The organism is Luteimonas sp. TWI662, from assembly GCF_039673825.1.
Taxonomy (GTDB): domain Bacteria; phylum Pseudomonadota; class Gammaproteobacteria; order Xanthomonadales; family Xanthomonadaceae; genus Luteimonas.
The window spans coordinates 1-57671 of the sequence record NZ_JBDJMI010000024.1 but is presented as its reverse complement, the minus strand read 5'-3'; the positions used below and the strand labels follow the sequence as shown (position 1 = coordinate 57671).

Sequence of the window (57671 nt, the reverse complement as noted above, 5' to 3'; positions counted from 1 at the left end):
AGCGCCGGCGGGGCGCTGTCGCCTGCGCACCTAGTGCCGACGCTGGTCGTCGTCGGCGCTGCGCAGGGGCTGATCATGACGCCGCTGCTCAATCTCGTACTCGGCACCGTCGATGCGGCGCGCGCGGGCATGGCCTCGGGCGTGGTCTCGACGTTGCAGCAGGTCGGCGCGGCCTTCGGCGTGGCGATCGTCGGCATGGTGTTCGGCGCGGCGCTGTCGGGCGCTGTCGGCGACGACCTGCGTGCGCGTTACGCCGATGCCTTCGTCGCCGGCATGGCCTGCAACGTCGCGGCGGCGTGTGTCGCGGCGCTGCTGCTGCGCCTTCTGGCGCGCAGCAGCGGGCAGGGCGGCGGGACGCTGCCATCGAGGGCTTGATGGGCGATGTCGCGGCGCTGCCGTCGCGACGGTCGGTCGCGCGGCAGGTCGTGCGTGCGTCGCCGAGTCGACGCATGCGTCATTCGCTCGCTATTGACGCGCGGCGGTCTAGCTTCGCATTCGACCGATAGAGGCGAGGCCGGCATGTTCACTGTGATCCGTGTGGCGCCGGATCGGATCGACGTCGAGATCGACGGCCGGTTCGACCGGGAGACGATGGCGGGACTGATCGATGCGTTCGTCGAGGGCGCGGACGGCATCGAGGGCGGCGCGCTGCTCTATCGCGTGCGCAACGTCGACCTGCCGTCTTTCGGTGCGGTCGCAGTCGAGTTTTCGCGGTTGCCGGCGTTGCTGCGCGCGGTGCGGCGTTTCGACCGCATCGCGGTGATCGCCGAATCGCTGTGGATCCGCCGCCTGTCGGAACTGGAAGGGCTGCTGTTGCCGGGCGTCGAGGTCCGCGGCTTCACGCCGGAATGTGCCGGCGACGGCCAGGCGTGGTTGCGGGCGCGCTGAGTGGACGCCACGCAACGCACGTCGATGGCGCACCGCAGCAAGCATGTTCGGCGACAAATGGCTACAGTGCCTGCACCGCCGATTGACGCCGAGCGCGCCCATGCCGCTGCCTGCTCCAAGCCGTGCCGTTTTTTTTAGCCCGAAGAATGGTAGCGCTAACTTTTTCTTGTCGAGGGTGCGCGCATGAGCCTCGTCGCCGGTCTCGATCTGGGCACGCAGAGTGTCAAGCTCGTGGTCTACGACCCGGCATCGCGGCAGGTGCTGGCGCTGCAGGGCCGGGCGCTGGAACTGATCGCGGGCGATGACGGCAGCCGGGAGCAGCATCCATCGGACTGGCTCGATGCGATCCGTGCCTGCTTTGCCGCAGTCGACCCGACGCTGCGTGCGCGTATCGCCGCGCTCGGCGTTTCGGGCCAGCAGCACGGCTTCGTGCCGCTCGATGCCGAAGGGCAGGTGCTGGCACCGGCCAAGCTGTGGTGCGATACCAGCACCAGCGCACAATGCGCACCGATCATGGACGCCGTCGGCGGCGTGGCGGCCTGCATCGCGCAGGCCGGCAATCCGATCCTGGCCGGCTATACCGCCTCCAAGCTGCCGTGGACGAAAGCCCATCGACCGGAGGCCTACGCGAAGCTGGCGGCGATCGCGCTGCCGCACGACTACGTCAACGTCTGGCTCACCGGCGCGCGCTGGATGGAGCACGGCGATGCGTCGGGCACCGGCTGGCTGGATGTCCGCACGCGGGACTGGTCGCCGGCGCTGTTGGCCGCCACCGACCCCGAGCGCGACCTGTCGGCCTGCCTGCCGCCACTGGTCGAGGCCGATGCGCTGTTCCCGGTCCGGTCCGAGATCGCCGCCGAACTCGGGCTGTCGCCGCAACTGCGGGTGTCGGCCGGTGGCGGCGACAACATGATGGCGGCGATCGGCACCGGCTGCGTGGTACCGGGCCGGCTGGCCATGAGCCTGGGCACCTCGGGGACGTTGTTCGCCTACAGCGATACGCCGGTGGTATCGGACTCGGGCGCCTGGGCCGCATTCTGCGACTCGACCGGCGGCTGGCTGCCGCTGATCTGCACGATGAACTGCACGGTGGCGACCGAGCAGGTCGCACGCATGTTCGGCTTTTCGACCCGCGAGGGCGATGCGCATATCGACGCGACCGCACCGGGCGCCGGCGGGCTGAGCTTGCTGCCGTTCCTCAACGGCGAGCGCACGCCCGACCTGCCGCTGGGGCGCGGCGTGCTGACCGGCCTGTCCGCGCACAACATGGACGCCGCGCATCTGTACCGCGCGGCGATGGAAGGCGCGACCTACAGCCTGAAGTACGGCTTCGACGCGTTCGTGTCGGCCGGCATGGCGTTCGATCGCATCGTGCTGACCGGCGGCGGCGCCAACAGCGCGGCCTGGCGGCAACTGGTCGCCGATGTGTTCGCGCTGCCGGTGGATGTGCCGGTGCAGGGCGAGGGCGCGGCGTTCGGTGCGGCGCTGCAGGCGCTGTGGGCGCTTGGCCGCGCGCAGGGCGATGCCACATCGATGGAAGCGCTGGCGGCCGCGCATGTCGCGACCGATCCCGCGCGCGCATGCACGCCCGAGCCGAGCCGCGCGCCGGCCTACCGCGCCGCCTACCGGCGCTTCACCGACCACCTCGACGCGGTGCGGCCGCTGTACGCCGCGCCGCCGGCCGCGTAGGCGCACAGCGCCTGCCGATCCGTCCACTCCACGCCAACACGGGACCGCATATGACCACGACCCCCTTCATCGGCAGCCGGGAGTACTTTCCCGGCATCGGCCAGATCCCCTTCGAGGGCAAGGCCTCCGACAATCCGCTGGCCTTCAAGGTCTACGACGCCGGCAAGACAATCGGCGGCAAGACGATGGCCGAGCACCTGCGCTTTGCGGTGTGCTACTGGCACACGTTCTGCAATGCCGGCGCCGATCCCTTCGGTCCGGGCACGCGGCGCTTCCCGTGGGACGGCGGTGCGCCCCTGGCGGCGGCCGAGGCCAAGCTCGATGCCGCGTTCGAGTTCTTCACCAAGCTCGGCGTGCCGTACTGGTGCTTCCACGACGTCGACCTGGCGCCCGACGCCGACGACATCGGCGCGTACGAGAAGAATCTCAAGCACATGGTCGCGCTGGCCAAGGAACGCCAGGCCGCGACCGGCATGAAGTTGCTGTGGGGCACGGCGAATCTGTTCTCGCATCCGCGCTACATGAACGGCGCTTCGACCAACCCGGACTTCGCGGTGGTCGCGCGGGCGGCGGTGCAGGTCAAGGCGGCGCTGGAGGCGACCGTGGAACTGGGCGGCGAGCACTACGTGTTCTGGGGCGGCCGCGAAGGCTACGCCAGCCTGCACAACACCGATATGCAGCGCGAGCTGGCGCACTTCGCGCGGTTTCTGACGATGGCGCGCGACTACGGACGCAGCATCGGACTCAAGGGCAACTTCCTGATCGAGCCCAAGCCGATGGAGCCGATGAAGCACCAGTACGACTTCGACAGCGCGACCTGCGCGGGCTTTTTGAAGGCGCACGGACTGGACAAGGATTTCAAGCTCAACATCGAGGCCAACCACGCAACGCTGTCCGGGCACACCTTCGAGCACGACCTGCAGGTCGCCTCCGACCACGGGCTGCTTGGCAGCATCGACGCGAATCGCGGCAATGCGCAGAACGGTTGGGATACCGACCAGTTCCCGACCGACCTGTACGACACGGTCGGCGCGATGCTGGTGGTGCTGCGCCAGGGCGGCCTGGAAGGCGGCCTGAACTTCGATGCCAAGCCGCGCCGCGAATCGACCGACATGGAAGACCTGTTCATCGCGCACATCGGCGGCATGGATGCGTTTGCGCGCGGCCTTGAAGTGGCGCATGCGCTGCTGCACGAGTCGCCGTGGGAGCAATGGCGCCGCGACCGCTATGCCAGCTTCGATGGCGGCGATGGCCAGGCGTTCGAGCAGGGCCGGCTGTCGCTGAGCGACCTGCATGCGATCGCCGCCAAGGCGGGTGAGCCGAAGCAGCGCAGTGGTCGCCAGGAGGCGTACGAGAACCTGCTCAACCAGTACCTGCTGCGCTGAGCCCGATGCACCGTCTGCCCGCCATCGCGAGCGTTGTCACCGGCGCGCCCCTCGGGCGCGCCGCAAGCGGGCAGGGTGCGCTACTTCTTCTTCGGCGGGGCGGCGACCGAATCGCGTGCGACCAGCCGGTGCGGCACCACGCGATCGGTGAGCACGCGGGTGCTGGCATCGTTGCGACGGATTCCGCGCAGCAACATGTCGATCGCCGCGTCGGCCATCGAGGCAATGGGCTGGTGGATGGTCGTGAGCTCGGGCCACACGGTGGTCGCGGCCGAGGTGTCGTCGAAGCCGACGACCGACAGATCGCGCGGTACGTCGAGCCCGCGGCGATGGGCGACCGAGATCGCCGCGGCGGCCATGTCGTCGTTGCTGGCGAAGATCGCACTCGGCGGCTTGCGATGGGCCAGCAGCTTCTCGGCCGCCTTCAGCCCCGAGCGGTAGGTGTAGTCGCCCTGCTGCACCAGCGTCGGGTCGAACGCGATCCCGGCGTCCTCGAGCGCGGCCTGGAAGCCCTGGAAGCGCCGGGTGCTCGCGCTCAGATCGGCGCGGCCCTTGATGAAGCCGATCCGGGTGTGGCCGCGTTCGATCATGTGCTCGGCCAGTTCCTTGCCCGCACGGAAGTCGTCGATGCGCACGCAGGAAATATCGTCGCTGAAGCGCCCGGAGGCGATCGCGACGACCGGAATGCCTGCGCGTACGAATTCGGTCACCGCCGCGCGCGATTCGCACAGCGGCGGCGGCAGGATCACGGCATCGACGCGCTTGCCCAGGGCGCGCGCGGCCTTGCGCTCGGCCTCGGCATCGAGGTCGTCCCAGTAATCGACCACCAGTTGGATCGGGGTGCGCGAGGCGACGCGCAGCAAGCCGACCAGCAGTTCGCGCAGGTACGCGCCGCTGGGGTTGGTGTAGATCAGCGCGATGCGGGTGTGCTGCGCGGCGGCAAGCGAGCTGGCCGCCAGATTGGGGGTGTAGTTGAGCTCGCGCACCGCGCGCATCACCCGCTCTCGGGTGGTGTCGCGCACCTTGCCCTGGCCGTTGATGACCCGCGAGATCGTCATCGGCGACACACCGGCCAGTGCGGCGACCTCATCGATGGTGACGCCGCGGGTCTTGCGGCGGACCGATTTCTTCGGCTTGTCCAAAAGCGTTCCTTCGTCCGGACGGCGGTGTGCAGGCCCCGTCCGCAAGGCTAAGGGAACTGGAGTGAAGCCGTCCAAGGGGAGGTGATGGGATGTTGGGGATGTTACCGCTAACTATCTGGTTCCGCGACTGGATCCGGCCGGCGTGGCCGGCGGCGGTGCTGGCGCTGGCCGCGCTGGTCGGCCCGGTGCCGGCGCAGGCCGAGGACGGGTATGCGCTGTGGCTGCGCTACGCCGAGGCAGGGGCCGGGCGCGGACCCGAGGCGCCGCGGGTCTCGCAGCTGACGACCCCCGATGCGACGCCGACCCAGCGCGCGACCCGTGATGAACTGCTGCGCGGCCTACGGGGGCTGCAGGGGCGGGCGCCTACCCTGGCCGGCCGCATCGACCGCACCGGCGCGTTGCTGGTGGGAACGCCGCAGTCGCTGCCGGCGATCGCCCGGCTGGCGCTGGACCTGGGCGACCTCGGCCAGGCGGGCTACCTGATCCGTTCGACGCGCGTGGACGGGCATCCGGCGACCGTCGTCGCCGCCAACACCGACGTCGGCGCGCTCTATGGCGCATTCGCGTTCCTGGGGCTGCTGCAGACCGGCCAGCCGATCGCCAACCTCGACCTGCGCGAGGCGCCGCGGATCGAGCGCCGGGTGCTCAACCACTGGGACGACCTCGACCGCCACGTCGAGCGCGGCTACGCCGGCCAGTCGATCTGGGACTGGCACCGGCTGCCCGGTTGGCGCGACCCGCGCTACACCGACTACGCCCGCGCCAACGCCTCGATCGGCATCAATGGCACCGTGCTCAACAACGTCAACGCCAACGCCGACGTGCTGACGCCGATGTACCTGGAGAAGGTCGCCGCGCTGGCGGACATCTTCCGGCCCTGGGGCATTCGCGTGTACCTGTCCGCGCGCTTCAGCGCGCCGATCGAGATCGGGGGGCTGCAGACCGCCGATCCGCTGGACCCGGCGGTCCAGCGCTGGTGGCAGGCCAAGGCCGAGGAGATCTATGCGGCGATCCCGGACTTCGGCGGCTTTCTGGTCAAGGCCAACTCCGAGGGCCAGCCCGGCCCGCAGGACTACGGCCGCTCGCATGCCGACGGCGCCAACCTGCTGGCCGATGCGCTGGCGCCGTACGGCGGCATCGTGATGTGGCGGGCGTTCGTTTACTCCCACGACGAACCCGACGACCGCCACAAACAGGCCTACACCGAGTTCGTGCCGCACGACGGCGCGTTCCGCGACAACGTGATCGTGCAGGTCAAGAACGGCGCGATCGATTTCCAGCCGCGCGAACCGTTCCATCCGCTGTTCGGCGCGATGCCGAAGACCCCGCTGATGATGGAGTTCCAGATCACCAAGGAGTACCTCGGCTTCTCGACGCACCTGGCCTACCTCGGGCCGCTGTACGAGGAGGTGCTGCGCGCCGATACGCAGGTGCGGGGGGAGGGCGCGACCGTCGCGCGGGTGATCGACGGCTCGCTGGACCGTGATGTGCCTGGCAGAAGCGCGCTGACCGGCATCGCCGGTGTGGCCAACATCGGCACCGACCGTAACTGGAGCGGCTCGCACTTCGACCAGGCCAACTGGTACGCCTACGGGCGGCTGGCCTGGAGCCCGGAGCGTTCGTCGCGCGACATCGCCGAGGAATGGACCCGCATGACGTTCGGCAACGACCCGGCGGTGGTCGCGCCGATCGTCGGCATGATGATGGGCTCGCGCGAGGCCGTGGTCGACTACACCGGTGCGCTCGGCCTGCACCACCTGATGGGCCGCGGCCACCATTACGGCCCCGGCCCGTGGGTCGAGGGCGGCCCGCGCGCGGACTGGACCTCGGTCTACTACCACCGCGCCACCCGCTCGGGCATCGGCTTCGACCGCAGCCGCCGCGGCAGCGATGCAGTCTCGCAGTACGCCCCGCCGGTGGCGGACGTGTTCGACGATCCCGACCGCGTGCCCGAGTCGCTGTTGCTGTGGTTCCACCATGTCCCCTGGGACCGCCCGATGGCATCGGGGCGTCCGTTGTGGGACGAACTGGTGCACCACTACGACCGTGGCGTCGCGACGGTACGCAGCATGCGTGAGACCTGGGCAGGCCTGGACGGGCGCATCGATGCCGAGCGGCATGCGCAGGTCGCCGCGTTCCTCGCGATCCAGGCGCAGGAAGCGCAATGGTGGCGCGACGCCAGCATCGCGTACTTCCAGTCGATCTCCGGCCGTCCGCTTCCCGACGGCATCGCCCCGCCGACGCACCCGCTGGCGGACTACCAGTCGCTCGAATTTCCGCACGCACCGGGAGACACCCGATGAACGGCCGCCCCCACCCAACCCTCCCCCGCATGCGGGGGAGGGCAGTCGAGCATGTCGCGCAGCACCGGGAGAAGGCCGTCGAGCATGCCGCGCAGCACCGGGGGAGGGCCGTCGAGCATGCCGCGCAGCACTGGGAGAGGGCAGTCGAGCATGTCGCGCAGCACCACGGGAGGGCCGTCGCGCCTTCCGCACAGGACTGGGGGCGTGCGGTCGCGCAGTCCGCACCGGGCTGCGCAGGGGCCGTCGCGCCTTCCGCACAGAACGGCGTGCGTGCGCTCGCGCAGTCCGCACAGGATCGCGGGCGTGCACTGAAGCTGCATCCAGGCGCGTCGACGCCAGCCTTCGCGCACCTCCCCCGTATGCGGGGGAGGTCGGCGCCTCCGGCGCCGGGTGGGGGCAGAGGCCTTGCCCGCCCCCATGTCCTGCTCGCGCTGCTGCTCGCGCTCGCACCGCTCGCCCACGCCGACACGGGTGAGGCTGCATTGCTGCATCCGCTGATCCAGGACCGCGCGGTTCTCCAGCGCGATCGCCCCTTGCGCCTGCAGGGCGAGGCGCCGGCCGGCACCGTGGTCCACCTGGCGCTTGCCGACCGCCGCGCGCAGGCACGCGCCGACGCGAGCGGTCGTTGGCAGGCCGAACTGCCAGCCCTGCCTGCCGGCGGCCCGCACACCCTGACCGTGCGTGCCGGCGAGACCACCCGGACCGTCCGCGACCTGCTGGTCGGCGATGTGTGGCTGTGTTCGGGCCAGTCGAACATGGAACTGCAGGTCTGGCGCTCGCTCGATGCCCGCGCCGAGATCGCCAGTGCCGACGTGCCCGAAATCCGCCTGTTGACCGTACCGCAGGTGAGCAGCCCGGTGCCGTTGGCGCGCTTCCCCGAGCCCACCGCCTGGCAACGGGTCACGCCGGAGAGCGTGCGCGACTTTTCGGCCGCCTGTTACTACTTCGCCCGCGAACTGCGCAAGACCGTGGACGTGCCGATGGGTCTGATCGAAGCCGCATGGGGCGGTTCGCGCGTCCAGGCCTGGACCAGCGGCGAGGCCTTGCGCGCGGGCGGCCATCCGGGCGAAGACCTCGACGTGCTCGCGCTCTACCACGACGACCCGATGCAGGCTGCCGCGCGCTGGGGCGAGCGCTGGGCCGCGTGGTGGTTGCAGGCGCCGGGCGTGTCCGCCGACGACCGGCCCTGGACCGAGACCGTGTCCGGCGACTGGCGCGCAGCCCCGCACGCGCTCGGCGCGTGGGAGCGATGGGGCGTGCTCGAACTGGCGACGTTCGACGGCATGGTCTGGTACCGGACGTCGGTGCGTCTGACCGCCGCGCAGGCGGCGCAGGACGCCACGCTGCTGCTCGGCCCCGCCGACGAGATGGACCTGACCTGGGTCAACGGCACCGCGGTGGGCAGCAGCTACGGCGCCGGTACCCCGCGCGAGTACCCGCTGCCGCATGGCCTGCTGCGCGCGGGCGAGAACACGATCGTCGTCAACGTGCTCGACACCTACCGCGAGGGCGGACTGGCCGGGCCGGCGTCCGCGCACCGGCTGCGGCTGGCCGACGGCGCGGTCGTGCCGCTCGACCCCGGCTGGCGCTACCGCATCGTGCCGCCGGAGACCGGCGCACCGCCGCGTGCGCCCTGGCAATCCGCGGCGGGCCTGTCGACGCTGTACAACGGGATGATCGCGCCGTTGGCCGGCGCCGCGCTGCGGGGCGTGGTCTGGTACCAGGGCGAAGCGAACACAGGCGAGGCCGGCGCCTACGCCGGCCTGCTGCGCAACCTGCGCGACGACTGGCGCATGCGCTTCGGCGATCCAATCTTGCCGTTCTTGGTGGTGCAGTTGCCCAACTACGGCGCGCCGACCCAGGCGCCAGGCGAGAGCGGTTGGGCGACGCTGCGCGAAGCGCAACGCCGGGTCGCCGCCGAGCCGCATGCGGCGCTCGCGGTGACCATCGACCTGGGCGAGGCCGACGACATCCACCCGGCCAACAAGCAGGCGATCGGCCGCCGGCTCGCGCGCGCTGCACGCCACGCGGTCTACGGCGAGACGCTGGCGCCGAGCGGCCCGGTGCCGCGCAGCGCCCGGCGCGAGGCCGGCACGGTCGTGGTGACGTTCGACGCGGTCGATGGTGGCCTGGTCGCCTACGGCGCGCCGGGGCCGGTCGGCTTCGAACTGTGCGGTGCGGGCGCCGGCAGCTGCCGCTGGGCGCAGGCCACGCTCGATGGCGACCGCGTGCACCTGCAGGCGCCGGGCGTTCCTGCGCCGGTCCGCGTGCGCTATGCCTGGGCCGACAACCCGCTGGTCAATCTGTTCGACCGCGCTGGCCAGCCGCCGGGGCCGTTCGAGATCGAGATCCGTTGACATCCAGAGCCTTCCCCCGCGTGCGGGGGAAGGTGCCGAAGGCGGATGGGGGCCACCCAGGCGCGGGAGATGCCCTCATCCGCCACCACCATCGCATCCAGAGTCGTCCACATGTCCGTCCACACCGAACCCAGCCACCACAGCAGCCGCCACGATCGCGAGATCGTCGAGGCGCGCGTCATCGTCACCTGTCCCGGCCGCAATTTCGTCACGCTCAAGATCGTCACCCGCTCAGGCATCTACGGCCTGGGCGATGCCACGCTCAACGGCCGCGAGCTTGCGGTCGCCGCCTACCTGCAGGACCACGTCGTGCCGAACCTGATCGGCCGCGACGCGGGCCGCATCGAGGACCTGTGGCAGTTCCTGTACCGCGGTGCGTATTGGCGCCGCGGGCCGGTAACGATGACCGCGATCGCCGCGGTCGACGTCGCGCTGTGGGACATCCTGGGCAAGATGGCCGGCATGCCGCTGTACCAGTTGCTTGGCGGCCGCTCGCGCGAAGGCGCGCTGGTCTACGCGCACGCCAACGGCCGCGACATCGCCGAGGCCAGCGACGAGGTCGGCATGTATCTCGAGCGCGGGTTCCTGGCCGTGCGCGCCCAGTGCGGCGTGCCGGGCGTCAAGAAGGCGTACGGCATCTCCACGGCCGGCAAACCCTACGAGCCGGCCGAAAGCGAGCTGCCGGCCGAGACCGTCTGGAACACACCGCGCTACCTGGAAACGGCACCGAGGCTGTTCGAACAACTGCGCGCCGACCACGGCAATACGGTCGAGCTGCTGCACGACGTGCATCACCGGCTCTCGCCCATCGAAGCGGCGCGCCTGGCCCGCGATGTCGAGCCCTATCGGCTGTTCTGGCTCGAGGACGCGACCCCGGCCGAGCACCAGGCCGCGTTCGAACTGATCCGCCAGCATTCGGTCACCCCGCTCGCGGTGGGCGAGGTGTTCAACTCGATCTGGGACTGCAAGCACCTGATCGAGCGGCAGCTGATCGACTACATCCGCACCACGATCGTCCACGGCGGCGGCATCACCCACATCCGCCGGCTCGCCGATTTCGCCGGCCTGCACCAGGTGCGCACCGGCTTCCACGGCGCGACCGACCTGTCGCCGGTCACGATGGGCGCAGCGCTGCATTTCGATACCTGGGTGCCGAACTTCGGCATCCAGGAATACATGTTCCATGGCGAGGAGATCCTGGCAGTGTTCCCACACGATTACGCATTCCGCGCCGGCCGGCTGCACGTGGGCGACACGCCCGGGCACGGCGTCGACATCGACGAGGCGCTGGCCGCGAAGTACCCATACACGCCCAAGCAACTGCCGGTCGCGCGCCTGGAAGACGGCGGGATGTGGGACTGGTGATGGGCGCGCCGACAACGGGGCCGTCCCCACGCGTCTCCCCGCACAGCTGGCTGCGCGCACTTGCGGCCGGCCTGCTGGTCGCGATCGTTGCAGCGCCGGTTGTCGCCGCGAACCGGCCCGATCCCGAGCCCGTGCTGTTCGACTGGTTCGAGTACAGCGGAAGCGACCGGGCGTTCGAGGCGCCGCTGCCGGCGGGTCACTTCCGCAACCCGATTCTCGCCGGCTTCCATTCCGACCCGAGCATCGTCGCGGCCAACGGGAAGTTCTACCTGGTCGCGTCGACCTTCACCTACTTCCCGGGCATCCCGATCTTCGAAAGCGAGGACCTGGTGCACTGGACCCAGATCGGCAATGCGATCCATCGTCCCGACCAGCTCGACTTCGACGGCCTGGGCCTGTCGCGTGGCGTGTTCGCGCCGACGATCGAGTATCACGACGGCACGTTCTATGTGGTCAATACCGCGGTCGATGCCGGCGGCAACTTCATCGTCACCGCCACCGACCCGGCCGGGCCCTGGTCGGACCCGGTCTGGCTGCCCGGCATCGGCGGCATCGATCCGTCGTTGTTCTTCGACGACGACGGCCGCGCCTACCTCCTCAACAACGACGCGCCTGACGGGCCGGTGCGCTACGACGGCCACCGCGCGATCTGGCTGCAGGCGATCGACATCGCGACGCTGACGCCGGTCGGCCCGCGCAAGGTGCTGATCGACGGCGGCGTGAAACCCGAAGACAACCCGATCTGGATCGAAGGCCCGCACCTGTACAAGGTCGACGGCTGGTACTACCTCAACAACGCCGAAGGCGGCACCGGCCCACAGCATTCGCAGGTCATCCTGCGCAGCCGCGACGTCTGGGGACCCTACACGCCGTACGAAGACAACCCGATCCTGACCCAGCGCGACTTGCCGCCTGAGCGGGCGTTGCCGGTGACCAACGCCGGCCACGCCGATCTGGTCCAGGGACCGGACGGCAGTTGGTGGGCGGTGTTCCTGGCCAGTCGCAACTACGACGTGCGCCACTACAACACTGGGCGTGAGACGTTCCTGCTGCCGGTGACCTGGACCGACGGCTGGCCGACGATCCTGCCGCCGGACACGCCGATTCCCTATGGACTGCCCGCGCCATTGTGGATGTCACGCCAGGCCGATCAGGCGCCGATGAGCGGCAACTTCACCTGGCGCGACGAATTCGACGGGCCCGCGCTCGACCCGGCATGGATGTTCGTACGCGTGCCCAAGCGCGACTGGGCCGACCTCGCCTCCCGCCCCGGGAAGCTTGCGATCCACCCCGGACGCGAGGGCCTGGACACGTTGCACAATCCTTCGTTCCTCGCACGCCGCCAGCAGCATCTCGGCTTCGAGGCCAGCACCGCACTGGCGATGCCGGCCGCGGGCGTCGTGGGCGGGCTTGCCGCATTCCAGAGCGGCAATCACTGGTACCTGCTCGGTGTGCGACGCGATGCCGACGATGGCGCCGTGGTGTTCGTCGAACGGGCGACCGGTGTCGATCAGCCGGGGCAGATCATCGCGCAGCACACCATCGCGCGGGCCGCGGATCTGCGGCTGAAGGTGGCCGGCGACGCGGGACGCATCGGGTTCGCGTGGGCCGCCGACGACGGCGACTGGCAATGGCTGCTGCGCGATGCGGACGCCACCTTGCTGAGCACCGACCATGCCGGCGGTTTCGTCGGCGTCACCCTGGGCCCGTACGCGCGCGACGAACGATGACGCACGCCCTTCGTCTGTCCGAGACCCTGCTCGCAACGCTGCCGCCCGCGGTCGCGCGTCCGGCCTTCGATCGCGCCACGACCCGGATCGGCGTCGTGCATCTGGGTGCAGGCGCCTTCCATCGTGCGCACCAAGCGGTGTACTTCGACGATGCGCTGGCGCTCGATCCCGACTGGGCGGTGTGCGCGGTGTCATTGCGCAATCCGGACGTGCGCGACGCGCTGCGCCCGCAGGACGGCCTGTACACGCTCGCGATTCTGGGACAGACGCCACGGCTGCGCGTCATCGGCGCATTGCGCGAAGTGCTGTGCGCCCGCGACGAAGCCGCGGCCGTACTCGCCCGGCTCGCCGATCCGGCCGTCCGCCTGGTCACGCTGACCGTTACCGAGAAGGGCTACTGCCTGGCCGGCGACGGCCTCGACATCGCCCATCCCGATATCGTCCACGATCTTGCCGCGCCTGATGCGCCGGTCAGTGCGATTGGCTATCTCGTCGCCGGCCTGGCGCGTCGTCGTGCCGCCGGCCTGGCGCCCTACACCGTGCTCAGTTGCGACAACCTTGCCGACAACGGCGTGCGCCTGCGCCGCGCTGTGCTCGCGTTCGCCGAACGCATCGACCCGGCGCTCGCAAGATGGATCGACGCCGAGGCCGCGTTCCCGCGCTCGATGGTCGACAGCATCACCCCCGCCACCGATGACACGTTACGCGTCCGCGTCGCCGACACCTTGGGCCTGGACGATGCCTGGCCCGTGCAGCGCGAGCCGTACGCGCAATGGGTCGTGGAGGATCGCTTCTGCAACGGCCGCCCGCCGCTGGAGCGCGTCGGCGTGACCCTCAGCGACGATATCGCCGGCTTCGACCGCGCCAAGCTGCGCTTGCTCAACGGCCCGCACAGCGCGCTCGCCTACCTCGGCCTGCTGCTGGACGTCGAGACCGTCGCCGACGCGATGCGCCATCCGGGCTTGGCCGCTTTCGTCGCAAGACTGATGCGCGAGGACATCGCGCCCACGCTGACCGTCCCGGCCGCAATGGATCTGGACGCCTACATCGACGCCATACTCGAGCGCTTCGGCAATCCGGCCATCGCCCATCGTCTGGCGCAGATCGCCTGGGACGGCAGCCAGAAACTGCCCGTGCGCCTGCTCGGCACGATCCGCGATGCGCTGGCCGCCGGCCGACCCATCGATCGCCTGTGTCTGCCGATCGCCGCCTGGATGCACTTCGTGTGCCGGCAGGCCCGAGCCGGCGTCGCGCTGATCGACCCGATGGCCGACACCCTGGCACAGATCGGGTGCGCGGCGACCGGGCAGGTTGGAGACGTCGCGCGTTTCCTCGCGTTGCGCGAGGTGTTCGCAGATGTGGCGGAGGACCCGGCCATCGTCGATGCGATCGAACGGGGCTATGTGGCGATCTGTGAGCGGCCAGAGACGGAAATCGCAGGGTGGTCATTTTTGCGCTGATTGGCTGGTGGTGCACGACGCCGGAAAGCGCAACCTCATCCGCTGGCTCGAAGTGGCGTTTCCTGCCGGAAACGTCCAGACTTCCGCGGCAGATCGGCGAAAGGCGAGACATGCAGTCAGTCAGCGCAACTCAGGCCCGGACGTGAGTCCATCATCGAACGCCTCATCTGATGCGTTGGCATTTCTGTCCGCGACTGCGCTGGCGCAGCTGATTGGACAAAAGCGAATCAGCTCGCTCGAGCTCACTGCGCATTACATCGAGCGCATCGAACGATTCGACAGCACTTTGAATGCTGTCGTGGTGCGGGACTTCGAGCGCGCGCTGGAGGCAGCGAAGCTAGCCGATGCATCGCTCGCACGCGGACACCGGCTGGGACCGCTGCACGGCCTTCCGATGACGGTCAAGGAAACCTTCGACGTGTCTGGGTTGCCGACGACGTGGGGTGTGCCGGAGCAACGGGACCACCTCGCACAGAGCGACGCAATGGTCGTCGAGCGCCTGAGGGCAGCCGGTGCTCATGTCATGGGAAAGACGAACGTCCCGCTGCGGCTTGGGGATTGGCAGAGCTACAACGACATCTACGGTACGACCTGCAATCCTTGGGATGCGGCGCGGTCGCCGGGCGGCTCTTCTGGCGGCGCGGCCGCCGCGCTCGCGGCCGGCCTGACTTGCCTGGAGTTTGCCTCGGATATCGGCGGGTCAATCCGGAGTCCGTCTCACTTCTGCGGTGTGTATGGGCACAAGCCGACCTATGGCATCGTGCCGATGCAGGGTCACAGTCCTTCCGGGGTGATCTCCGCACCGGATCTGAACGTCGTCGGACCCATGGCGCGGAGCGCGGACGACCTGGCTCTCGCCTTGGATGTCGCGGCAGGTCCCGATCGACTCAGGTCGCCGGGCTGGCGGTTGGCCCTTCCGCCGCCCAAGACGCGCACCCTGCGCGGCTTACGCGTCGCGATCTGGGCGAACGAAGATGCCGTTCCCACGTCCTCCGAAATTTCCGATCGCGTGCTGGAGGTCGGCGCCGCGCTTGCCCGCGCGGGCGCGGTGGTCTCAGATCGGGCGCGTCCCGCAATCTCGCCCAGGGACGCGTACAACACTTACCTCAGCCTGTTGGGGTCGACGGGGCTCGTCAATCTGCCCGATGCTCATTATGTCGCGACCCAGCGGGCGGCGGCGGCGCTCGACGCGAGCGACGACTCGGCGCTGGCGGTCCTGACGCGCGCGCGCGCTCTGGATCACCGCACTTGGTCCGATCACGATGAAGCGCGGAACCGAGACCGCCTACGGTGGCGTGCTTTCTTTGACGACTGGGATGTGGTGATCTGCCCGATCTCAGCAACGACGGCCTTCGCGCACGACCACCGGCCCAAGCTCGAGCGGACCTTGGACGTTGATGGTGTGACGACATCGCACTACGCGCATTTTTTCTGGGTCGGCCTCGCGACCGCCGCCTACCTGCCGAGCACTGCGTTTCCGAGCGGCTTGTCGCGTGATGGGCTGCCGATCGGTCTGCAGATCATCGGCCCTGAGTACGGCGATCGAACCACGATCGAAGTCGCCCGGCTGATCGCACGAGAGATCGGGGGCTTCCGGGCGCCGGCCGGTTTCGGAACGTTGTAGCAGGGCGGCCGGGCTGTTCGTTCGTGGATGCAGGAAACGACAGTCCAGCGGCAGTTTGGCTCAGAACGTGACCTTGACCGAGTCCGCGCTGTAGGTGGCCGGGCCGTGATAGACCACTTCGATGTTGTTGCCATCGGGGTCGAGCACGAAAGCGCCGTAATAGCCCGGGTGGTAGGGGCGTTCGCCGGGCGGGCCGTTGTCGCTGCCGCCGGCCGCGAGGGCGGCGGCGTGGAAGGCATCGACGGTCGCGGCATCGCGCGCCTGGAACGCCAGATGGTGGCGACCGGTCAGTTGTCCGGCGGCCGCCGCGCTGTCTGCGGTGGACACGAACAGTTCGTCGGCCCAGAAGTAGTCGGGGCCTTCGCCGGCGATCGGAATGCCGATGCTGTCGAACACCGCTTGGTAAAAGCGGCGGCTGGCGGCCAGATCGCGCACCACCAGTTGCAGATGATCGATCAATCGGCCGCGGTGGAGTTCCATCGTTTCCATCGACACCTCGCGAAGGAAGGCGCGGTCCGAGTGGGCGCCTTCGGTCCGATGATGCCAGGTGGCGACCGGAGCGTGGAACGCCTTGGCCTCAGCCGGGGGGGGCCGGCTCTGCCTGCCAGTGCGATCGCCGCCATGTTGCGCGTGGCCCCCGGGTTTGCCCGGCCGACGCGTGTCCCTGCGAGGCCGTGCGCTTCTCGTCGAGAGCGCGCATGCTCGCTGTGGTGATCGATCGCATGCCTTCGTTGGGCGGGAGGCGGTGCGGGCGACCACGCGACCCATCGGCAAGAGGCCAGGCATGAGCAAACAATCGCGTCCGCCGCCGCGCCACGATCCCCGCAAGGGCTGGCGTCCGTTCCGGACCTTCAGCGCGCGGCCGAGGCTGAGCCTGGCGACGGCCGTGTTCGTGGCGGGGTGCGCCGGCTGCCTGGTGGCGGGCGCTCGGTGGCCGGTCGCGTTGCTGCTCGGCTTCGACGTCGGCGCACTGGTGTTCCTGGGCGCCGCGTGGCGACTGTTCGACACCGCCGGGCCCGACCGGATGCGCGAGGTCGCCATGCGCCAGGACGCGGGCCGCTGGGGCATCCTGTGGAGCGCGATCGGGTTGGTCGCGATCCTGATGGTGGCGCTGGGCACCGAACTCGCCGCCGGTCGCTCCGGCGGCCTTGCCGCGATCGGCATCGCTGGCAGCAGCATCGTGCTGTCGTGGCTGTTCATGAATGTCATGTTTGCGCTGCATTACGCGCACGGCTTCTATGGCGACTACGGCGAGGAGCACATGGGCCTCGATTTCCCCGGCAAGGCCGCGCCCGATTACTGGGACTTCGCCTACTTCGCGCTGGTGCTCGGCATGACCTTCCAGGTTTCCGACGTGCAGATCACCAGTCGCTACCTGCGCCGCATCGCGTTGCTGCACAGCGTGATCGCGTTCTTCTTCAACATGTTCGTGATCGCGGTCACGGTGAACATCCTCGGCGGCCAGGCCTGAGCCGGCGCCGGCAGGGCTCTGCTCCCGGCGTCACCCGTCGCGCCTGCGCCCCAGCAGCAGGTAGACCGCCACTGCCAGCGCCGCGATCACGGCACTGGCGGTGGTCAGGAGCGCGGCGTGGGCGATGGTGAAGGCGCTCCGGGCCGCAGTCTCGACGGCGACGGCATCCGCGGACGCCGCCAGCGAGTGCGCGAGTACGAAAGCGTCGCCGATCGAGCCCACCGCGTGCTGGTCCGCGGTCTCGGCGAGTGCAACGGGCAGTTCGAAGTGGCGGACGAATACGTGAGACAGGAGCAGTCCGCATGCGGTGATGCCCAGACCCGTGCCCAGTTCGTACGCGGTCGCTTCGAGCGCGCCCGCGGCCCCGCCTTGCTCCGCCTCCACCGCGTTCATGATCGCGATCGAAGACGCGGTCAGGCCGATGCTCAGCGACAGGCCGAGCGCGGCCAGCAGCATCGGCACCAGGAGACCTGCGCGGTCGAGGTCGACGTTCGCAATGCCCAGCAGGGCGAGGGCGGAGACGGCCAGTGCACAGGCGGCGACGCGGCGCAGGCCGAGTGCATTGGACAGCCAGCCGGCGACCGGCCCGCCGACGGCAGCGGCGGCCATGATCGGAACCATGAACAGACCCGCCTGCAGCGGACGCTTCGCGAGGACGTATTGGAGTTCCTGCGCGATCGTGAGCTCCACGCCGGCCAGTGCGCCGCTCGCGACCATGGCCATGAGAATGCCCGCGAGGATCGTCGGATGGGCGAACAGGGCCAGATCGAGCATGGGCGAGGACGCCCGCATCTGGATGCGTGCAAACAGCCACAGCAGCGCGCAGCCCAGGCCGATCGCCGCCGCGGCGATCCACCAGGACTGGCCGCCTGCCGCACCGGTCTTGAGGCCGTAGACGACGGCGATCACGCCCGCGACCAGGACGAGAGCCTGTCCGATCGGCCAGGGCGCTGCGCCCCGCGTGGGTCGCGCCGGTGGCAGTAGCCGCCAGACCACAGGCACCACGACGAGCATCACCGGCACGTTGATCAGGAACACCGAGCCCCACCAGAAGTGCTCCAGTAGGGCACCGCCGACGAGCGGGCCGAGGGCGGCGCCGGCAGCGCCCGCCGTGCCCCATGCGCCCAGGGCCATCGCACGTTCGCGCGCGTCCTCGAACGTGCGCCGGATCACGCCCAGGACGCAGGGCAGGATCATCGCGCCGCCGATCGCGAGCAGTACGCGCGCAGCGATCAGCATCGACGCACGGGTCGAGCAGGCCGCAGCCAGCGATGCGAACCCGAACACGGTCAGGCCGGCGAGGAGCAGGCGACGGTCACCGACGCGGTCGGCGAGCGTGCCCATGGGCACCAGGAGACCCGCCATGACCAGTGGGTAGATGTCGATGATCCACAGCACCTGGTTGCCGGACGCCTGCAGGGCCAGGGTCAGCGATGGCACCGCGATGTGCAGGATCGTCATGTCGATGACGACCGGCAGGAAGGCCAGCATCACCGCTGCGAGGATCCACCATCGGGCTGGAGAGGGCGGTGTCGACATTGGGGGAGGTGGGGTGTCGTCTCGTCCGGCGGGTGCGCCTGGGCGCGAAGTCGCCTCGACAATCGCTAGGTCCGCGGCGCCGCAGACGCGGCCCGGCGCGCACGCCAGGCCGCGATCCGGTCGCGCACGCCGAGCACGGCAACGAAGAAGACCGGCACGAAGAACACCGCCAGGACCGTGCCGCTGACCATGCCGCCGAACACACCGGTGCCGATGGCGCGCTGGGTCTCGGCGCTGGCACCGGAGGCCAGCATCAGCGGCACGACGCCGAGTGCGAACGCGAGCGAGGTCATCAGGATGGGGCGGAAACGCAGGCGCGCTGCCGTGACCGCCGCGTCCACGAGGGACCGGCCTTGGGCATGCAACTGGCGGGCGAACTCGACGATCAGGATCGCATTCTTGGCAGACAGTCCGATGATCGTGATCATCCCGACCTTGAAGAACACGTCGTTGGGCATCCCGCGCAGCATCACCGCCGCGACCGCACCCAGCAATCCCAGCGGCACGACCAGCATCACCGAGAGCGGAATCGTCCAGCTTTCATAGAGTGCGGCCAGCACCAGGAACACCACCAGCGCGGACAGCAGCATCAGCAACGGTGCCTGCGCCGCGGCCTGACGCTCCTGCAGCGATTGCCCGCTCCAGGCCGCGGCGTAGCCCTGCGGCAGTTGGCCGACGAGGCGCTCCATTTCCGCCATGGCTGTGCCGCTCGATGCGCCAGTCGCAGGCCGGCCGGCGATGCGGACGGCCGGGAAGCCCTGGAACCGCATCATCTGCTGCGGTGCGGTCGTCCATTGCGCCGCGACCACTTCGCGTAGCGGCACCATGCCGCCCGAGGCGTTGCGCACGCGCAGGCCCAGCACGTCTTCCAGGTGCAGGCGCGCTGCGGCGTCCGCCTGCAGGATCACCTGCTGCATCCTGCCGCGATTGGGAAAGTCGTTGACGTACAGCGAGCCCATGGCGGCAGACAGGGTGTTGCTGACACTGTCGAACGACAGGCCCAGCGCTTCGGCCTTCGTCCGGTCGATGGTCAACGCGATGCTGTCGCCGGGCGGAAGGCCGTCGGCGTAGACATCGGCGACCACGCGGTTGTCGGCAGCGAGCTTGAGCAGTTGGGCCTGCGCGTCGAGCAGGGCGGCCTGGCCGCGCCCGCCGCGGTCCTGCAGCAGCATCGTGAAGCCTGACGAGGTGCCGAGTTCCTCGATCGACGGCGGCATCAGGCTCATGACCGTGCCCTCGCTGGTCGCGGCCATGGCCTCCTGCGCCCTGGCTGCTTCGTCGGCTGCGGTCGCATTGCCGCGGGAGGACCAGTCCTTGAGCATGGTGAACGCCATGGCGGCATTGGGTCCTGAGCCTGCGAAGCTGAACCCCTGAACGACGAGATTGCTCTTGATCGCGGGGCGCGTGGCGACATGCGCTTCGAAGGCCTTTACGACCTCCAGCGTCCGCGCCATCGTCGCACCGGTGGGTAACTGGATCGAGGTCATGAAGTAGCCCTGGTCCTCCTCGGGCAGGAAGGAGGACGGCACGTGACGCAAGCCCAGCACCAGGACGACGCAGATGGCCGCGAACACGAGCATGACGCGGCCGCTGCGCTTCACCAGCCCGGCGACCTTGCCGGCATAGCCGGCCGACATGCGCTCGAAGCCGCGATTGAAGGCCCCGAAGACGCCGCCACGGGCATGGTGGCCTGCCGGGAGCGGACGCAGCAGCGTTGCGCACAGCGCCGGCGTCAATGTCAGTGCCAGGAACGCCGAGAATGCGATCGAGACCGCCATCGAGAGCGTGAACTGCTGGTAGATCACGCCCACCGACCCGGCGCCGAACGCCATCGGGATGAAGACGGCGATCAGCACCAGGGTGATGCCCACCACGGCACCGGTGATCTCCTTCATGGCCTTCGAGGTCGCTTCCCGCGGTGACAGGCCTTCGCTCGCCATCAGCCGCTCGACGTTCTCGACCACGACGATGGCATCGTCGACGATGATGCCGATCGCCAGCACCATGCCGAACATGGTGAGCGTGTTGATCGAAAAGCCCGCCAGCAGCATCACGGTGAACGTTCCCAGCAGCGCGATCGGGGCCACGATCGCCGGGATCAGCGTGTAGCGGACGTTCTGCAGGAACAGATACATCACCACGAACACCAGCCCCATCGCCTCGAGCAACGTGTACATGACCTTCTCGATGGAGATCCTGACGAAGGGCGCTGTGTCGAATGGAATGGAGTACGCCATCCCGGCCGGCATGCCGGGTGCGAGTTCGGCCATGCGCGCGTGGATGGCCGCAGCAGTGCGGACCGCATTCGCGCCCGGCGCAAGCTGGACGGCCGCACTGGTGGCCGTCAGGCCGTTCTCGCGGTTGGCGAACGCGTAGGACTGCGCGCCCAGTTCGACGCGGGCGACGTCGCCCAGGACGACCTTGGCACCGTCGGCACTGGCGCGCAGCACGATGGCCGAGAACGCATCGGCGCTGGTCAGCTGGCCCTGCACGGTCAGCGGCACCGTGAGCCGCTGACTCGCGGGTGCGGGCTCGTCGCCGATCCGGCCCGGCGCGATCTGCGCGTTCTGCTGTTCGATCGCGCGTGCCAGGTCGGCCATGGTCAGGCCGAATGCGGTGAGCTTTGCCGGGTCCACCCAGACGCGCATGGCCTGCTCGGCACCGAACAACTGGACGCGGCCCACGCCGTCGATCCGGCGCAACTCCTGCACGATGTTGCGTGCCAGATAGTCGTTCAGGGCGATCTCGTCGAAGCGGCCATCGGGCGAGGTCAGGCCGACCATCATCAGGAAACCCGAGGCCGCCGATTCGACCTGTACGCCTGACTGGCGCACGGCCTGCGGCAGCCTGGGCTCCACGGACTTGAGCCTGTTTTGCACATCGACCTGCGCCATCTCCGCGTCGGTCCCCGGCTTGAAGGTCGCGGTGATCTGTGCGGTACCGCTGGTGTCCACCGACGATTCGAAGTAGAGCAGATGCTTGACGCCCGACAGTTCGCGCTCGATCGGGCCGACGACCGAGTCGTCCAGCGTCTGCGGGGTCGCGCCCGGGTAGCTTGCGTAGATGCTGACGGACGGTGGGGCGACGGACGGGTAGCGGGCGATCGGCAGCTTCGGAATCGCCAGCAGGCCCCCCAGCACGATGAACAGGGCAATGACCCAGGCGAAGACCGGGCGGTGGATGAAGAATTGGGACATGTGGCGTCCTCAGTCGTGGCCGGCGGCAGGGCCGGCCGCGTTGCCGGCTGCATTCGAGCCGATCCGGGCCTGGGCGGCGGCCCCCTCTTGCAGGCGCTCCATGCCTTTGACGACGAGCCGCTGTCCCGCCTTCAGCCCGGTGACGATCCGGTAACGGCCCTCGATGCGTTCACCGAGCGTCACGGGCTGAAGGTGGGCGCGGTCGGAGGCATCGAGAATCCACACCCGCGGTTCTTCGCCGGCGCGTACGACCGCCTCCTCGGGCACGCTAAGTGCGGTGGGATACCGTGCCTCGATCACCCGAGCCTGCACATACATGCCGGGCAGCAGCGTGCGCGCGGGGTTCTCGACCTCGATGCGCAACAGGACATCGCCCGTGCCGGCGTCCACGCGGGTGCCCGAGAACAGCATCCGGCCGCGCAGGCCGGTCGGCTGTCCATCCAGCAGTACCTCGACGTCGGCGGCGTCGCGTGCATCCATGCGCTGGCGAATCGCTGCGCCGCGTCCTGCAGGCTGGCGGACATCCACGTAGACCCGGTCGATCTGCTGGATCGTGGCCATCGGCGTACTGTCGCCTGCGGTCACCAAGGCGCCTTCGGAGACCAGGGCCTGGTCGACACGGCCCGGAATAGGGGCGCTGACCCGGGAAAAGCCGAGGTCCACGAGCCGGCGTGCCAGACTCGCTTGCGCCTGCGCGACGTCGGCCTGGGCCTGGTCGCGCTGCGCGACGACATCGTCGTACATCTGCCGGCTGACCACCTGGTCGCGCGCCAGGACCGCCAGGCGTTCGCTGTGGATCCGGGTGCGACGGGCTTCCGCCTGCGCGCGGCGCAGGGCGGCGCGCGCGGTCTCGACGTCCGCTTGCAGCGATGCGGGCGCGATCTGGAACAGGGGCGTGCCGGCTTCGACTTCCGCGCCCTGCTCGAACAGGCGGCGCTGCACGATGCCACCGACCTGCGGTCGGATCTCGGCGGTTCGCAGCGCGGCGACCCGGCCGGGAAAATCGGCGCTGACCACCACCGGGGCCGGGACCAGAGTCTCGACGGTGACGCTGGGGGGCGCCGAAGCGCCGTCCGTGCCGGGCTGGCCGCCGCAGGCTGCGAGCAACACGACCGACACGGCGAGCGGGACGACGCATCGAAGGCATCGGAAAGGGAACATGGACCGCGAACTCCTGCGCGTCGGGCCGGGACGGTCGGCCGCTCGAGATTGCGAAGTCTAGTCGGCGGGCGTCGGGATTGAGTGCGAACTGTGTGGAGATAAGATGGAGGCCGCGCTCCGTTCAGTCCCTGGAAACCCGATGCCCTCCCGCGATTCGTGCACCCTGGCCGAATCCCTCGTGCTGATCGCCGAGGACGAGCCGGACATCGGCGAGATCCTGGCCGCCTATCTGCGGCGGAGCGGCCTGCGCAGCGTGCGCGCCGTCGACGGCGCCGATGCGCTGGCCAAGCATCGGACCCACCGGCCCGACCTCGTGCTGCTCGATGTGCAGATGCCGGTGATCGATGGCTGGCAGGTGCTCCGGGAGATCCGCCACCGGGGCACGACGCCGGTGATCATGCTCACCGCGATGGACCAGGACGTGGACAAGCTTACCGGGCTTCGGATCGGTGCGGACGACTACGTGGTCAAGCCGTTCAATCCGGCCGAGGTGGTCGCGCGGGTGGAGGCGGTGCTGCGGCGGACTCGGGTGCCGATGGCGGACGGCGCGCCGACGTTGCGGTGGGGTCCGATCGAGATCGATGCGGATCGCCATGCGGTCACGTTGCACCTCGACGATGGCCCGCGTGCCATCGATCTCACCCTGACCGAGTTCAGGCTGCTCGCGCATCTGGTGCGGACGCCCGAACGGGTCTGCAGCCGCGCCGAACTGCTGGCTGCGTGCCTGCCGGAAGGCGATACGCTGGAACGGACCGTGGACAGTCATGTCAGCAAGCTGCGGCGCAAGCTCGAGGACGCGGGCCTGGGCGGCGTGCCGGAGAGCGTACGCGGCGTCGGCTATCGCGCCGGCCGGTCCGCATGACACGCGCTTCGGGGCTGCGGTCCCAGATCGCGGTATCGCTGGCGGTGATGTCGCTCGGGTTGATGGTGCTGTCCATTGCCGGGTCCTATGCCTTCTACGCTTGGGCGTCGGCCTATGCGCCGACGATGCTCTCGCAGAGCTGGGTTCCGTCCGGTGCCGAGCTGGCCTGGATCGTGATGACCGTGGTCGCGGCCGTGGTCATTTCGGTCTGGGTCGCGATCCGGCTCTCGCGGCGCATTCTCAACCCCTTGAACGCAGCGGCCCACGGCCTGCGCGATATTGCGCGGGGCAACCTCCACGCCCGGGTCGCGCTCGGTGCACACGCGACCGGGGAGACGGCGCAGCTGGCGCAGGACGTCAATGCGCTGGCCGAGCGGTTACAGGCCGCCGTGCAGGAGCAGACGTTCTGGAATGCCGCGGTCGCGCACGAACTGCGCACGCCGGTCACGATCCTGCGCGGACGCCTGCAAGGCCTGGTCGATGGGGTGTTCGCGCCCGAGCCGGCCGTATTCGCGGGCCTGCTCAAGCAGGCCGAGAGTCTGTCGCGGCTGGTCGAGGATCTGCGTGTGCTGAGCCTGCAGGACAGTGGGCACTTCGAGATCGAGCTGGTGGCGGTCGATCTCGCCTTGGAGTTGCAGGGCGTCGCCGAGTCGTTCTCCGACCCCCTCGCCGCGGCCGGCTTCGAGTTGCGCGTCGAGACCAGCGTGCCGCCGCGGGTGACCTGCGATGCGGCACGCATCCGTCAGGCGCTCACTGCGCTGCTGGACAACGCACTCAAGCATGCGACGCCCGGCCCGCTGCTGCTGTATGCCCGCGTCGTTGGCGGCGAGACCTGCGTCGGCGTCGTGGATACCGGCCCCGGGGTGCCGAAGGCGCTGCGGCAGCACGTGTTCGACGCATTCCGGCGTGGCGATCCATCGCGATCGCGCGCAGGCGGCGGGTCGGGACTCGGACTGGCGGTCGTGCGAACGATCGCGGTCGCGCATGGCGGGCATGCAGGATGTCGCCCAGCACCGGGGCGCGGCAGCGATGTCTTTCTCGCATGGCCGTTGATCGAGGCGCGGCAGGCACCCGCTCACAGCAGACTGTTGCCGTCAGTCGGTGGTCCAGGAGAGGCGCAATGATCCCGTTCCTGCTGTTGTTCCTTGGCGGCGGCCTCGGCGCGGCATTGCGTCACGGCGTCAACCTGCTGGCGCTGCGCGCCGGCACGACGTTCCCCTACGGCACGCTGTGCATCAACGTCGTCGGCTCGCTGCTGATGGGGGTGGTCGTGGGGTGGTTCGCTGCGCGCAGTGGCCTGTCGCCGTCGCTGCGGTTGTTCCTGATGACCGGCGTGCTGGGCGGTTTCACGACGTTCTCGGCGTTCTCGCTGGAGGCAGCGCTGCTTTATGAGCGCGGGCAGTTGGGTCTGGCGGTCGCCTATGTGCTGGCGTCGGTCGTGCTGTCGATCGGTGGATTGTTCGCGGGGATGGCGCTGGTGCGGGCGGTGTTGTAGCAGGGTCGAGATACCGGGTGTTCTTCGGGATGTTCCGAAGCCCTACCACCTGGCGTCACTGCTCGCCCCGCCCCGTGCCGCCTCGCGCGCCAGCCGACGCGCCTTCTCATACAGCGCGTTGGCTTGCGCGTCGTCGCCCTTGGCCGCGTACGCCTCGGCGAGGCTGTCCCAGGCATTGGCCGACATCGGGAACAGGTCGGCGTTCAGTGCGAACACGCGCAGTGCGGGGTCGACACCGAAGTTCTCGCGGACGGCATAGCCGGTGGCATTGACGGTGCGCTCGAACGCGATGTCGTCGAGCGGGCTGGCTGCGCGGATCGCGCGCGCGCGTGCGCGCAGGTCGTCGTCTTGACCCGTGTCGAGAGCGAGGCTGCGTAACGTCTCGGCCAGGGCTTCGGCCGGGAAGCGTTTGGGGGTCATCGCGGCCAGGATGCTGTCCAGCAGCGTGCGCGACCAGACGTTGCGTGCGCTGCCGTTGGTCAGGTAGACGACCGTGTCGACGTCGCCGTCGAGGCTGCCCGCGAATAGCACGCGCACCCGGACCCGGGTGCCGCGACCTGGCGGCCCGAGCCAGGTGTGGCGCAGTCGCAGTGGGCGCAGGATGCGGTCTTCGACGAGTTGCGGGTAGGGCTTGCCGGCGTCTGCGGCGAGCAGCGCCGCCAGGACGAGGTAGTTGGTCTGCGTGTAGCGCGTCCGGGTGCCCGGCGCGAACTGGAGCGGGGTCTGCGCGAGGGCGGCGAAGACGGCGCGTGCATCCGCCGGAAGCGCAGCCGGGGTGCCGTCCTGCGGTGCCTCGAAATACTCGGGCAGGCCGGAGGTGTGGTCCAGGAGGTCGCGCAGGCGGATGCGCTGCCAGTGTGCCGGCAGGCCGGGCAGGGTGGCACCGATCGGGCCGTCCAGGTCCAGTGCGCCCTGCTCGATACGCTGCATTGCCAGCGTGCTGGCGAACAGCTTGGCCAGCGAGTAGACGGGAAACTCGCTGGCCTCGGTGACCGGGGCGTGGGGGGTGATGTCGGCCTCGCCATCCGCGCCGCGGAACAGCACCTGGCCGTTGCGCGCCACCAGCACGGCCTGGTCGGCGATGCCGTAGCGCTGCCGGTTGGTGTCCAGTTGCGCGCGGAGTGCCTGGGCGTCGGCATTGTCGGCCGATGCGGCACGGGGCAGGAGGAGCGCCAGCGCGAGCAGGGGAGCAAGCCAAGAGCAAACGCGCATTGCGCGTCCTCGCGGTGCTGATGGCACCCGGCGATGCGCAGCTTGCCATGCGTGCGTGCGGTGCGGCGGCGCGATGACGGGGAGCACGCTCGGTGCCCCCCCGTCCGAGGTCAGAGCGCCTGACCGCCCGAGACCTCGATGCGCTGGCCGGTGACCCAGCGGTTGGCGTCGCCGAGCAGGCTGGCGATCATCGGGCCGATGTCGTCGGGCACGCCGACGCGGCCGAGCGCGGTGATGCCGGCGAGCTGCTCGTTGACCTGCGGGTTGTCGCGCACGAGGCCGCCGCCGAAATCGGTCTCGATGGCGCCGGGCGCCACGGTGTTGACGGCGATACCGCGTGGGCCCAGTTCCTTGGCCAGGTAGCGGCTCAGCACTTCGACCGCGCCCTTGGCCGCCGCGTAGGCGGCGTAGCCGGGAAAGGCGAAGCGGGTCAGGCCACTGGACAGATTGACGATCCGGCCGCCGTCGGCGATCAGCGGCAGCAGCGTCTGGGTCAGAAAGAACGCGCCCTTGAAGTGCACGTCGACGAGGCGGTCGAACTGCGCCTGAGTGGTCTCGCCGAACGGCGCGGTGTCGCCGTGGCCGGCATTGTTGACCAGGTGGTCGACGGTCTCGCGCTGCCAGGTCTCGCGCAGCGCGGTGCGCAGGACGTCCGCGAAGGCCGGGAAGCTGGCGGCGTCGCCGACCTCGAGCGGGAAGGCGCGGGCCTTGCGGCCGAGCGCCTCGATTTCGGCGACGACGGCCTGGGCCTCGGCTTCGCCGCTGCGATAGGTCAGCACGACGTCGCCACCGGCACGGGCGACGGCGAGGGCGGTGTTGCGGCCGAGGCCGCGGCTGGCGCCGGTGATCAGAGTGATGCGGGTCATGGGAGATCCTGGGGTGCGTGGCGGGGAACTCACTATCGCGCCGCGTCGATCACGGCGGTTGCCGGAAGCTCGGCGATGCTTGCCTGATCCTCCAGTCGGCGGTCCGTCCCGGGCCCGAGAGGCGTAGGCTTGTGCCATGACCGAATTGCTCGATCTGGTTCGCCACCACGCGCACACCCATGCGCCGGGCGGCGGCATCGCCGCGACCCCGATCCCCGGCTTGGCGGCGGTGCACGCGCTCGCGCCGAGCGGGCTGGCCCACGACATGCAGCGTCCGCTGGCCTGCCTGGTGCTGCAGGGCGCCAAGGAGGTGACGATGGGGACGCGCACGTTCGCGTTCGCCGCCGGCGACACGCTGGTGATCGCGGCCGATCTGCCGACCCAGAGCCGGATCGTGCAGGCCAGCGCCGCGGCGCCGTACTGCTCGCTGGTGATGGAGATCGATCCGGCGATCGTGGCCGATCTGGTCGCCGACATGGACGCCGCACCGGACCTGGTTGCCGCGCCGATCGGCGTGGAGCCGACCGACGCCGAGCTCGCCGAGGCGGCGCTGCAGTTGATGCGGCTGCTCGCACGGCCGTCGGCGCTGCCGGTGCTGCAGGCCCAGTATGTGCGCGAGATGCATTACTGGTTGCTGGCCGGGCGGCATGGGCCGGCGATCCGGCGGCTGGCATGGCCCAGCGGCAGCGCACAGCGGGTGGCGCGTGCGGTCGCGGCCCTGCGCGCCGGCTACGACCGGCCGTTGCCGGTAGAGCAACTGGCGGCGATGTCCGATATGAGCGTGTCGGCGTTCCATGCGCATTTTCGCGCGGCGACCTCGCTCACGCCGTTGCAGTTCCAGAAGCGGCTGCGGCTGATCGAAGCGCGACGCCGGATGCTGGTCGATGGCATTCCCGCAGGCATCGCCGCGTACGGCGTGGGCTATGCGAGCGTGCCGCAGTTCACGCGGGAGTACGCGCGGATGTTCGGCCAACCGCCGGTGCGCGAGACCGACGCGGCGCGGCAGCGGGCGCAGGCGCCATGAGCGCGGGCCTGCGTTTGTTGCTGGTCGGTGCGACGGGCCTGGTGGGTCGCCACGTGCTGACGCAAGCCTTGGCTGATCCGCGCGTGGCGGCGGTAATCGCGCCGGTGCGGCGTAACGTGCCCGCGCACCGGAAACTGCAGTCGCCGCAGGTGGACTTCGATCGCCTGCCCGACGATGCGCCCTGGTGGCATGTCGATGCGGTGATCTGCACGCTCGGCACGACGATCCGTGCGGCCGGTTCACAGGCTGCGTTCCGCCGCGTGGATCATGACTATCCGCTCGACATCGCACGCCGCGTGCAGGCGCACGGTGCGCGTGCATTCGCACTGAATTCGGCGCTGGGTGCGGACGCGGCATCGCGGGTGTTCTACAACCGGGTCAAGGGCGAACTGGAACGCGACCTCGCCGCAGTCGGTTTCGACTCGCTGACCTTCGTGCGGCCTGGGCTGATCGGTGGGGCGCGCGACGAGTTACGTTTGGGCGAGCGGGGTGCCGGCGTCGTGCTCGGCGCACTCGGTCCGCTGCTGCCGCCACGCTGGCGCATCAACCCGGCGCCGCGGATCGCCGCTGCGCTGTTGAACGCCGCGGTCGACGCCTCACCAGGTCTGCACGTCGTGGGCTCGGAACAGCTGGGCTGAGGCGCTTGTTGGGACAGGCGTATCGTCCTCGATCTTGGCATCAGCGTTCGCTGCGCCTGCGTGTTCAAGTCACGGTGTCTTGCAGTGTGATCTCCGGCGCGCGTCCGCCCCCACCCCAGCCCTCCCCCCCATCCGGGGGAGGGAGCACGATGCGAAGAGCCCGCCCTCGCCTGGAGAAGCCCTCCCCCGCGTGCGGGGGAGGGTTGGGTGGGGGCGGGCCTGTGTGGAAACGCCCGCAGCACCGAATGCCTAGCGCGTGAATCCCAACCCGGTCGTTCGCACGCGCATGCGCGCGAGGATGTCGTCGGACGTCATGTACAGCGTGCGGCCGTCGTCGCCGAAGGCGCAGTTGGAGATCGCGCCGCCGGTCTCGATGCGGCCCAGTCGCGTGCCGTCGGGCGCGAACACCAGCACGCCGCCGGGGCCGGTCGCGAAGACGGTGCCATCGCTCGCGACGGCCATGCCATCGGGCAACCCGGGCGCGTCGTCGGTCATCAGGTCGCTGGCGTCGGCGAACACGCGGCGCCCGGACACTGTGCCGTCCTCGGCCAGCGCGTAGGCGTACCAGAGCGGCGCCTCGGGGTCGGAGCTGGCGACATAGAGCGTGCGTTCGTCGGGCGACAGCGCAATGCCGTTGGGGAAGGGCACGGTAGCGTCGAGCAGATGCAGGCCGCCGTCGGGCGTGATGCGGTAGACGCCGTTGACATCGAGTTCCTTGGCCGGCGAGTCGTTCATGCCCACCAGACCGTACGGCGGGTCGGTGAAGAACACGCTGCCGTCGCTGCGCCGGGCGATGTCGTTCGGGCTGTTCAGGCGCTTGCCGTCGAAGCGCTCGGCAAGCGGGGTCTTGTGCCGGGTCGCCAGATCGAGGCGCGCGACCAGCCGATTGCCCGAATCGGCCAGCAGCACGCTGCCGGCGGGTTCGGCGAGCAAGCCGTTGGCGCCGGCTTCGCGCAGTTCGCCGGTGTCGGGGCCGTCGTAGCCGGACGGCTCGAGGAACACCGAGACCCCGTCGGCCTCGGACCAGCGGTGCATGCGGTTCTCGGGCACATCGGTGAACAGCAAGTAGCCGCCGTCGGCGATCCACGCCGGGCCCTCGGACCAGGTGAATCCGTCGGCGAGGCGTTCGATGCGCGCATCCGGCGCGACGACCGCGTCGAAACCGGCGTGCCAGCGGGTCAGGCGGCCGAGTGTCGACGCGGCATCGGTATCGGCGTCGGCATCGGTGGACGACATCGGCGCCGCGCAGGCGGCGAGCAGGGGCAGGGCGAGCAGCAGCGCGGGCCATCGCATGGGCGTGCGGTCTCCGGTTCGGGGCCACACAGGATGCAACGTCCGGCGCGCAGTGGCGAATCGCCGATGCGCGCGCGGCGCAGATGGCCGTGCGCATGCAGGAGGAAGCCAGGCCTGCCCGCAGCTTGCTGCGCGCCGGCAGGCGATGGCGGCCCTGGAACGGACATGCGAAGCTTGCCCGCTCGTGGCCGGCCCCCGCCGTGCCGACCACCCCACAGGATCCGTGTGAAGACCCCCCAAGGCCTGCAGGCACTGATCGACGACGGCGTGATCGACGCCGTCGTGCGTCCGCTCAAGAGCGGTAAGGAAGCGGCGGTGTACGTCGTGCGCAGCGGCGACGAAGTGCGCTGCGCGAAGGTCTACAAGGACATGGCGCAGCGCAGTTTCCAGCAGCGCGTGCAGTACCAGGAAGGCCGCAAGGTGCGCGGTAGCCGCGAGGCGCGCGCGATCGGCAAGGCCAGCAAGTACGGGCGCAAGCAGCAGGAAACCGCCTGGAAGAACACCGAGGTCGACGCGCTGTACCAGCTGCGCGCCGCCGGCGTGCGCGTGCCCGAGCCGTTCGGTTATGTGCACGGCGTGCTGGTGATGGAACTGGTGACCGATGCCGACGGCTTCTCGGCGCCCAGGCTGGGTGAGGTCGCGCTCGACGCCGACCAGGCCCGCGACTATCACCGCGCGCTGGTGCGCGAGGTGGTGCGGATGCTGTGCTGTGGCCTGATCCATGGCGATCTGTCGCCGTACAACGTGCTGGTCGACGCGCACGGTCCGGTGGTGATCGATTTCCCGCAGGTGGTCAGCGCGGCGGGCAACAACGCCGCGCGCACGATGCTGCTGCGCGACGTCAACAACCTCACCGCGTACCTGGGGCGCTCGGCGCCGGAACTGCTCGACACCTGGTACGGCGAGGAGATGTGGGCACTGTTCGAGGCCGGTGCGTTGACCCCCGATACCGTGCTGACCGGCCGCTTCACCCCCGAAGCCGGTGTGGTGGATGTCGACGGCGTGCGCGATGCGATCGAGGACGCACGGCAGGAGGCGCTGATCCGCCAGCAGGGCCGTGAGGCGGCGGACGCGGAGGATTAGGCCGCAGCTTCAGAACTTCTCGCCGACCGGCAGGTAGCGCCAGGCGCCGGGCGGCATCGCGCCGTCCGGGCCTTTGCCCAGCGCGATGCGACCGATGCGCAGGCGGCGAATCGACACCACGTCCAGGCCGACCTGCGCGCACATCGCGCCCAGCTGGCCGTCGCGCGCGCCCTTGATCGCAAAGCGCAGCCGGGTCTCGTTCTGCCAGCTGACCTTGCACGCAGGCAGTGTGCGACCGTCGATCTGGATGCCGTGCGCGAGCTGGCCCAGGCCGTAAGGCCCCAGCGTGCCGGCGACCTCGACGATGTACTCGTGCTCGATCTGGTCGGCATCCTCGGTCAGCCGGCGCCAGACGCGGCCATCCTGGGTCAGCACCATCAGCCCGCTGGCCTCGGTGTCGAGCGGCACCAAGGGCGTCAGACGATGGAAATGGCGCTGCAGCAGGCGTACACCGCTCGGGTCGTCGGCCCAGCGCGCGTCGGGCGTCGCCAGCGCGACGGCCGGTCGTGGTCCATCGATCGCATCGATGCCGGCCGGCTTGTGCAGCAGCAGTGTGGCAGGCTCCACCGCTTCCACGCGTGCCGCCGGGTCGAGCGCGACCTGCTCGACGGTGACGCGATGTTGCGGCGCCTCGACCACGACGCCGTCCACCGACACCCAGCCGTTGCGGATGACCTGCTCGGCCTCGTTGCGGGACAGCGTGAACAGCTCGGCGACGCGATGGGCGAGACGGACGGGATCAGGCATGGTGGGTGTCGGGATCGGGGCCGGGCAGTGTAGCGGGCGGTGCGCCGCGGACTGGCCTTGGCCGCGCCCGACGCAGCAGGCACGTCCGAAGGCGACACGCGCCGTCTAGCGCGCCGCCAGCCGCATGCGCAGGTCTTCGAGCTGGGCCGCGTCGAGTGCCCGCTTGGGGATCAACTGAAAATTGTGGTCGGTGAGAAACAGCACGAACAGGTCCGGGCTTTCCTGCCAGGCCACGTAGCTGCCCCACGCCACCCGGCTCTCGACACCGCCCTGGCGCGCCCGATAGGCGGCCTCGTCCCAGTGCGCGACGACCGGCTCGCGCACCAGTGCCTCGCGCCCGAAGCGCTGGCGCACGATCAGTGGGGTCAGCAGCAGCGGCAGTCCGAACGCGAAACCCAGGATCGTCGCCGCTGTGATGAACGTGATCCACGGCAGGTCGCCGGCGAGCTCGGACCACGGGACGCCGAGGATCAGCGCAAGCCCGCTCACCACCAGCGTGCCCACCACCCACAGCAGCGTCAGGCGCCGGCGCGTACGCCGGTCGCGCATCGCGCGCAGCAGTTGGACGCGCGCACCGCGCCGGTGGTCGCGCTCGTCGAGCGTGAATGTGGTCGTGCGATCCATGGCCGACGTTGCAAGGGCTGGGCGCCCGATGCTAGCGCGTCGTCGTCTCCGGCACCGCCAGCACCGCGTCCAGTGCGGGTTTCGGCTGGCGATCGCGGTCGAACAACAGCGGATAGTTGGTGCGGTTGGGGACGGGGTAATCGTTCTTCCACGACATGCCGTCGTGCACGCCCCAGACGGTGACGCGGTCGATGACGTCGCGCTTGCGATAGAACAGCGCGAACAGTTCGGCGTAGCGTTGCGCGAGCTGACGCTCGACATCGGCAGGCAGGCCGTCGGGGTAGGGGTCGAGGTAGCGCTCGAACTCCTCGAGCTGGAACTGGGGGTGCGCCAGCCCGGTGCCGATCACCTGGCCCTCGCGCGTGAGCGGCAGCACGTCGATGTCGAGCTCGGTGATCATGACCTTGACCCCGAGCGCGGCGTAGGCGTCGATCGAGGCTTCGATGTCCTCCAGCGACGGGTAGTGCAGCCCCCAGTGCGCCTGCATGCCGACGCCGTCGATGCGAATGCCGGCGTCTTGCAGCATCTTCACCAGGCGCACGATGCCGGCGCGCTTGGCCGGGCGCCAGGTGTTGAAGTCGTTGTAGTAGAGCTCGGCGTCGGGAGCTGCGCGCGCGGCGGCAGCGAAGGCGTCGCGCACGACGGTGTCGCCGTCGCCAAGCGCACGTGTCCAGACAGTGTCGCGATACGCACCGTCCTCGCCGACGATCTCGTTGACGACATCCCAGGCGTGCACGCGCCCCACATAGCGGCCGGCGACGGTGGCGACGTAGTCGCGCAGGCGCGATGCCATCGCGTCGGGCGCGAGCGGGGCGCCGGCGGCGTCGTGGAAGAACCAGTCGGGCGTCTGGTTGTGCCAGACCAGGGTGTGGCCGACGATGAACTGGCCGTGGCGCTGGCCGAAGTCGACGAAGGCGTCGGCGGCGTCGAAATCCCAGGTGTCGGGCGCGGGATGCAGCACTTCGGCCTTCATGACGTTCTCGGCGGTGATCGCATCGAAGTGCCGCGGGACCAGTGCCTGCGAGCGCGCGTCGCGGCCGGCGACGATGTCATCGTTGACCGCGGTGCCGATCCGGAACGCACTGGCGTAGGCGCGTTTGAGCGTGCTGGGCGGCTGCGCCTGCCGCGGCGCGGCGGCCGCATCCAGGGCGGCAGATGGCGGCGCGGCATGGGCGGCAGCGGACAACGCGAGCAGCGCGGTCGTCAGGAGCAAGCGGCTGAGCGTGGGTGCGGGCATGCGATCTCCGGCAGGGTGGGCGGACGTGGCGCGGCGCGTCACAGCCGATACGCCTGTTTGGGCAGGCGATAGGCGAGATCGACCGCGACCTCGGCCGCCGCGTCTTCGTCCAGGCGGTGCTCGGCGACCAGTTTGGCCAGGAACGCGCAGTCCACGCGTCGGGCGACATCGTGGCGTGCCGGGATCGACAGAAATGCGCGGGTGTCGTCGTTGAAGCCGACGGTGTTGTAGAAGCCTGCGCTGCTGAGCGTCTGTTCGCGGAAGCGCCACATCCCCTCCGGGGCATCGTGGAACCACCATGCCGGCCCGAGCGACAGGCACGGCCAGTGTCCGGCCAGCGGTGCGAGCTCGCGTGCATAGGTGCTCTCGTCGAGCGTGAACAGGATCAGCCGGAAGTCGGGCGCGTTGCCGGCGACGTCGAGCAGCGGCTTGAGCGCGCGCACGTATTCGGTGCGCAAGGGAATGTCGGCGCCCTTGTCGCGGCCGTAGCGCTCGAACAAGGCGCGGTTGTGGTTACGGAAGCACCCCGGATGGATCTGCATGACCAGGCCGTCGTCCAGGCTCATGCGCGCCATCTCGGTCAGCATCTGCGCGCGAAACAGTTCGGCCTGTACCGGCGTGGCATCGCCGCGTACGACGGTCTCGAACAGTCGGCGCGCCTCGCCCAGCGGCAGGTCGGCGGTCGCGCAGGTCGGGTGGCCGTGGTCGGTCGAGGTCGCCCCCATCTGGGCGAAGAACGCCCGGCGCGTGCGGTGGGCGCGCAGGTAACCGGCCCAATCGTGTACGTCCTCGCCGGTCAGTTCCCCGAAGCGCGCGAGCGCCTCGGGGAACTGTTCGTGCTCCGGATCGATCACCGCGTCCGGGCGATAGGCGGTGATCACGCGGCCGGACCAGCCACTGGCGCGGATCGTGGCGTGATGGTCGAGCGGGTCGAGCGGCGACTCGGTGGTCGCGATGACCTCGATGCCGAAGCGCTCGAACAGCGCGCGCGGCCGAAACGCCGGCGTCGCCAGCGCGTCGGTGATGGTGTCGTAGTAGAGATCGGCGGTCGCCCTGGATAGCCGCACGCGCAGGCCGAAGACCTCGAAGAAGACATGGTCGAGCCACAGCGAGGACGGCGTGCCGCGGAACAGGTGGAAGCGCTCGGCGAGCAGGCGCCAGGCCGCGCGCGGCTCGACCGCTGCGCGCGAGCCATCGGCACGTGGAATGCCGAGTGCGTCCAGGTCCACGCCCTGGCTGTGGAGCATCCGGAACACGTAGTGGTCGGGCACCAGCAGCAGTTCGGTCGCATTGTCGAACGGCGCATCGGTCGCAAACCACGCCGGATCGGTGTGGCCGTGCGGGCTGACGATCGGCAGCCCGGCGATCTGTGCGTACAACCGACGCGCGATCGCACGCTGGCTCGGTTCGGGCGAGAACAGGCGATCGGGATGAAGGGCGAGTGGGGCGTGGGCGGTCATGGAGGGTCTTCTTCGAGGCGGTGCAACCGCGCGTCTGCGGGCGATCGGGGGTTTGAGGACTGCGTCAGTCGTCCACGTGTGCGTTCTTGAAGGCGCTCAACGCGGCACACTCGCCGGCGGTCCGAGCAGGGTCGCGGGTCCGCCGTCGCGGACGATCTCGATGCGCTGCACGACCACGGCCGGATCGATGCGCCACAGACGCAGCGTCTGCGCACCGGCCTCGACGCGGTGGCGCGAGGTGGCGACGTGCACGCTGTCGGCGACCGCGCGTTGCCAGGCCGGGAAGTCCGGATGGCCGGGCGTCGGGTCCAGGCGCAGGGTCAGCACCTGCGGCGCGGCGGTGTCGAACGACACCGCGAGGCGCTGGCCGCCGCGATGCGCGTAGTCGAGTGTGGGCGACAGCACGACGCGGACCTCCACCTCGCCGGCGGTCTGCAGATGCACCGGATACTCCAGCCAGGCGCCATCGGGTCCGGGCTCGCTGGATGCGGCGGTGATCGGCACCGTGGTCACGCCCGCGCGGGTGCGGCCCAGGTGCGGAATGGTCTCCCAGGCCAGGCCGTCGGGCGCCACGGCGCGCGCGTAGTCGCCAGCCTCGATCGCGATGACCCCGCCACTCTCGACGAAGCCTGTCATCGGCCCGGTCGAGGCCGGCCGGGTCACCGGCACCGCCACGCGCACTTCGGTGCGGTCGCTGCCCAACAGGTCGATGTAGGCGACCTCGGTGCCCACAGGCACCGCCTGCCAGTCGATCTCGATGCGCAGCGGCTGGGCGTCGGTGACCTCGGCAGCGGCTGGCGTCACCTGCAGCCAGGCCGCCGATGAGGTGGCGGTATAGCGGAACGGCGCCGCGCCGCGGTTGAATACGACGACCTCCGGGGCGCGCGCGGCCTGCGGGTCGAGCACCGGCAGCCGTGCGATCTCGGCCGGCACCGGCCAGCCGCGCGGATCGCCCTCGACCGCGACGCCCATCGTGCCGCGCTCGCGCACGTCGATGCGCGCCAGCGCCGGCAGCACGTTGCGGTCGGGCATCTGCCAATGGGTGTAGCCGATGCGCGGCTGCGACATCATGTGCACCCATTTGCCGCCGGCGATGTCCTGCTCGTAGATGCGCGCCAGTTCGGCGTCGCGCGCGAACAGGCGCTGGGCTTCGTCCGCCCAGGCGTTCGTCGACGCGCGGCCCTGGTCGGCATACAGCCGGTTGCGCGCGACTGCGATATGGAACCGGTTGAGATTGGCACTCGCCAGCACCGGGTAGGCGACCAACTGGTACCAGGCGTCGCGCTGCGCGGCGGGCAGCGCGGCGCCGACGCGCTCTGTCTTCTCGACCAGGGCATCCCATTCGGCCAGCACGCGGTCGGCTTCGCCGAAATGCAACAGGCTCCAGGTGTCGGCGGACACCAACTCGGGCTTGCGGCGCGCGTTGTACTGGGTGTAGCGGGTCAGGATCTCGCCGATCTCCGCGGCATGGGCGGCACCGAACTGCTGCGCGGCCCAGGCGGCGGGGTAGGCCGCCAACGCGTCGCGGGTCATCGCGTCGGGATTCCAGGCCTGGTCGAGGAAGAAGCCGATCGGCAGCTCCATCGGCTTGATGTCGCCGACATTGACCACCCACAGCCGATCGACGCCATGCGCATAGGCCAGGCGCATCTGCTCCCAGACGCGCTCGATCTGGGTGGTGTTGAGCCACTTGTAGTTGCGCGGACCGCCGACGTAGTCGAAGTGGTAGTAGACGCCGTAACCACCGGCGCGGACGTCGCCGGGCGCTGGCAGCCGGCGCAGGTTGCCCCAGTTGTCGTCGGCGAACAGCAGCGTGACATCGTCGGGCACCCGCATGCCGGCATCGAAGTAGTCCTGCACCTCCTTGTACAGCGCCCAGACCTGTGGCGTGTCCTGCGGCGGCCAGCCGGTGACGTCGGCGAGGATTCGCCGCTGGTCGGCGACGATGCCCTCCAGCAATGGGATCGCCGTGCCCTCGGCCATCGGCTCGTCGCCGTCGCCGCGCATGCCCAGGGTCACGACGCTCTCGTGGTCGCCCATGCGCGCGATGCCGGTGCGCCAGAAATCGCGCAGCCGATCGGCGTTCTTGGCGTAGTCCCACGGTCCTGCGCCATGGCGCGACCATTCGACGTGCGCGCGCATCATCGGCTCGTGGTGGCTGGTGCCCACGACCACGCCCATCTCGTCGGCGAGTGCGGCATTGCGCGGATCGTCGTCATAGAACGCGCGGCCCCACATCGCCGGCCACAGGAAGTTGCCCTTGTGGCGCAGGATCAGCGTGAACACCCGCTCGTAGAAGCGATGGTTCGGGCCGCCGTAGGTCGCCTGCATCCAGCCGCCGAGCGCGGGGTCCTCGTCGTTGATGAAGATGCCGCGGTAGCGCACCACGGGCGCATCGACGAAGCGGCCGGGCGCGACGTGCAGCGCGGCGTGGCGAGGGGCCGGCACGTCGGCCCACCAGGTCCACGGCGACACGCCGATGCGGCGCGAGAGTTCGTAGAGGCCGAAGATCGTGCCGCGCCTGTCGGCGCCCGCGATCACCAGCGCCCGGTCGATACCCGGTTCCGGGGCGTCGACGACCTGCAGCAGGTGGCCTTCCCAGCTGCCGGCGACGCCGGAGACGTCGAGGCCGCGCTCGCGCACGATGCGGTCGATGCGCGGGCTGTGGCCGAGGGTGCCGGCGATGATCGCCAGTGGCGTCGGAGCCTGGCGCGCCTCGGCGCCGGCGACCGCGGCCAGGTCGTCGCGCAGATCGCCCGCCGCGCGCAGGACGCCCGGATCGTCGGCCGTGTCGATCAGCACCGGCAGCGGCCGGCCATCGACGATCAGCGGCAAGGCGCCGGGGACGGCGGTCTCGCAGACTGCCGCGGGCCGCGCGCAGTCGGACGCGTTTCCGATCGGGACGACAGCCAGGGCCGGGCATGCGGCGGCGATCAGCGGCAGCGCGGCTGCAGCCAATCGCCGTTTGATCCGGGCGCCGGCGGTGTGCGTGGTGAACGCCAATGACGCCATCACTGCGCCTCGCCCCGCAGGTAGCGGCGCAGCCACGTCAGCGCCGGCCGCTCGCTGCCGTCCTCGCGGATCAGGTAGGCGCCTTGCTCGTCGCGCCACAGGCCGCGTCGGAACCCCCACATGGTCACCCCCTTGATTGCAGGGTGCTCCCAGAACATCGGGAAGATGCGCTGCATGTCGCGCAACTGGGTCGCGTCGTCGGGCCCGTCGATGTCGAGTTCGGTGACATAGACCGGCAGCCCGGTCGCGCCGAGCGCATCGAGATTGCTGCGGTGCACGTCCATCGCGGTGTCGGTCGTCGTCGAGAATGCATGGCCCTGCACGCCGATCGCATCGACCAGGTGCTCGGCCTGCAGCAGGCGGACGATCTCGAGATAGCGTCCGGTGGCCTGGGGATCGTTGGTCACGCTGTACTCGTTGATCATCAACTTGGAATCGGGGAAGTGCCGGCGTGCGAGCCGGAACGACTCGAGGATCCAGTCCCAGCCGCTCTCGCCGTCGCCGCCCAGCGCCTCGATGTAGTGGCCGCCGCCTTCGTCGTCCTTGGACGGCGGGTCGTGCAGCGGCTCGTTCACGACCTCGACGAAGTCGATGCCCGGGTAGCGCGCAGCCACGGCCGCGAACCACTGCTCGATCTCGGCGCGCTGCTCGTCGGGCGGCAGGGTCTTGATCCATTCGGGTTGCTGGTTGCCCCAGACCATCACATGCATCTGGAACGGCAAGCCATGGGCCTTGGCAACCTGCCAGGCCGCGTCGAGTTCGTCCCAGACCATCACGTCGCGCTCGGCCTCGACCTCGCCCCACTTGCCGCCGTTCTCCGGGGTCACTTTGTTCCAGTAGTCGGTGAAGCTCTGGGCCTGCGGCGGGCTGTAGGCGCCGCCGAGGAACTTGTCGTGACCGTGCGCCAGCGCCTTGGACGCAGGGGCAGGGGCGGCGGCATCGGTCGGCGGTGCTGTCGGCCGCTCGCCACAGGCGGCGAGGGCGAGGGCAAGCGCGCCGATCAAAGGCAGGCAAGCGGTCTTCATTGCATCAGGCTCCCGAATTCGAACAGAACATCGCAACCGTCGGTTGGGCGCTCGCGGGCCGCGGCGCCGTGGACCGGTGCAGCATCAGGCACGCCGGCCGTCCAATTGCGCCGGTTCCAGGCGCGGGGCGAGCAGGTGCACGACCAACAGTGCCAATAGATAGGCCGAACCGGCCATCAGGAACACCGGCAGGTAGCTGCCGGTGGTCTGCAGCAGCCAGCCGGTGAACGTGGCGATCATCATGCCGCCGACCGCACCGGCAAAGCCGCCGATGCCCACGACCGAGGCCACCGCATGGCGCGGAAACATGTCCGAGGTCAGCGTGAACACGTTCGCGGACCAGCCCTGGTGGCCGGCGGTGGCCAGGCCGATCAGCGCCACCGCCAACCACAGGTTGTCGGCCTGGGCGGCGAACACGATCGGCACCACGCACAGCGCGCAGACCAGCATGGCCCCCTTGCGCGCGCGATTGACGCTCCAGCCCAGGCGCAGGAAGCGTCCAGCCAACCAACCGCCGAGGATGCTGCCCACGTCGGCCAGCAGGAAGATCGCCACCAGCGGCAATCCCAGCGCCAACAGAGTCAGACCGTACTCGGCGTTGAGGAACTTCGGCAGCCAGAACAGGAAGAACCACCAGATCGGATCGGTGATGAACTTGGCAGCGACGAAGGCCCAGGCCTGGCGATGGCGCAGGATGTGCCGCCAGGGCACCTTCGTTGCCGGCTCGGGCGGATCGCTGCGAATGTGCGCCAGTTCGGCCGGCGACAGCGCAGGTTGTTGCTCGGGGGTGCGATAGGTCAGCAGCCAGACGGCCAGCCAGGCGGCACTGAGCGCGCCGGTGAACAGGAACGCCGCCTGCCAGCCCCAGGTTACCGCCACGACCGGCACCAACAGCGGGGCCACGATCGCGCCGATGTTGGAGCCGGAGTTGAAGATGCCGGTCGCGAACGCGCGTTCGCGCCGCGGAAACCACTCGGCGACCGTCTTGATCGCGGCCGGGAAGTTGCCGGCCTCGCCCAGGCCCAGCAGGAAGCGCGCGACCACGAAACCGGCCACACTCGCGGCCAGCGAATGGCTCATCGCCGCGATGCTCCATACGCAGATCGCGATCGCGTAGCCGGCCTTGGTGCCCAGCCGGTCGATGATGGCGCCGGCGCACAGCAGCCCGATCGCGTAGGCCGCCTGGAACGCGGTGACGATGGCACCGTACTGCATCTCGCTCCAGCCGATCTCCTCCTGCAGGAATGGCGCGAGTACGCCGAGCACCTGGCGATCGATGTAGTTGATGGTCGTGGCGGCCAGCAGCATTGCGCAGACGCGCCAGCGGTACATGCCGATCTTCGCTGCCGGCGTAGCGGATGCGGCCCGGTCGGCGCCGCTCATCCACGTGCCCCGGTAATCTCATTTGCGACCGCATGTGGCCGCGCTCCCCGAATCGGTGCCATCGCCTCCCTCCAGGCGTCGTCCGCGTCGTCAAGACGTGGTAGCGCTATCATTATCACAGCATGTGGACGAATGCGTTCTGCACTGCATCAACTCGCATCCAACAGTGGCGAGAGCGAAGAATTGACCGTCAAATGCCGAGGTTTCTACCTGTGCTGCGTTCATGCTGCTGCGCAGCGTGCGTGTCAATTTTGATAGCGCTACCATCATTTCGAGCGCGGTCCTGGATGTTCGTCCGGCCGGGCAGGGGCAGCACGAACATCACGCCATGGCATGGGCGACGCAGGGCGCGCCATGTGCCGGTCACCAGAAACGGGAGGGGAGTACGGTGCAGAAGCAAGTCTCGAAGAATGCGTTGTCGCGGGCGCTGGGTCTGGCGTTGTTGGGGGCGGCGGGCGCCCCGGCGCTCGCGCAGGACGTGCCGCCGGCGTCGCCTTCGGCCACCGATCTCGATGCGGTCGTCGTGCGTGGCTATCGCCAGAGTCTGCAGTTCGCGACCGAGGCCAAGCGCGATTCGACCGGGTTCACCGATTCGATCTTCGCCGAGGACATCGGCAAGTTTCCCGATACCAACATCGCCGAATCGCTCAGTCGCATTCCGGGCATCCAGCTCAATCGCGACGTCAACGGCGAAGGGCTGAACATCGCGATCCGCGGCCTGCCCAGCAGCTTCACCAAGACCACGATCAACGGCGCATCGGTGGCGACCGCGTCGATCGGCCTGGATGCGACCAACCAGAACCGCGAGGTCGATCTGAACATCTTCCCGACCGAGTTCTTCAACCAGCTCACGGTCTACAAGTCGCCCACCGCGCGCCTGTCCGAAGGCGGCGCGTCGGGCGTGGTCGACATGCGCAACATCCGGCCGTTCGACGTCAACGGCAGCCAGCTGACGTACTCGCTGCAGGCCGACTACAACGACATCAGCGAGAAGACCAGTCCGCGCGGCACGGTGATCGGCAGCTGGACCAACGATGCCGGCACGTTCGGCGTGCTCGCCGGCGTGACCTCGCAGCGCGGCAAAATGGGCGTGGAAGGGTACGAGACCATCGGCTGGACCAATCCCAACCTCACCAACGCGCAGTGCGGCAACGGCGGCGCCCCCGGCGGCTTCCCGTCGCTGGGCAGTCCCTGCAACGTGACCGGCGGCAACGGCTGGCGGATTCCCGACGTGGTGCCCGGCAACGCATCCACCATTGCGGCCGGCCTGGTGCCCGGTCAGGTCATCGATGCCGACTGGCTGCGGGCGCACAATCCCGGCCTGACGCCCGAGCAGATCGGCGAGGCATTGATCCCGCGCCTGGGCCGACCGGTGCACATGAGCGGCGATCGCGACCGCGATGCATTCCTGGGCTCGGTGCAGTTGCGGCCCAGCGACAATGTCGAGCTCTACCTCGATGTGCTCTATACCAAGGCCAAGCGCACCAACGACCGCATCGACATCAATCTGATCGGTCGCAACGGCAACATCATCCCGCTGGACATGCAGCTCGACGCGAACAACGTCGTCACCAGCGCCACGTTCGCCAATGCACAGTTCTTCATGGAAGCACGCCCGTACACCGAGGATGTGCAGTACTGGCACGTGACGCCGGGCGGGACCTTCTGGTTCGGCGACACCCAGTCGGTCAAGCTGGACGTGCAGGGCAACCTGAGCCGCAGTTGGATGTTTCGCGACTCGCCGACGATCGGCTTCAACTCGCCATTGACGACGTTGCAATATGCCAACGGCGGCGGCCTGCCGACCTGGGACAGCGCGCTCGATCTCAACGATCCGGCCTTGGGCTGGACGTGGGAGGGCGGGCGCGTGTGGGCGCAGAACGAGAAGCGCGTGACCGAGACGCGCGGACTGCGTGCGGACCTGCAACTGGGCGACGACCGCAACAATGTGACAGTCGGGCTGTCCTGGGACAACAACCAGCGCCGCATCCAGGGCTTCGGCGACACGGGGGCCGACTGGCAGCCCTATGCGTTGTCGCAGATCAGCGACGCCCAACTGGCGAACTACATCCTGCCCGGGCCGAGCGGCTTTGTGACGGTGGACTTCGACCGCTTCATGCGTGATACCCACTACGCGCAGTATCGCGACCGCGCGCCCGAAACCGCCGGTCCCAATACCGGCGGTGCCACCGGCGGCTTCGACGAGACCACGAAGGCCGCCTACGTGATGGTCAACGGCGAGTCGGAGATCTGGAACCGCAACCTGCGCTTCAACATGGGCGTGCGCTACGCGACCACCGACCAGGAGATCAGTGGGCCGGTGACGCTGGGCGAAGTGCGGCAATGGCAGACGCTGACCGGCGACTACGCCGAGTGGCTGCCGTCGTTGAGCGCGGCCTGGGACGTCGCGCCGAACGTGGTGCTGCGCACGTCCGCATCGCGCACCATGACCCGGCCCAACCCCAGCTCGATGCTGCCGGCCACGACGCTGACCGACATTTCGGCGCAGGTCGCCAACCAGGGCAACCCCAACCTCACGCCCTACACCTCGACCAACTTCGACATCGGTGGCGAGTGGTACACAGGCGGTGAGGGCTTTGTGGGCCTGACGCTGTTCAACAAGCGGATCGAGGGCTACACCTACCAGGGCGTGACCACGATGCCGTTCCGCCAGCTCGGCATTCCGTTCGAGACGTTGGTCGATGCCCAGCAGCAGGCGATCAACTCGCGCGGCGGTCCCGACGTGGCCACGGTCAACGTCAACCAGCAGGTCAACGCCGACGCCGAGCTCGAGGTGCGCGGCTGGGAGGCGATCTGGGTCCAGCCGCTGAGCGTGGTGCTCGAAGGGCTCGGCTTCATGGCCAACTACACCAAGCTCGACATCAAGGCGCTGGGCAATGATGCTCGCGCGCTGTCGGGCAATGTCTATGGCGTGGCGCCGTCGATGTGGAATGCGACCGCCTACTGGGAGAACGAGGTCGCCTCGGTGCGCCTGTCGTATACCTGGTCGGAAGCCGCGGTGGGGTCGGGGCCGAACCAGCAGGGCATCCCGTTCGCGCAGATCCACGGTGAGGACCGCGGCCAGCTCGATCTATCGGCCAGCTACACGCTCAAGGGCGTGCGCTCGGAGCCGCAGTTGACCTTCAACGTGCTCAACATCACCGGTGAGGAGCGGCGTTCGTACTTCGCCTATCCGAATGCGGTCAACGATTTCTACGATCCGGGCACCACCTTCACCGTCGGTATCCGCGGTACGTTCTGACGCAGGGCGGGCCCTGCGCGCCGGCGTCGTCCTCCCCGACGCCGGTGCGCAGGCAACCCGATGTCGCGATGCGGGCACCGCGCCGGTGCCGTCGGGGGGGCAGTGGGGAAGACCGAACCAATGAGCGACACATCGCAGATCCTCTCGGTCAGGGAGAAGATCGGCTACAGCCTCGGCGACCTCGCCGCGAACCTGATCTTCCAGACGCTGATCACCTACCTGGCGTTCTTCTACACCGATGTCTATGCGTTGCCGGCGGCGACCGCGGCGACGATCATCTTCGTCGTCGGGTTGCTGGGCGCGTTCGTGTTCACGCCGATGATCGGCCTTCTGGCCGACCGGACACGCACGCGCTGGGGCAAGTTCCGGCCGTGGATCCTGTGGACGGCGGTGCCATTCGGCGCGCTGTCGCTGCTGGCCTTCAGTACGCCCGACCTGGGTGAGGGCGGCAAGGTGGCCTATGCGCTGGTGACCTATACGCTGCTGGTGCTGGTCTACGGTGCCAACAATCTGCCTTACGCCGCGCTCAGCGGCGTGCTGACCGGCAACATGGCCCAGCGCAACAGCCTGTCGGCGTACCGCTTCGTGGCGGTGATGATCGCCCAGTTCGTGATCCAGGTGCTGTTGCTGCCGCTGGTGCTGATCCTGGGCGATGGCGACCGGGTGCGCGGCTTCGAGAGCGTGATGACGCTGTTTGCGGTCGTGGGCACGGTGTTCTTTCTGATCACCTTCGCGACCACCCGCGAGCGCATCGTGCCGACGCCCGCGCAGTCGTCGGGCGTGCGCCAGGACCTGGTCGACCTGGCCCGCAACCGGCCGTGGCAGGTGATGCTGCTGTTGACGATCCTGGTGTTCGTCGCGCTCGCCCTCAAGGGCGGCATGACCATCTACTACTTCCAGTATTACCTCGAACCCACGGCGTTGGCGGGCTTCCTGGAGCGCACCGGCTTCGAACGCGCGATCGGCGGTCTCAACGGCTTGCTGACCGGTGCGGGCATGGCCGGCTTCCTGTGGCCGGAGGACGCGCCGACCTCGGCCTTCAGCCTGTTCAATGCCGGCGGCATCCTCTGCATGATCCTCGGGATCGGGCTGTCGCGTCCGCTGGCCAACCGCTTCGGCAAGCGCAATGTGTTCGGCGGCGCGCTGACGGTCTCCACCGTGTTCCTGCTGGCGTTCTATCTCTACCCACCCGATGCGATCGGTCTGGTGTTCGGCTCGCAGATCCTGCACGGCTTCTTCTACGGCATCACCATCCCGCTGTTGTGGGCGATGATCGCCGACGTCGCCGACTGGTCGGAATGGAAGAACGATCGCCGCGCGACCGCGATCATCTTCTCGGCGATGCTGTGCGGCCTGAAGGTCGGCCTGAGTATCGGCGGCGCGTTGGTGGCCGCGGTGCTGGCGCGCTATGGCTACGAGGCCGGCGCAAGTGCGCAACCGATGGCCGCGATCGACGGCATCCGGCTGGCGGTGAGCGTGTACTGCTCGTTGCCATTCCTGGCAGGCGTGGCCCTGCTGTTCCTCTACGAGATCGACAAACCGATGGAAACCCGGATCGAACACGAGCTCGGTGCGCGTCGTGCGCGCGCTGCCGGAGCGGCGGCATGACCGCGCCCGCCCAGGGCGCACCCCAGTCCGGCGCGCCGAACGCCGATGCGGCGCCCGCGCCGGACCTGCAGGCGCTGGCCGACCGGGCGATTTCGTCGCCGCTGGTGACCCATATCCATACCGCCGACCCATCGGCGCACGTGTTCGAGGGCAAGCTCTACATCTATCCCTCGCACGACATCGATGCCGGCGCGCCCTTCGACGACGAGGGCGGGCATTTCGGCATGGAGGATTACCACGTGCTGCGCCAGGACCATCCCGGCGGCGAGGCCGTGGACTGCGGTCGCGCACTGCATGTGCGCGACGTGCCGTGGGCGGCGCGGCAGATGTGGGCACCCGATGCCGCTTGTCGCGATGGCCGCTACTACTTCTACTTCCCGGCCAAGCGCGCCGACGGCCTGTTCCGCATCGGCGTGGCGGTCGGCGACCGGCCGGAAGGCCCGTTCGTGCCCGATCCCGAACCGATCGCCGGCACGTACTCGATCGATCCGGCGGTGTTCGCCGACGACGACGGCGAGCAGTATCTGTACTTCGGCGGGATCTGGGGTGGGCAGTTGCAGAAGTATCGCGACGACGTCTTCGATGCGGCCCATGAGGAACCGACCGGTGCGGCGCCCGCTTTGGGGCCGCGCGTGGCGCGGCTGCGCGCCGACATGCGCGGGCTCGCCGAGCCCACGCGCGAGGTGGCGATCCTCGACGCGGACGGCCGGCCGCTGCGCGCCGACGACCACGCGCGTCGCTTCTTCGAAGGCCCCTGGCTGCATCGCCACGGCGGTCGCTACTACCTGTCGTACTCGACCGGCAACACGCACCTGCTGTGCTACGCGGTCGGCGACAGCCCCTATGGGCCGTTCGTCCATCAGGGCGTGCTGCTCGAGCCGGTCGTGGGCTGGACGACGCAGCACTCGATCGTCGAGTTCGAGGGGCGCTGGTGGCTGTACTACCACGATGCGTTGCGTTCGGGCGGCGTGACCCACCTGCGCGACGTCAAGGTCACCGAACTGCACCACGACGCACAGGGCCGCATCCGCACGATCGCGCCCTATGGCGGCTGAGAGCGAGCGTCCGCGCGCCCGGGACGATGCGACCGCGCCGCTGCCGCCGGGGTCGGTGCTGCGCATCGGCAGCGGTGCGACCCAGATCGTCGTCGCGCCGGACGCGGGCGGGCGCATCGCGCAGATCGTGCACGACGGCGTCGCGCAACTGGTCGGCCCCGAAGACGTCTTGCCGGCGACGATCGCCTGGGGCTGCTATCCGATGCTGCCGTGGGTCGGCCGGATTCGCCGCGGCAGGTTCCGGTTCGATGGCCGGCAGTACGTGCTGCCGGCGAACTTCGGTGCGCATGCGATCCACGGCTTTGGCTTCGCGCTGCCGTGGCAGGTCGAGGCACAGACGTGTGATGCGGTCGCGCTGTCGCTGGCGCTGCCGCTCGACGCGGATTGGCCATTCGGCGGTACCGCGGCGCAGCGGATCGAGGTCGCACCGGGGCGGATCATGCTGACACTGTCGCTCGCCGCTGGCGAGCACGCGATGCCAGCCGAGATCGGCTGGCATCCCTGGTTCCGCAAACCCGAACGCGTGGCCTTCGCGCCGGCGCAGGTCTATCCGCGCGACGACGACGGCATCGCGACGCTGCCGCTCGCGCCTGCAGCGCCCAGCCCCTGGGATGATTGCTTTCCCGGAGGCGATGACATCGTGTTGCATCGCGGCGATCAACGGCTACGGCTGCGTTCGGACTGCGACCACCGGGTCGTGTACGACGCCGCCCCGCATGCCACCTGCGTCGAGCCGCAAAGCGGTCCGCCCGATGCCTTCAACCTCGCACCGCGCCGACTGGCGCCCGGCGAACGGCTGACGCGGTGGTTCGAGCTGGCATGGGAATGATCGTCGGTGGCAGGGCTGTCGGTACGTCCTGCCACGCGTGACTGGACGTGGCGACCGCGCAGACGCGAGGTCGCGGTAACGACAGGCCGTCGCATCGCAATGCCGGTGGAGGCAATGCGACGAGACGGCCGATCCGACTCAATCTTCTTCGCCGAAGCTCCGGCTCGAATGCGCAGGGCGCGTGGACGGCGCATCCGGCACTTCGCGATCGGGCCCGCCAACCGTGATCGCATCGCCATGCGGCGGTGTGATCCTGCCATCGTCGAGCGCCCCCGACGCCGACGTGCCGGCGGCGGCCTGGCGTTTCTGCCAGGCGTTGTAGGCGACCGCCCCTGCGGCGCCGAGCGCCAGCCATCTGAATATACCCATCGTCGATCTCCGTGGTTGATTGCGACCGCGCAAGCGTCGCGGCTGCGCCGTGAGCCGGCCGTGACCTGCAAGCGCGCGATCGGCTGTCGCGTCGCAATGGCTGCGCTACGGCCTCGGGGCATGCGCCACAGGTCCCGGCGAGATGTCCGCAAGACATTGATTCGATTGATTGTCTCCCGGTGGTCATTTCGCGCCCTGGTGTGCATACTCCAGGTCCCCCCCCCCATCCGTCGGCATCCGGTTTCGTGGATCGAATTCCGGGGCTTGCCCCCTTTCGCAGGAGGTGACGGAGATGCGCGCGACAAGGCAGTGGCTGTTGGCGGTGGCGCTGGGCATGTGCGCCGTGGGCGGCGTCCAGGCCCAGGTGGGACCCAATCTGAGTCTGGGCGCGAGCGCCGACGGCTCGAGCAAGGGCGGCGGAACGAGTTACGGCAACGCCATCGATGGCGATCCTGGCACGTGGTGGTCGCCGAGCGGGGCCACCGGCCGGATCTCGGTCAAGTGGAATGAGCCGCGGACCGTGGACGCGGCGGTGATCCGGGAGGCGGTCGGTCAGCAGGGACGCATCAGTGCCTGGCGCCTGGTCGACAACGGCACGGGCCAGGTGCTCGCGACCGGCAGCGGGGCGGGCACGATCGCGTTCGCGCCGGTCTCGCTGCGCAAGCTCAACTTCGAAATTCTCAGTGCCAACGGCACGCCGACGGTCGCCGAGTTCGAGACCTATGCCGACGGCGGGCCCGCGAACCCGCCCGGTACACCGTGGACGGTGAGCCTGTCGGCCACCGCGTCGGGCACGACCGCGCAGCTGGCCTGGTCGGTCGGCGGCGGTACACCGACACGGCAGCAGGTGTACCGCGACGTCGACGCGAATCCAGCCGGACGCACGCTCGTGGCCGACCATGTGGTCGGCGGCAGCTATGCGGATGCGGGCCTGGCTCCGGGCACGTATCACTATTGGGTCCGCGTGCTCGACGGCAGCGGCACCGCTTACGAGTCAGCGCCGGTCGCGGTGACGGTCGCGCCGGGCAGCGGCGGCGGTGGCGGACCGGGAAGCGGGATTGCGGCGGCCTGCCGGCAACTGCTGGAGACCCCATCGATGAACTGGCGGCAGTCGCCGGTGCTGACCAGCGATCAGGCGATCGTCCAGTGCCTGGCCGATTCGCTGGGCAGCCCGGTCGGCTTCGGGTACCGCACCACCGGTGGCTACGCGCCGGCCGGCGGCAGCACGTTGGTCGTGATCAGCAACAGCGGCGCGGTATCGCCCGAGCAGCAGATCCTCGAGGCGATCGGGACCGACACGCCGACCTGGATCGTCTTCGACAAAGTCGATTTCGCTGCGCCCACGGAGATCGGCATGTACCGCAACGGCTGCGAAGACCCGAAGGTGCGCACGGCGCTGGGCAATGCCAGCGCCGCCGAGTGCCGCGATCACCGGCTGTGGTGCAGCAACCGCGGCGTGCAGGCCGCCGCGTGCGAGGACACGTTCTTCAACGCGCGGCTCAACGATTCGAGCCTCGATGCGCTCAAGCTGCCGATGGTGCGCTCCAACACCACGATCGACGGCCGCGGCGCGAACGCGCGCTTCATCTTCAGCGGCTTCAAGATCGGCGCCGACAGCAGTGGCAGTCCCACGCACAGCACGCGCAACGTGATCGTCACCAACAACCGCTTCGTCGGTGTCGGCCATACCGAGGACCACAACCTCGACCCGGACATGGTGCGCTCGACCGGCGCCTCGCACGACATCTGGATCCACCAGAACACGTTCGAGAACACCGGCGATTCGGCCTACGACGTCAAGGTCGGTGCGTACGACATCACCGTGTCGTTCAACCGGCTGCACAACGTCAAGCGGGCCGCGCTGCACGGCGCGAGCGACAGCCATACGATCGACGCGCAGATCACCAGCACCGTGCACAACAACCTGTACGTGACCACCGATGACGTGTTCGGCGCCAGCGCCTACAACGGACTGCGCCGGGTGCCGCTGCTGCGACGCGGGCGCTCGCACCTGTTCAACAATGTGTTCTACGGCTATCGCAAGGACGTGCTGAGCGTGCGCGTGGGCGGGCGCCTGGCGTTCGAGGATAACCTGCTGCTCAACAACAGTGTCAACAGCAAGGGCGACGACCTCGACGACTGGGTCGCCGCGCTGCTGCGCGACGTGCGCGACACCTCGGGGCTGCGGGTGGAAGGCAGCGTGGTCCGGTACGCGGACGCCCACTGCCAGGCGCACGGCGTGCCGGGCGACCTGACCCGCTCGGTTGGCGCGGTCCCTGACATGCTGGCGCTCTACGATGCGCGCTCGCTGGCCCTGTTGGAAGACAACTGGTTGCCAGCCGACATGGACCTGGCGCGCTACGTGTTCGCGACCGCCGGCAAGGGCGGGCTGACGCCGTACGTGTCGCCGGCGACACCGGGGTTCGCCGCGATCGTCGCTGCGGCGCCCGCGGGCTGTCAGTAGGCGCGCGTTCGCGCGACGGGGTGAGCCGGGGGCAAGCCGATCGAGGGCAAGTGGCCGCTCGCGGGGGGCGGCGGGTCTGTCGGGGAGGTGGTCTTCTGGGCAGGCCCGTGCCCCCACCCGGCCCGCGGGCGCGGGCCGACCTCCCCCGCGGTGCGGGGGAGGTGGTGCATCGCGTGGTGGCGTCTGCCCGCGGCGCGGCGTGGATCAGCCGTCGCTGCGTTCCAGCGCCTGGCGGCCCGTGTCGGTCAGCATCGCCAGGGTCCGCGCGCCGTCATCGACGGTGCGGACCCAGCCCAGGCCCTGGGTGCCGCCGATCGTGTCCTCGCCCAGGTAGGCCAGCATGCGCATCAGCACGCTCATGCGCAGGCCCAGGCGCTTGCACAGCCGTGGCAGCGAGACCCCGTCGGGCGCGTCGGCGAGTGCGTGCAGCAGCGCCTCGAGCAGGGCGGTGTCAGCGGACAACGGCAGCGGGGATGTCGCGCTGGCGCGGGGCCGCGGCGTCGGTGTCGGGCACGTGCGGGGTGACGATCACCGGCACCGACTTCGATGTCGGGGTGCGCGATTCGTCGGCGTAGCTCGACAGCGGCACCAGCGGATTGGTCTCGGGGTAGTAGGCGGCCAGGCAGCCACGCGGGATCGCGTACTCGACCAGCAGGAAGCGCTTGGCCTGCCGGCGCACGCCGTCCTCGCTGAGGCTTTCCAGGTCCACCCAGTCGCCGGCGCGCATGCCGAGCGCGGCGATGTCCTCGGCGGCGATGAACAGCACGCGGCGCTCGCCGAACACGCCGCGGTAGCGGTCGTCCAGCCCGTAGACGGTGGTGTTGTACTGGTCGTGCGAGCGGGTGGTCGCCAGCGTGAACACCGGCCGGTCGCCATGCATGCGGCGCGCGCGGTGGATCGGATTGTCGGTCGGCACCCGGGCCGGCACGAAGTGGGCCTTCCCGGTCTCGGTGAGCCAGCGGCGGTCGCGCGCGGTGTTCGACAGCCGGAAGCCGCCGGGCACGCGGACCCGGGCGTTGAAGTCGTGGAAATCGTCGAAGGTGCGGGCGATCAGGTCGCGGATGCGGTCGTAGTCCTCGATCAGCGCCAGCCACGGCACCCGGCTGCGTTCGCCGAGCGTGGCGTGGGCGAGGTGGGCGACGATCGCCGGCTCCGACAGCAGGGTGTCGGAGGCCGGCGGATTGATGCCCGACGACAGGTGCACCATGCTCATCGAGTCCTCGACGGTCACGCCTTGCGCGCCGCGGGCCTGGATGTCGATCTCGGTCCGGCCCAGGCACGGCAGGATCAGCGCCTCGCGGCCGTGGGTGAGGTGGGTGCGGTTGAGCTTGGTGGTGACGTTGACGGTCAGCGCGCAGTTGCGCAGTCCGCGTGCAGTGGCCTCGGTGTCGGGGGTCGCGATCGCGAAGTTGCCGCCCATGCCGAAGAACACCTTCGCGCGGCCGTCGATCATCGCCTCGATCGCGCCCACGGTGTCGTATCCATCCTCGCGCGGCGGCTCGAAGCCGAACACGTCGCGCAGCCGGTCGAGGAAGGCGGCGGGCGGCTTTTCGTAGATCATCATCGTGCGGTCGCCCTGCACGTTGCTGTGGCCGCGCACCGGGCAGGCGCCGGCACCGGGGCGCCCGAGGTTGCCGCGCAGCAGCAGCAGGTTCGTCAGCATGTTGATCGTCGCGACCGAATGCTTGTGCTGGGTGATGCCCATGCCCCAGCAGGCGATGACCCGCTCGGACTTGAGGTACAGCTCGCCGGCGCGGCGGATCTGCGCTTCGTCGAGGCCCGATTCCTCGATGATGATCTCCCAGGGTTCGGCCATCACGTCGGCGGCGAACGCGTCGAAGCCGGACGTGTGTTCGGCGATGAAGGCCTGGTCGAGCAGCGAGTCGCCGCCCTGGCCGGTGACCTCGACGTCGCGCTCGAGCACGTGCTTGATCATGCCCTTGATCGCCGCCAGATCGCCGCCGATCTTGAGCTGGAAGTAGTCCGACGAGATCTGCGTCGAGCCGTTGGTCAGCATCGCGACCTTGTCCTGCGGATCGGCGAAGCGTTCCAGGCCGCGCTCGCGCAGCGGGTTGAACGAGGCGATCGCGCAACCGCGCCGCGCCGCCTCGCGCAGTTCGCCGAGCATGCGCGGATGGTTGGTGCCCGGGTTCTGGCCGAAGATGAAGATCGCATCGGCCAGCTCGAAGTCGTGCAGCGACACCGTGCCCTTGCCCACGCCGATCTGCTTCTTGAGCGCCGTGCCCGACGACTCGTGGCACATGTTCGAGCAGTCGGGAAAGTTGTTGGTGCCGTACTCGCGCACGAACAATTGGTAGAGGAACGCGGCCTCGTTGGAGGTGCGCCCGGAGGTATAGAAGATCGCCTCGTCGGGTGAGGGCAGGGCATTGAGGTGGCGGGCGATCAGCGCGAAGGCCTCGTCCCAGCTCACTGGCACGTAATGGTCGGTGGCCGCGTCGTAGCGCATCGGCGTGGTCAGCCGGCCCTGACCCTCGAGCCAGTGGTCGCTGTAGCTGCGCAGTTCGGCGACGCTGTAACGCGCGAACAGGTCGGGCCCGGCGCGGAACTTGGTGGCTTCGGCCGCGACGGCCTTGGCGCCGTTCTCGCAGAACTCGAACGTCGAGGTGTGGTCGCGATCGGGCCAGGCGCAGCCGGGACAGTCGAAGCCATCGGGCTGGTTGGCGCGCAGCAGCGTCTTGGCGCCGTCGACCGCGATGTTCTGGTCCATCAGCGCCTTGGCGACGCTCTTCAGGGCGCCCCAGCCACCGGCGGGGGCGTCGTACTTGCGGATCGGATGCTTGCTCATGGCGTGGAACTCCTGCCGGGGCGCGGGGCTGCGGGCGGCGACGGGGCCGACTCGGGCAGCAGCCGTTGCGCGTGGGTGTAGACGGCGTGCCCGTCGTCGCGGGCGAAGCCGATCAGGGTGAGGTCGGCGTGCTGGGCGAGTGAGATCGCCAGCGCAGTGGGAGCGGAAATCGCGGCCATCAGCGCGATGCCCGCGCTGGCGGCCTTCATCGCCATTTCGTAACTGGCGCGGCTGGTGACCACCAGAAAGCCCGCGTCCAGCGCATGACCGGCGCCATGCAGTGCGCCGATCAACTTGTCGAGCGCGTTGTGCCGGCCGATGTCCTCGCGCACCAGCAGCAGGGTGCCGTCGGTCGCGGCCCATCCGGCGGCATGGGTGGCGCCGGTCAGTGCATTGATCGACTGGCTGTCGCGCAACTGCCGCAGTGCGCGTTGCAGGGCATGGACCTCGATGCGGACATCGGCCGCGACCGGTGGCGGCACGCGCAGCGCGGCTTCCAGCAGTTCGCTACCGCACACACCGCAGCCGCTGCGGCCGCTCATGCTGCGCCGGCGCGCGGCCAGCGCCTCGGCGCGCGCGTCTGGAATGCGCAGGCGGATCTCGATGCCCTCGAGCAGGTGCTCGATACGCTCGATCGCGACATCGTCGGGATGTTCGACGATGCCTTCGCTCAAGGCGAAGCCGCGCGCGAAATCCTCCAGATCGGCTGGCGTGGCCATCATCACCGCGAACGGCGCATCGTTGTAGACGAACGCCACCGGGACTTCCTCGGCGATGGCGTCGTCGAGCTGGCGCCCCGCGCCGCCACGCCAGCGTTCGACCGGACGCAGCACGGCGCCTTGAGGCAGATCGGGATCGGAGGGCTGGGTCATGGCGCTCGAGGTGAGGGCGGGCGCATGCGCGCCCGCCGGCGAGGGATCAGGAGAACAGCACCAGTGCCTTCTCCAGCGTCTTCCAGATGCCGAAGGCGAGCGGAATACCGACCGCGGCCCAGCAGAACGCGACCAGCAGCGGGTTGCCGCCCGCACCGATACGGTCCATGTCCTCCTGGGAGATCAGCGACTTGCCGCTGGCGTCGACCTTCTCGTGCGCCAGCTGCTTCTCGTGCGCCAGTTCCTCGGGCGTCATGAAGTGCTTCGCGTTCACCGGGCGCACCAGCAGGTTGCACACCAGGCCCAGCGCCAGCATGCCGGCCAGGATGTACATCGTGGTGTTGTAGACCTGCGAGGGCGGCATGCCCAGGCCGAGCTGGTACTCGCGCATGTAGCCGATCACCAGCGGGCCGAGGATGCCGGCCGCCGCCCATGCGGTGAGCAGACGGCCGTGGATCGCGCCGACGTGCTGGGTGCCGAACAGATCGGCCAGGTACGCCGGCACGGTGGCGAAACCGCCGCCGTACATCGACAGGATCACGCAGAACGCGATGACGAACAAAGCGATCGAACCGGCATTGCCGAGGGTGGGCGCGGCGGCGTACAGCGCGATGCCGAGCACGAAGAAGATCGAGTAGGTGAGCTTGCGGCCGAACTTGTCGGACATCGACGCCCAGAAGAACCGGCCGACGATGTTGGCCAGGCTCAGCATGCCGACGAAGCCGGCCGCGATCGCGGCGATCGCCGACAGTTGCTCGGCGGTGAGGTCGCCGAAGCCGGCGTCGACGCCGATCAGCCGGCCGCCGAACATCTCCTGCAGCATCGGCGAGGCCAGTCCCAGCACGCCGATGCCCGCCGAGACGTTCAGGCACAGCACCGCCCACACCAGCCAGAACTGCGGAATGCCCCAGACCTTTTTCACGTGCACGTGGCCCTGGGTGATCATCGCGTTGTTCGACGCCGGCGGTGGCGTCCAGCCCTTGGGTTTCCAGCCGGTCGGCGGCACGCGGTAGCCGAAGGCGCCGGCCATCATGAAGACGAAATAGACCACCGCCATCACCAGGAAGGTCTCCTTGACGCCGACCGAGGTCGGGGTCGCGAAGTGGCGCATCAGCATGTCGGCCAGCGGGCTGCCGATCAGCGCGCCGCCGCCGAAGCCCATGATCGCCATGCCGGTCGCCATGCCGCGGCGGTCGGGGAACCACTTGATCAGTGTCGACACCGGGGAGATATAGCCCAGGCCCAGCCCGACGCCGCCGATCACGCCCGAGCCCAGCCACAGCATCCAGATCTGATGCAGGTGGACGCCCAGCGCGGAGATCAGCAAGCCACCGCACCAGCACAGCGCGGCCACGAAGCCGGCCTTGCGCGGGCCGACGCGTTCGAGCCAGCCGCCCCAGATCGCGGCCGAGCAGCCCAGCAGCACGAAGAACAGCGTGTACATCCACTGCAGTTCGCTGATCTGCCAGTCGCAGATGGCCGAGGTGATGCGTGCGAAGAAGCCCATCTCCGGCGCGCAGGCGACCGGCGCATGGATGCCCACGGCCATCGACAGCGGCAGCCAGAACACGCTGAAGCCGTAGGCCATGCCGATGCACAGGTGGATCGCCAGCGCGGCCGGCGGAACCAGCCAGCGGTTGAAGCCGGGTCTGGCAATGATGCGTTCCTTCGACAGCAGGCCGCCCGATGGCGCCGCGGCGGCAGGAAGCGGAACTGAGGTGCTGTTGGCCATGGATCCTCCCGAATCGGTCAGCCGGATGCGGCGCCGCCGGCAAATATGCTGTGAAATGCATATTGGCTGCGACAAAGTGTCGCAACGGTAGCCGCATCGGGGCTGTCAGTGAAGCGCCATTGGTCTAATAATCGGCTTTCAAGAGCCTATTTGGCCCGCCTGCGCGGGCGGGAGTCGCGATGTACAAGGTCCGGATCCAACCGCAGTGGACACTCGAGAACACCGACGGTGTCGCGCTATCGTCGCAGTTGGTCGAGCTGCTGCTGGCCGTCCGGGCGACCGGCTCGCTCGCGGCGGCGGCCCGCCAGGCCGGCGTCTCCTATCGCTACGCCTGGGGACGGTTGCAGGACGCCCAAGCGGTATTCGGGCAACCGCTGCTGCGGATGAGCCGGGGGCGGGGGGCGTCGCTGACGGCGATCGGCGAGCGCCTGGTCTGGGCCGACAGCCGCATCGCCGCGCGCCTGTCGCCGCTGCTCGACAGCCTGGCGACCGAACTGGAGGCCGAACTGGAGCGCACCGTGGGCGCACATGCGCGGCCGCTGCGCGTGCACGCCTCGCACGGCTTCGGCGTGGAGACGCTGCGCCGCGAGATGGCGGCAGCGGACGTGGCGCTGGACCTCAAATACCGCAGCCCGGACGACGCGCTGACCGCGCTACGGACCGGCGCCTGCGATATCGCCGGCCTGCACCTGCCGATCGGCATGCTCGAGGCGCCGTTGTTCGCGCACTACCGTCCGCGCCTCGACCTCGACGCCGATCGGGTGATCCACCTGGCGATGCGGCGCCAGGGCTTGGTGCTGGCGGCCGGCAACCCGCTGGGCATCGGCACGCTGCAGGATCTGGAGCGTCCCGACATCCGTGTGATCCACCGCCAGCCCGGCTCGGGTACGCGTCTGCTGTTCGAGACGATGCTGGCCAATCACGGCATCGCCTTCGACCGCATCCGCGCCTGCGACGTCGAGGAACTGACCCATGCCGCGGTCGCTGCGTACGTCGCCAGCGGCCTGGCCGATGTCGGCTTCGCGCTCGAGCCCCCGGCGCGGCGCTACGGGCTGGACTTCCACCCGCTGGTCACCGAGCACTACTTCTTCCTGTGCCACAACGACGTGCTCGAGTCCGGCCGCCTGCGCGGGCTGCTCGCCCTGCTGCGCAGCGACGGCTTCGGCCGCGAACTCGGCCTGTTGCCCGGCTACGACCCCAGCCGCTGCGGGCAGGTGCAGACCCTGCCCGACGCCTTCGCCGCCGCCCGCCCCTGAACACCGGGGTCTGAAAACAGGGGTCAGAGTGCAATAAAAAAGGTTCTTCGCAGATTAGCGGGGAGTCCTTTGCCAGCCACCGTTACGCTTGATGCCTGATTCCAGGGCGCAAGGGTGAGGGGATGTTCGACCGGAAGACGATCAAG

43 protein-coding genes (1 of these 43 running past the window's edge) are annotated in these 57671 nt (G+C 69.4%); 23 read left to right on the top strand and 20 right to left on the bottom strand.

The genetic code is table 11. The features are described from left to right. The 4 genes from ABE488_RS14795 to xylA form a co-directional block, all read left to right on the top strand. Nucleotides 1–375: the final stretch of an MFS transporter gene (locus ABE488_RS14795; RefSeq protein ID WP_346449138.1), read on the top strand. Its footprint begins 1116 nt before the window's first position; 375 of the gene's 1491 nt are visible here — the last part of the coding sequence; the start codon falls outside the window, past its left edge; the stop codon is at nt 373–375. Between the two features lie 144 nt (nt 376–519). Then, nucleotides 520–888, top strand: coding sequence for an STAS/SEC14 domain-containing protein (locus ABE488_RS14790; RefSeq protein WP_346443806.1), 369 nt, complete (start codon nt 520–522; stop codon nt 886–888). A 183-nt stretch (nt 889–1071) separates the two neighbouring features. Further along, nucleotides 1072–2577: a xylulokinase gene (gene xylB, locus ABE488_RS14785; RefSeq protein WP_346449136.1), complete on the top strand. Its 1506-nt coding sequence runs from the start codon at nt 1072–1074 to the stop codon at nt 2575–2577. Between the two features lie 50 nt (nt 2578–2627). Continuing rightward, nucleotides 2628–3962 carry a xylose isomerase gene (gene xylA, locus ABE488_RS14780; RefSeq protein WP_346449134.1) on the top strand — a complete coding sequence of 445 codons (1335 nt, stop codon included), beginning with the start codon at nt 2628–2630 and terminating at the stop codon, nt 3960–3962. Between the two features lie 80 nt (nt 3963–4042). On the opposite strand, the gene ABE488_RS14775 is transcribed toward xylA, so the two are convergent. Then, nucleotides 4043–5104 (bottom strand): LacI family DNA-binding transcriptional regulator, encoded by a 1062-nt coding sequence (locus ABE488_RS14775; RefSeq protein WP_346443800.1) that lies wholly within the window; start codon nt 5102–5104, stop codon nt 4043–4045. 98 nt (nt 5105–5202) lie between these two features. On the opposite strand from ABE488_RS14775, the gene ABE488_RS14770 reads away from it, so the two are divergent. The 6 genes from ABE488_RS14770 to ABE488_RS14745 all read left to right on the top strand — a co-directional run bounded on the left by ABE488_RS14770 (nt 5203) and on the right by ABE488_RS14745 (nt 15943). Then, nucleotides 5203–7407, top strand: coding sequence for an alpha-glucuronidase family glycosyl hydrolase (locus tag ABE488_RS14770; RefSeq protein ID WP_346449132.1), 2205 nt, complete (start codon nt 5203–5205; stop codon nt 7405–7407). A gap of 359 nt (nt 7408–7766) precedes the next feature. Beyond that, nucleotides 7767–9764, top strand: coding sequence for a sialate O-acetylesterase (locus tag ABE488_RS14765; protein WP_346449131.1), 1998 nt, complete (start codon nt 7767–7769; stop codon nt 9762–9764). A gap of 111 nt (nt 9765–9875) precedes the next feature. Further along, nucleotides 9876–11129, top strand: a complete 1254-nt coding sequence (manD, locus tag ABE488_RS14760) for a D-mannonate dehydratase ManD (protein WP_346443799.1) — start codon at nt 9876–9878, stop codon at nt 11127–11129. 50 nt (nt 11130–11179) lie between these two features. After that, nucleotides 11180–12859 carry a glycoside hydrolase family 43 protein gene (locus tag ABE488_RS14755; protein WP_346449146.1) on the top strand — a complete coding sequence of 560 codons (1680 nt, stop codon included), beginning with the start codon at nt 11180–11182 and terminating at the stop codon, nt 12857–12859. Further along, nucleotides 12856–14319, top strand: coding sequence for a mannitol dehydrogenase family protein (locus ABE488_RS14750; RefSeq protein WP_346449129.1), 1464 nt, complete (start codon nt 12856–12858; stop codon nt 14317–14319). Before ABE488_RS14755 ends, ABE488_RS14750 begins: the two co-directional genes overlap by 4 nt. Before the next feature lie 7 nt (nt 14320–14326). After that, nucleotides 14327–15943 (top strand): amidase, encoded by a 1617-nt coding sequence (locus ABE488_RS14745; RefSeq protein ID WP_346449127.1) that lies wholly within the window; start codon nt 14327–14329, stop codon nt 15941–15943. 60 nt (nt 15944–16003) lie between these two features. On the opposite strand, the gene ABE488_RS14740 is transcribed toward ABE488_RS14745, so the two are convergent. Then, a complete protein-coding gene (locus ABE488_RS14740; protein ID WP_346443833.1) occupies nt 16004–16432 on the bottom strand; it encodes a VOC family protein in 429 nt (142 codons plus the stop codon). Nucleotides 16433–16727: 295 nt separating this feature from the next. Here ABE488_RS14740 and ABE488_RS14735 point away from each other — a divergent pair, with 295 nt between their 5' ends. Next, on the top strand, nt 16728–17414 hold the full coding sequence (locus ABE488_RS14735; protein WP_346443795.1) for a DUF1345 domain-containing protein: 687 nt from the start codon (nt 16728–16730) through the stop codon (nt 17412–17414). A gap of 30 nt (nt 17415–17444) precedes the next feature. Here the strand turns inward: ABE488_RS14735 and ABE488_RS14730 are convergent, their stop codons facing one another. The 3 genes from ABE488_RS14730 to ABE488_RS14720 all read right to left on the bottom strand — a co-directional run bounded on the left by ABE488_RS14730 (nt 17445) and on the right by ABE488_RS14720 (nt 23269). Next, on the bottom strand, nt 17445–18905 hold the full coding sequence (locus ABE488_RS14730) for an MFS transporter (protein ID WP_346449144.1): 1461 nt from the start codon (nt 18903–18905) through the stop codon (nt 17445–17447). A 113-nt stretch (nt 18906–19018) separates the two neighbouring features. Next, nucleotides 19019–22150, bottom strand: coding sequence for a multidrug efflux RND transporter permease subunit (locus tag ABE488_RS14725; RefSeq protein WP_346449126.1), 3132 nt, complete (start codon nt 22148–22150; stop codon nt 19019–19021). A 9-nt stretch (nt 22151–22159) separates the two neighbouring features. Continuing rightward, complete coding sequence (locus ABE488_RS14720) at nt 22160–23269, bottom strand: efflux RND transporter periplasmic adaptor subunit (protein ID WP_346449124.1); 1110 nt, start codon at nt 23267–23269, stop codon at nt 22160–22162. A 181-nt stretch (nt 23270–23450) separates the two neighbouring features. Here ABE488_RS14720 and ABE488_RS14715 point away from each other — a divergent pair, with 181 nt between their 5' ends. Genes ABE488_RS14715 through crcB form a run of 3 tightly spaced genes read left to right on the top strand, consistent with a single transcriptional unit; the run spans nt 23451 to nt 25668 of the window. Further along, nucleotides 23451–24173 carry a response regulator gene (locus ABE488_RS14715; RefSeq protein WP_346443830.1) on the top strand — a complete coding sequence of 241 codons (723 nt, stop codon included), beginning with the start codon at nt 23451–23453 and terminating at the stop codon, nt 24171–24173. Further along, entirely contained in the window at nt 24170–25297 is a 1128-nt protein-coding gene (locus tag ABE488_RS14710) for an ATP-binding protein (RefSeq protein WP_346443791.1), read from the top strand. Before ABE488_RS14715 ends, ABE488_RS14710 begins: the two co-directional genes overlap by 4 nt. Then, on the top strand, nt 25294–25668 hold the full coding sequence (gene crcB, locus ABE488_RS14705; RefSeq protein ID WP_346449122.1) for a fluoride efflux transporter CrcB: 375 nt from the start codon (nt 25294–25296) through the stop codon (nt 25666–25668). Before ABE488_RS14710 ends, crcB begins: the two co-directional genes overlap by 4 nt. A 42-nt stretch (nt 25669–25710) precedes the next feature. Here the strand turns inward: crcB and ABE488_RS14700 are convergent, their stop codons facing one another. Both ABE488_RS14700 and ABE488_RS14695 read right to left on the bottom strand, forming a co-directional pair. Further along, entirely contained in the window at nt 25711–26880 is a 1170-nt protein-coding gene (locus ABE488_RS14700) for a serine hydrolase domain-containing protein (protein WP_346449121.1), read from the bottom strand. 110 nt (nt 26881–26990) lie between these two features. Continuing rightward, nucleotides 26991–27746 (bottom strand): SDR family oxidoreductase, encoded by a 756-nt coding sequence (locus ABE488_RS14695; RefSeq protein WP_346449119.1) that lies wholly within the window; start codon nt 27744–27746, stop codon nt 26991–26993. A gap of 136 nt (nt 27747–27882) precedes the next feature. Here ABE488_RS14695 and ABE488_RS14690 point away from each other — a divergent pair, with 136 nt between their 5' ends. Together ABE488_RS14690 and ABE488_RS14685 are read left to right on the top strand one after the other, a co-directional pair. Beyond that, the gene (locus ABE488_RS14690; protein ID WP_346449118.1) at nt 27883–28770 is read left to right on the top strand and encodes an AraC family transcriptional regulator; all 888 of its coding nucleotides are present in this window, start codon (nt 27883–27885) and stop codon (nt 28768–28770) included. Beyond that, nucleotides 28767–29408 carry an NAD-dependent dehydratase gene (locus ABE488_RS14685; RefSeq protein WP_346449116.1) on the top strand — a complete coding sequence of 214 codons (642 nt, stop codon included), beginning with the start codon at nt 28767–28769 and terminating at the stop codon, nt 29406–29408. Before ABE488_RS14690 ends, ABE488_RS14685 begins: the two co-directional genes overlap by 4 nt. 249 nt (nt 29409–29657) lie before the next feature. Here the strand turns inward: ABE488_RS14685 and ABE488_RS14680 are convergent, their stop codons facing one another. Beyond that, on the bottom strand, nt 29658–30701 hold the full coding sequence (locus tag ABE488_RS14680; protein WP_346449115.1) for an SMP-30/gluconolactonase/LRE family protein: 1044 nt from the start codon (nt 30699–30701) through the stop codon (nt 29658–29660). A gap of 225 nt (nt 30702–30926) precedes the next feature. Between ABE488_RS14680 and ABE488_RS14675 the strand changes: the two genes are divergently transcribed. Continuing rightward, complete coding sequence (locus tag ABE488_RS14675; RefSeq protein WP_346449114.1) at nt 30927–31784, top strand: PA4780 family RIO1-like protein kinase; 858 nt, start codon at nt 30927–30929, stop codon at nt 31782–31784. A gap of 9 nt (nt 31785–31793) precedes the next feature. Here the strand turns inward: ABE488_RS14675 and ABE488_RS14670 are convergent, their stop codons facing one another. From ABE488_RS14670 to ABE488_RS14640, 7 genes are all read right to left on the bottom strand, one after another. Continuing rightward, nucleotides 31794–32531: an rRNA pseudouridine synthase gene (locus ABE488_RS14670; protein WP_346449112.1), complete on the bottom strand. Its 738-nt coding sequence runs from the start codon at nt 32529–32531 to the stop codon at nt 31794–31796. Nucleotides 32532–32636: 105 nt separating this feature from the next. Further along, nucleotides 32637–33155, bottom strand: coding sequence for a YcxB family protein (locus ABE488_RS14665; protein ID WP_346449110.1), 519 nt, complete (start codon nt 33153–33155; stop codon nt 32637–32639). Nucleotides 33156–33186: 31 nt separating this feature from the next. Next, the gene (locus ABE488_RS14660) at nt 33187–34392 is read right to left on the bottom strand and encodes an endo-1,4-beta-xylanase (RefSeq protein WP_346449108.1); all 1206 of its coding nucleotides are present in this window, start codon (nt 34390–34392) and stop codon (nt 33187–33189) included. A gap of 38 nt (nt 34393–34430) precedes the next feature. Then, on the bottom strand, nt 34431–35852 hold the full coding sequence (gene uxaC / locus ABE488_RS14655; RefSeq protein WP_346449107.1) for a glucuronate isomerase: 1422 nt from the start codon (nt 35850–35852) through the stop codon (nt 34431–34433). 96 nt (nt 35853–35948) lie between these two features. Continuing rightward, the gene (locus ABE488_RS14650; protein WP_346449105.1) at nt 35949–38864 is read right to left on the bottom strand and encodes a glycosyl hydrolase 115 family protein; all 2916 of its coding nucleotides are present in this window, start codon (nt 38862–38864) and stop codon (nt 35949–35951) included. Then, a complete protein-coding gene (locus ABE488_RS14645) occupies nt 38864–39889 on the bottom strand; it encodes an endo-1,4-beta-xylanase (protein ID WP_346449104.1) in 1026 nt (341 codons plus the stop codon). The genes ABE488_RS14650 and ABE488_RS14645 overlap by 1 nt, the downstream gene beginning before the upstream one ends. Nucleotides 39890–39973: 84 nt before the next feature. Continuing rightward, nucleotides 39974–41272, bottom strand: a complete 1299-nt coding sequence (locus ABE488_RS14640) for an MFS transporter (protein ID WP_346449102.1) — start codon at nt 41270–41272, stop codon at nt 39974–39976. Between the two features lie 388 nt (nt 41273–41660). Between ABE488_RS14640 and ABE488_RS14635 the strand changes: the two genes are divergently transcribed. The 4 genes from ABE488_RS14635 to ABE488_RS14620 all read left to right on the top strand — a co-directional run bounded on the left by ABE488_RS14635 (nt 41661) and on the right by ABE488_RS14620 (nt 48026). Next, complete coding sequence (locus tag ABE488_RS14635; RefSeq protein WP_346449101.1) at nt 41661–44534, top strand: TonB-dependent receptor; 2874 nt, start codon at nt 41661–41663, stop codon at nt 44532–44534. 120 nt (nt 44535–44654) lie between these two features. Continuing rightward, nucleotides 44655–46142 (top strand): MFS transporter, encoded by a 1488-nt coding sequence (locus tag ABE488_RS14630; RefSeq protein WP_346443771.1) that lies wholly within the window; start codon nt 44655–44657, stop codon nt 46140–46142. Continuing rightward, entirely contained in the window at nt 46139–47197 is a 1059-nt protein-coding gene (locus tag ABE488_RS14625; protein ID WP_346449099.1) for a glycoside hydrolase family 43 protein, read from the top strand. Before ABE488_RS14630 ends, ABE488_RS14625 begins: the two co-directional genes overlap by 4 nt. Next, nucleotides 47187–48026 (top strand): aldose epimerase, encoded by an 840-nt coding sequence (locus tag ABE488_RS14620; protein ID WP_346449098.1) that lies wholly within the window; start codon nt 47187–47189, stop codon nt 48024–48026. Before ABE488_RS14625 ends, ABE488_RS14620 begins: the two co-directional genes overlap by 11 nt. 138 nt (nt 48027–48164) lie before the next feature. Here the strand turns inward: ABE488_RS14620 and ABE488_RS14615 are convergent, their stop codons facing one another. After that, nucleotides 48165–48395, bottom strand: a complete 231-nt coding sequence (locus tag ABE488_RS14615) for a hypothetical protein (protein WP_346443767.1) — start codon at nt 48393–48395, stop codon at nt 48165–48167. A 292-nt stretch (nt 48396–48687) separates the two neighbouring features. Between ABE488_RS14615 and ABE488_RS14610 the strand changes: the two genes are divergently transcribed. Then, the gene (locus tag ABE488_RS14610; RefSeq protein WP_346449096.1) at nt 48688–50859 is read left to right on the top strand and encodes a hypothetical protein; all 2172 of its coding nucleotides are present in this window, start codon (nt 48688–48690) and stop codon (nt 50857–50859) included. Nucleotides 50860–51063: 204 nt separating this feature from the next. On the opposite strand, the gene ABE488_RS14605 is transcribed toward ABE488_RS14610, so the two are convergent. The 4 genes from ABE488_RS14605 to ABE488_RS14590 are packed head-to-tail and all read right to left on the bottom strand — an operon-like array spanning nt 51064 to nt 56269. After that, complete coding sequence (locus tag ABE488_RS14605; RefSeq protein WP_346449094.1) at nt 51064–51321, bottom strand: hypothetical protein; 258 nt, start codon at nt 51319–51321, stop codon at nt 51064–51066. Beyond that, nucleotides 51311–53665 carry an FdhF/YdeP family oxidoreductase gene (locus tag ABE488_RS14600; RefSeq protein WP_346443763.1) on the bottom strand — a complete coding sequence of 785 codons (2355 nt, stop codon included), beginning with the start codon at nt 53663–53665 and terminating at the stop codon, nt 51311–51313. The genes ABE488_RS14605 and ABE488_RS14600 overlap by 11 nt, the downstream gene beginning before the upstream one ends. Next, nucleotides 53662–54537, bottom strand: a complete 876-nt coding sequence (fdhD, locus tag ABE488_RS14595) for a formate dehydrogenase accessory sulfurtransferase FdhD (RefSeq protein WP_346449093.1) — start codon at nt 54535–54537, stop codon at nt 53662–53664. The genes ABE488_RS14600 and fdhD overlap by 4 nt, the downstream gene beginning before the upstream one ends. A gap of 46 nt (nt 54538–54583) precedes the next feature. Next, nucleotides 54584–56269, bottom strand: coding sequence for an OFA family MFS transporter (locus tag ABE488_RS14590; protein WP_346449091.1), 1686 nt, complete (start codon nt 56267–56269; stop codon nt 54584–54586). Between the two features lie 179 nt (nt 56270–56448). Between ABE488_RS14590 and ABE488_RS14585 the strand changes: the two genes are divergently transcribed. Continuing rightward, a complete protein-coding gene (locus tag ABE488_RS14585) occupies nt 56449–57525 on the top strand; it encodes a substrate-binding domain-containing protein (RefSeq protein ID WP_346449089.1) in 1077 nt (358 codons plus the stop codon). Nucleotides 57526–57671: the final 146 nt, after the last annotated feature.

Excerpts from the sequence above, each read along its gene's own strand:
- fdhD (WP_346449093.1), bottom strand. The coding sequence starts at position 54,537 with ATGACCCAGCCCTCCGATCCCGATCTGCCTCAAGGCGCCGTGCTGCGT.
- ABE488_RS14590 (WP_346449091.1), bottom strand. The coding sequence starts at position 56,269 with ATGGCCAACAGCACCTCAGTTCCGCTTCCTGCCGCCGCGGCGCCATCG.
- ABE488_RS14670 (WP_346449112.1), bottom strand. The coding sequence starts at position 32,531 with ATGCCTGATCCCGTCCGTCTCGCCCATCGCGTCGCCGAGCTGTTCACG.
- ABE488_RS14615 (WP_346443767.1), bottom strand. The coding sequence starts at position 48,395 with ATGGGTATATTCAGATGGCTGGCGCTCGGCGCCGCAGGGGCGGTCGCC.
- ABE488_RS14710 (WP_346443791.1), top strand. The coding sequence starts at position 24,170 with ATGACACGCGCTTCGGGGCTGCGGTCCCAGATCGCGGTATCGCTGGCG.
- ABE488_RS14765 (WP_346449131.1), top strand. The coding sequence starts at position 7,767 with ATGCGGGGGAGGTCGGCGCCTCCGGCGCCGGGTGGGGGCAGAGGCCTT.
- ABE488_RS14585 (WP_346449089.1), top strand. The coding sequence starts at position 56,449 with ATGTACAAGGTCCGGATCCAACCGCAGTGGACACTCGAGAACACCGAC.
- ABE488_RS14640 (WP_346449102.1), bottom strand. The coding sequence starts at position 41,272 with ATGAGCGGCGCCGACCGGGCCGCATCCGCTACGCCGGCAGCGAAGATC.
- crcB (WP_346449122.1), top strand. The coding sequence starts at position 25,294 with ATGATCCCGTTCCTGCTGTTGTTCCTTGGCGGCGGCCTCGGCGCGGCA.
- ABE488_RS14680 (WP_346449115.1), bottom strand. The coding sequence starts at position 30,701 with ATGCGATGGCCCGCGCTGCTGCTCGCCCTGCCCCTGCTCGCCGCCTGC.
- ABE488_RS14690 (WP_346449118.1), top strand. The coding sequence starts at position 27,883 with ATGACCGAATTGCTCGATCTGGTTCGCCACCACGCGCACACCCATGCG.
- ABE488_RS14600 (WP_346443763.1), bottom strand. The coding sequence starts at position 53,665 with ATGAGCAAGCATCCGATCCGCAAGTACGACGCCCCCGCCGGTGGCTGG.
- ABE488_RS14735 (WP_346443795.1), top strand. The coding sequence starts at position 16,728 with ATGAGCAAACAATCGCGTCCGCCGCCGCGCCACGATCCCCGCAAGGGC.
- xylB (WP_346449136.1), top strand. The coding sequence starts at position 1,072 with ATGAGCCTCGTCGCCGGTCTCGATCTGGGCACGCAGAGTGTCAAGCTC.
- ABE488_RS14725 (WP_346449126.1), bottom strand. The coding sequence starts at position 22,150 with ATGTCCCAATTCTTCATCCACCGCCCGGTCTTCGCCTGGGTCATTGCC.
- xylA (WP_346449134.1), top strand. The coding sequence starts at position 2,628 with ATGACCACGACCCCCTTCATCGGCAGCCGGGAGTACTTTCCCGGCATC.
- ABE488_RS14695 (WP_346449119.1), bottom strand. The coding sequence starts at position 27,746 with ATGACCCGCATCACTCTGATCACCGGCGCCAGCCGCGGCCTCGGCCGC.
- ABE488_RS14665 (WP_346449110.1), bottom strand. The coding sequence starts at position 33,155 with ATGGATCGCACGACCACATTCACGCTCGACGAGCGCGACCACCGGCGC.
- ABE488_RS14750 (WP_346449129.1), top strand. The coding sequence starts at position 12,856 with ATGACGCACGCCCTTCGTCTGTCCGAGACCCTGCTCGCAACGCTGCCG.
- ABE488_RS14740 (WP_346443833.1), bottom strand. The coding sequence starts at position 16,432 with ATGGAAACGATGGAACTCCACCGCGGCCGATTGATCGATCATCTGCAA.
- ABE488_RS14645 (WP_346449104.1), bottom strand. The coding sequence starts at position 39,889 with ATGAAGACCGCTTGCCTGCCTTTGATCGGCGCGCTTGCCCTCGCCCTC.
- ABE488_RS14790 (WP_346443806.1), top strand. The coding sequence starts at position 520 with ATGTTCACTGTGATCCGTGTGGCGCCGGATCGGATCGACGTCGAGATC.
- ABE488_RS14650 (WP_346449105.1), bottom strand. The coding sequence starts at position 38,864 with ATGGCGTCATTGGCGTTCACCACGCACACCGCCGGCGCCCGGATCAAA.
- ABE488_RS14620 (WP_346449098.1), top strand. The coding sequence starts at position 47,187 with ATGGCGGCTGAGAGCGAGCGTCCGCGCGCCCGGGACGATGCGACCGCG.
- ABE488_RS14630 (WP_346443771.1), top strand. The coding sequence starts at position 44,655 with ATGAGCGACACATCGCAGATCCTCTCGGTCAGGGAGAAGATCGGCTAC.
- uxaC (WP_346449107.1), bottom strand. The coding sequence starts at position 35,852 with ATGACCGCCCACGCCCCACTCGCCCTTCATCCCGATCGCCTGTTCTCG.
- ABE488_RS14770 (WP_346449132.1), top strand. The coding sequence starts at position 5,203 with ATGTTACCGCTAACTATCTGGTTCCGCGACTGGATCCGGCCGGCGTGG.
- manD (WP_346443799.1), top strand. The coding sequence starts at position 9,876 with ATGTCCGTCCACACCGAACCCAGCCACCACAGCAGCCGCCACGATCGC.
- ABE488_RS14625 (WP_346449099.1), top strand. The coding sequence starts at position 46,139 with ATGACCGCGCCCGCCCAGGGCGCACCCCAGTCCGGCGCGCCGAACGCC.
- ABE488_RS14700 (WP_346449121.1), bottom strand. The coding sequence starts at position 26,880 with ATGCGCGTTTGCTCTTGGCTTGCTCCCCTGCTCGCGCTGGCGCTCCTC.
- ABE488_RS14610 (WP_346449096.1), top strand. The coding sequence starts at position 48,688 with ATGCGCGCGACAAGGCAGTGGCTGTTGGCGGTGGCGCTGGGCATGTGC.
- ABE488_RS14730 (WP_346449144.1), bottom strand. The coding sequence starts at position 18,905 with ATGCTGGCCTTCCTGCCGGTCGTCATCGACATGACGATCCTGCACATC.
- ABE488_RS14715 (WP_346443830.1), top strand. The coding sequence starts at position 23,451 with ATGCCCTCCCGCGATTCGTGCACCCTGGCCGAATCCCTCGTGCTGATC.
- ABE488_RS14660 (WP_346449108.1), bottom strand. The coding sequence starts at position 34,392 with ATGCCCGCACCCACGCTCAGCCGCTTGCTCCTGACGACCGCGCTGCTC.
- ABE488_RS14685 (WP_346449116.1), top strand. The coding sequence starts at position 28,767 with ATGAGCGCGGGCCTGCGTTTGTTGCTGGTCGGTGCGACGGGCCTGGTG.